The organism is Streptomyces sp. H27-H1, assembly GCF_026627445.1.
Classification (GTDB): Bacteria; Actinomycetota; Actinomycetes; order Streptomycetales; family Streptomycetaceae; genus Streptomyces.
Map to the genome: position 1 here is coordinate 1 of NZ_JAPNLJ010000027.1, position 57671 is coordinate 57671.

Annotated in this window: 45 protein-coding genes and 2 pseudogenes (1 of these 47 running past the window's edge); 23 read left to right on the plus strand and 24 right to left on the minus strand. The window is 67.1% G+C overall.

What is annotated here, in order from left to right; genetic code table 11:
* Positions 1-659: 659 nt before the first annotated feature.
* Positions 660-1139, minus strand: a complete 480-nt coding sequence (locus OTB20_RS42875; protein ID WP_420716488.1) for an HAD-IA family hydrolase — start codon at positions 1137-1139, stop codon at positions 660-662.
* An 86-nt stretch (positions 1140-1225) separates the two neighbouring features.
* Here OTB20_RS42875 and OTB20_RS42880 point away from each other — a divergent pair, with 86 nt between their 5' ends.
* From OTB20_RS42880 to OTB20_RS26110, 6 genes are all read left to right on the plus strand, one after another.
* Entirely contained in the window at positions 1226-2296 is a 1071-nt protein-coding gene (locus OTB20_RS42880) for an MFS transporter (RefSeq protein ID WP_420716489.1), read from the plus strand.
* A 279-nt stretch (positions 2297-2575) separates the two neighbouring features.
* Positions 2576-2797 (plus strand): hypothetical protein, encoded by a 222-nt coding sequence (locus tag OTB20_RS26090; RefSeq protein ID WP_267821035.1) that lies wholly within the window; start codon positions 2576-2578, stop codon positions 2795-2797.
* Positions 2798-2803: 6 nt separating this feature from the next.
* On the plus strand, positions 2804-3022 hold the full coding sequence (locus OTB20_RS26095) for a hypothetical protein (RefSeq protein ID WP_267821037.1): 219 nt from the start codon (positions 2804-2806) through the stop codon (positions 3020-3022).
* A 231-nt stretch (positions 3023-3253) separates the two neighbouring features.
* The gene (locus OTB20_RS26100) at positions 3254-3781 is read left to right on the plus strand and encodes a hypothetical protein (RefSeq protein ID WP_267821039.1); all 528 of its coding nucleotides are present in this window, start codon (positions 3254-3256) and stop codon (positions 3779-3781) included.
* 8 nt (positions 3782-3789) lie between these two features.
* Positions 3790-5025 (plus strand): MAB_1171c family putative transporter, encoded by a 1236-nt coding sequence (locus OTB20_RS26105; RefSeq protein WP_267821041.1) that lies wholly within the window; start codon positions 3790-3792, stop codon positions 5023-5025.
* Positions 5026-5346: 321 nt separating this feature from the next.
* Positions 5347-5976 carry an HAD-IA family hydrolase gene (locus tag OTB20_RS26110; protein ID WP_267821043.1) on the plus strand — a complete coding sequence of 210 codons (630 nt, stop codon included), beginning with the start codon at positions 5347-5349 and terminating at the stop codon, positions 5974-5976.
* 327 nt (positions 5977-6303) lie between these two features.
* On the opposite strand, the gene OTB20_RS26115 is transcribed toward OTB20_RS26110, so the two are convergent.
* Both OTB20_RS26115 and OTB20_RS26120 read right to left on the minus strand, forming a co-directional pair.
* Positions 6304-6969: a helix-turn-helix domain-containing protein gene (locus OTB20_RS26115; RefSeq protein WP_267821163.1), complete on the minus strand. Its 666-nt coding sequence runs from the start codon at positions 6967-6969 to the stop codon at positions 6304-6306.
* A gap of 30 nt (positions 6970-6999) precedes the next feature.
* Positions 7000-7179, minus strand: a pseudogene (locus OTB20_RS26120) (helix-turn-helix domain-containing protein); the annotation flags it as partial.
* A gap of 240 nt (positions 7180-7419) precedes the next feature.
* Between OTB20_RS26120 and OTB20_RS26125 the strand changes: the two are divergent.
* The 5 genes from OTB20_RS26125 (at position 7420) to OTB20_RS26145 (ending at position 10416) form a co-directional block, all read left to right on the plus strand.
* Positions 7420-7938, plus strand: coding sequence for a hypothetical protein (locus OTB20_RS26125; RefSeq protein WP_267821045.1), 519 nt, complete (start codon positions 7420-7422; stop codon positions 7936-7938).
* A gap of 815 nt (positions 7939-8753) precedes the next feature.
* Positions 8754-8915 carry a hypothetical protein gene (locus tag OTB20_RS26130; protein WP_267821047.1) on the plus strand — a complete coding sequence of 54 codons (162 nt, stop codon included), beginning with the start codon at positions 8754-8756 and terminating at the stop codon, positions 8913-8915.
* Positions 8916-9080: 165 nt separating this feature from the next.
* Entirely contained in the window at positions 9081-9239 is a 159-nt protein-coding gene (locus tag OTB20_RS26135) for a hypothetical protein (protein ID WP_267821049.1), read from the plus strand.
* 264 nt (positions 9240-9503) lie between these two features.
* On the plus strand, positions 9504-9911 hold the full coding sequence (locus OTB20_RS26140) for a hypothetical protein (RefSeq protein ID WP_267821051.1): 408 nt from the start codon (positions 9504-9506) through the stop codon (positions 9909-9911).
* 73 nt (positions 9912-9984) lie between these two features.
* The gene (locus OTB20_RS26145; protein ID WP_267821053.1) at positions 9985-10416 is read left to right on the plus strand and encodes a hypothetical protein; all 432 of its coding nucleotides are present in this window, start codon (positions 9985-9987) and stop codon (positions 10414-10416) included.
* Between the two features lie 173 nt (positions 10417-10589).
* Here the strand turns inward: OTB20_RS26145 and OTB20_RS26150 are convergent, their stop codons facing one another.
* The 18 genes from OTB20_RS26150 to OTB20_RS26235 all read right to left on the minus strand — a co-directional run bounded on the left by OTB20_RS26150 (position 10590) and on the right by OTB20_RS26235 (position 39788).
* Positions 10590-10973: an HU family DNA-binding protein gene (locus tag OTB20_RS26150; protein ID WP_267821054.1), complete on the minus strand. Its 384-nt coding sequence runs from the start codon at positions 10971-10973 to the stop codon at positions 10590-10592.
* Between the two features lie 132 nt (positions 10974-11105).
* Complete coding sequence (locus tag OTB20_RS26155; RefSeq protein WP_267821056.1) at positions 11106-11408, minus strand: hypothetical protein; 303 nt, start codon at positions 11406-11408, stop codon at positions 11106-11108.
* Positions 11409-11448: 40 nt separating this feature from the next.
* Positions 11449-13188: a hypothetical protein gene (locus OTB20_RS26160; RefSeq protein WP_267821057.1), complete on the minus strand. Its 1740-nt coding sequence runs from the start codon at positions 13186-13188 to the stop codon at positions 11449-11451.
* Between the two features lies 1 nt (position 13189).
* Positions 13190-18736 (minus strand): hypothetical protein, encoded by a 5547-nt coding sequence (locus tag OTB20_RS26165; RefSeq protein WP_267821059.1) that lies wholly within the window; start codon positions 18734-18736, stop codon positions 13190-13192.
* A gap of 165 nt (positions 18737-18901) precedes the next feature.
* On the minus strand, positions 18902-22948 hold the full coding sequence (locus OTB20_RS26170) for a type IV secretory system conjugative DNA transfer family protein (RefSeq protein WP_267821061.1): 4047 nt from the start codon (positions 22946-22948) through the stop codon (positions 18902-18904).
* A gap of 145 nt (positions 22949-23093) precedes the next feature.
* Positions 23094-25148: a hypothetical protein gene (locus tag OTB20_RS26175; protein ID WP_267821062.1), complete on the minus strand. Its 2055-nt coding sequence runs from the start codon at positions 25146-25148 to the stop codon at positions 23094-23096.
* A 145-nt stretch (positions 25149-25293) separates the two neighbouring features.
* Positions 25294-27048: an AAA family ATPase gene (locus OTB20_RS26180; RefSeq protein ID WP_267821064.1), complete on the minus strand. Its 1755-nt coding sequence runs from the start codon at positions 27046-27048 to the stop codon at positions 25294-25296.
* Between the two features lie 341 nt (positions 27049-27389).
* On the minus strand, positions 27390-27938 hold the full coding sequence (locus tag OTB20_RS26185) for a hypothetical protein (protein ID WP_267821066.1): 549 nt from the start codon (positions 27936-27938) through the stop codon (positions 27390-27392).
* Positions 27939-27997: 59 nt separating this feature from the next.
* Complete coding sequence (gene mobL, locus OTB20_RS26190; protein WP_267821068.1) at positions 27998-30256, minus strand: relaxase MobL; 2259 nt, start codon at positions 30254-30256, stop codon at positions 27998-28000.
* A 94-nt stretch (positions 30257-30350) separates the two neighbouring features.
* Positions 30351-31394 (minus strand): hypothetical protein, encoded by a 1044-nt coding sequence (locus OTB20_RS26195; protein WP_267821070.1) that lies wholly within the window; start codon positions 31392-31394, stop codon positions 30351-30353.
* Positions 31394-31918, minus strand: a complete 525-nt coding sequence (locus tag OTB20_RS26200) for a hypothetical protein (protein WP_267821072.1) — start codon at positions 31916-31918, stop codon at positions 31394-31396. The genes OTB20_RS26195 and OTB20_RS26200 overlap by 1 nt, the downstream gene beginning before the upstream one ends.
* Positions 31919-31981: 63 nt before the next feature.
* Positions 31982-32674, minus strand: coding sequence for a hypothetical protein (locus tag OTB20_RS26205; RefSeq protein WP_267821074.1), 693 nt, complete (start codon positions 32672-32674; stop codon positions 31982-31984).
* Entirely contained in the window at positions 32671-33459 is a 789-nt protein-coding gene (locus OTB20_RS26210) for a hypothetical protein (protein WP_267821075.1), read from the minus strand. The genes OTB20_RS26205 and OTB20_RS26210 overlap by 4 nt, the downstream gene beginning before the upstream one ends.
* 74 nt (positions 33460-33533) lie before the next feature.
* Positions 33534-34235, minus strand: a complete 702-nt coding sequence (locus OTB20_RS26215) for a hypothetical protein (RefSeq protein ID WP_267821077.1) — start codon at positions 34233-34235, stop codon at positions 33534-33536.
* Positions 34232-35236: a hypothetical protein gene (locus OTB20_RS26220; RefSeq protein ID WP_267821079.1), complete on the minus strand. Its 1005-nt coding sequence runs from the start codon at positions 35234-35236 to the stop codon at positions 34232-34234. The genes OTB20_RS26215 and OTB20_RS26220 overlap by 4 nt, the downstream gene beginning before the upstream one ends.
* A 193-nt stretch (positions 35237-35429) precedes the next feature.
* Positions 35430-37895, minus strand: coding sequence for a phage tail tip lysozyme (locus OTB20_RS26225; RefSeq protein ID WP_267821081.1), 2466 nt, complete (start codon positions 37893-37895; stop codon positions 35430-35432).
* Between the two features lie 57 nt (positions 37896-37952).
* Positions 37953-39257: a hypothetical protein gene (locus tag OTB20_RS26230; protein WP_267821083.1), complete on the minus strand. Its 1305-nt coding sequence runs from the start codon at positions 39255-39257 to the stop codon at positions 37953-37955.
* Positions 39258-39395: 138 nt separating this feature from the next.
* On the minus strand, positions 39396-39788 hold the full coding sequence (locus OTB20_RS26235; protein WP_267821085.1) for a hypothetical protein: 393 nt from the start codon (positions 39786-39788) through the stop codon (positions 39396-39398).
* Between the two features lie 443 nt (positions 39789-40231).
* On the opposite strand from OTB20_RS26235, the gene OTB20_RS26240 reads away from it, so the two are divergent.
* Together OTB20_RS26240 and OTB20_RS26245 are read left to right on the plus strand one after the other, a co-directional pair.
* Positions 40232-40720: a helix-turn-helix domain-containing protein gene (locus tag OTB20_RS26240; protein ID WP_267821086.1), complete on the plus strand. Its 489-nt coding sequence runs from the start codon at positions 40232-40234 to the stop codon at positions 40718-40720.
* Between the two features lie 656 nt (positions 40721-41376).
* Positions 41377-41538 (plus strand): hypothetical protein, encoded by a 162-nt coding sequence (locus OTB20_RS26245; protein WP_267821088.1) that lies wholly within the window; start codon positions 41377-41379, stop codon positions 41536-41538.
* A gap of 505 nt (positions 41539-42043) precedes the next feature.
* On the opposite strand, the gene OTB20_RS26250 is transcribed toward OTB20_RS26245, so the two are convergent.
* Positions 42044-42352: a hypothetical protein gene (locus tag OTB20_RS26250; protein ID WP_267821090.1), complete on the minus strand. Its 309-nt coding sequence runs from the start codon at positions 42350-42352 to the stop codon at positions 42044-42046.
* Positions 42353-42642: 290 nt separating this feature from the next.
* Between OTB20_RS26250 and OTB20_RS26255 the strand changes: the two genes are divergently transcribed.
* The 4 genes and pseudogenes from OTB20_RS26255 to OTB20_RS26265 form a co-directional block, all read left to right on the plus strand.
* Positions 42643-43071, plus strand: a complete 429-nt coding sequence (locus OTB20_RS26255) for a helix-turn-helix domain-containing protein (protein WP_324290417.1) — start codon at positions 42643-42645, stop codon at positions 43069-43071.
* A 170-nt stretch (positions 43072-43241) separates the two neighbouring features.
* Positions 43242-43703: an alpha/beta hydrolase gene (locus OTB20_RS26260; protein WP_324290418.1), complete on the plus strand. Its 462-nt coding sequence runs from the start codon at positions 43242-43244 to the stop codon at positions 43701-43703.
* Positions 43592-43951: an alpha/beta fold hydrolase gene (locus tag OTB20_RS42530; protein ID WP_324290419.1), complete on the plus strand. Its 360-nt coding sequence runs from the start codon at positions 43592-43594 to the stop codon at positions 43949-43951. The genes OTB20_RS26260 and OTB20_RS42530 overlap by 112 nt, the downstream gene beginning before the upstream one ends.
* 545 nt (positions 43952-44496) lie before the next feature.
* Positions 44497-44919, plus strand: a pseudogene (locus OTB20_RS26265) (IS110 family transposase); the annotation flags it as partial.
* Between the two features lie 45 nt (positions 44920-44964).
* On the opposite strand, the gene OTB20_RS26270 reads toward OTB20_RS26265, so the two are convergent.
* Positions 44965-45546, minus strand: a complete 582-nt coding sequence (locus tag OTB20_RS26270; RefSeq protein ID WP_267821092.1) for a DUF262 domain-containing protein — start codon at positions 45544-45546, stop codon at positions 44965-44967.
* A gap of 255 nt (positions 45547-45801) precedes the next feature.
* Here OTB20_RS26270 and OTB20_RS26275 point away from each other — a divergent pair, with 255 nt between their 5' ends.
* Genes OTB20_RS26275 through OTB20_RS26290 form a run of 4 tightly spaced genes read left to right on the plus strand, consistent with a single transcriptional unit; the run spans position 45802 to position 54012 of the window.
* Positions 45802-47358 (plus strand): TIGR02677 family protein, encoded by a 1557-nt coding sequence (locus OTB20_RS26275; protein WP_267821158.1) that lies wholly within the window; start codon positions 45802-45804, stop codon positions 47356-47358.
* A complete protein-coding gene (locus OTB20_RS26280; RefSeq protein ID WP_267821094.1) occupies positions 47355-48602 on the plus strand; it encodes a TIGR02678 family protein in 1248 nt (415 codons plus the stop codon). Before OTB20_RS26275 ends, OTB20_RS26280 begins: the two co-directional genes overlap by 4 nt.
* Positions 48599-52720 (plus strand): TIGR02680 family protein, encoded by a 4122-nt coding sequence (locus tag OTB20_RS26285; RefSeq protein ID WP_267821096.1) that lies wholly within the window; start codon positions 48599-48601, stop codon positions 52718-52720. Before OTB20_RS26280 ends, OTB20_RS26285 begins: the two co-directional genes overlap by 4 nt.
* Positions 52717-54012, plus strand: coding sequence for a TIGR02679 family protein (locus OTB20_RS26290; RefSeq protein WP_267821097.1), 1296 nt, complete (start codon positions 52717-52719; stop codon positions 54010-54012). The genes OTB20_RS26285 and OTB20_RS26290 overlap by 4 nt, the downstream gene beginning before the upstream one ends.
* Here the strand turns inward: OTB20_RS26290 and OTB20_RS26295 are convergent.
* Positions 53975-54922 (minus strand): methionyl-tRNA formyltransferase, encoded by a 948-nt coding sequence (locus tag OTB20_RS26295; RefSeq protein ID WP_267821098.1) that lies wholly within the window; start codon positions 54920-54922, stop codon positions 53975-53977. The two genes, OTB20_RS26290 and OTB20_RS26295, sit on opposite strands and share 38 nt — an antisense overlap.
* Positions 54923-55185: 263 nt before the next feature.
* On the opposite strand from OTB20_RS26295, the gene OTB20_RS26300 reads away from it, so the two are divergent.
* Both OTB20_RS26300 and OTB20_RS26305 read left to right on the plus strand, forming a co-directional pair.
* Positions 55186-56553, plus strand: coding sequence for a lysine N(6)-hydroxylase/L-ornithine N(5)-oxygenase family protein (locus OTB20_RS26300; protein ID WP_267821099.1), 1368 nt, complete (start codon positions 55186-55188; stop codon positions 56551-56553).
* A gap of 200 nt (positions 56554-56753) precedes the next feature.
* A protein-coding gene (locus OTB20_RS26305) for a FecCD family ABC transporter permease (RefSeq protein ID WP_267821101.1) crosses the window boundary here: on the plus strand, positions 56754-57671 show its 5' portion. The gene runs 156 nt beyond the window's last position; the window shows 918 of its 1074 coding nt (coding positions 1-918); it begins with the start codon at positions 56754-56756; its stop codon lies off the right edge, out of view.

Here is a 57671-nt window from a genome sequence, read left to right on the forward strand (position 1 = left end):
CGGGCCACACGAACATCGCGGCCAGCCTCCGCGAGATGTCCTACGACTGTTTCCGACGACCCCTCGAACTCCTCGGCCTCTCCTGACCAGCAACGATCCAAGACCAAAAGACTTTGCAACAGCCCTGCCCCGGGAGGCGAGTCCGCGATGCAGTGAGCGAGGTACTCAGCCTCCTCTGGAAAACGATGGTGCCCTCCGCACTGGACCTGACGGCCTGCCAGCCACCGGTCCCGCGTACGGAGGGCATGTTCGTGGTGGCTGGGGCGATCCGGCCACCGGGGGTGTGGCTGAAGGTGACTATTCAGTGATGCTCATCAGAAGGGGAGAGGATCTCATCATGGCTGTCGTCGGCACCTGCACGTACGACTCGCGAGCGGCTCAACCTCAACACCACGCTTTCCTGCGAGATCCTCTACGTCGTCGAAGCAGACGAGCGATCCCGTAGCCGCAGTCCCGAGACCCCCAGGCCGCGTCTGACCTGGGCAAACACTTGTACCGCGAGGCTCCTTCCTGCGTCAGGTGTACCCCGTGGAAGCGCCGACGTGGCACGACGTTTTGTCTGGTCAGCCCTCGCTTCCCGTCGATGTACCACGAGGACCACGTCCTTTTGACTGTTTACATAGGCGACGCATTCGGGAGTGATCGGGGCGGCTCCAGCCTCAGCTCACCAGTCTGCTGCCTGACGTCGGCTCCATCTTCTTTTGTGGTGTCGGCAACGCCGAGATCAGGGCCTTCTGCACGGTCTCGTAGCCGACGCCATACTTCCGCACGAGCGCCCGCAACGACATGCCACCCCTGGCGTCACGACGGATCGCGGTGTACAGATCGACCTTGGACTTCAGCAGCACCCGGGCCCCTCGTCGTGCAGAGCACAACCATGCTCCCGAAGCAAGCATCGAGGTGTTCGCCGCGATGCGCGTGATGGTCCGGGCGTTGTCCTCGAACGGATGTGCCTGCATGCCCGCCGCTTGGGCGGCCGCAACGTTGACTGCGACATCGTCGATGAACAGACAGGTTTCCGGCCGCACGTCCAAACTGGTGTAGGCGGCCTCGAAGGCCCGCAGGTCAGGCTTCTCGATGCCGATGTGCCCGCCACTCCGTACGTCACCCGCCTCCTTGCAGGTGCCGTGATCGGCCACCTGCCGGTCGCAATGGCCTCGCCGGCGATCCTGATCGTGGCCCGGGCCGACGGCGGAACACTGAGCCTGGCCGGAGCCCCGCCGCCGTGCATGGTCTCGCGGCTGCAATCGGCCAACCCCTGTGGGGACGCCTGCTGGACCGGCGCGGCCACTACCTCGCCATCGGTCTGACCGCCCTGACCTCCGCCGCCGCCTTTACCGGTCTCGCCTTCCACCAACCGGTCCAGCACCCCGACCTCGCCGCGGCCATCGCCGCCGTCGCCGGCGTGTGCACCCCGCCGCTGGAGGCCGCGCTGCGCGTTCTGGGGCCGCACGTCGTGCGCAGCCCTCACCAACGGCGAGCCGCGCTCTCGCTCGATGCCTGCGCCCGGGAACTCGTGTTCATCGGCGGTCCGCTACTCGTCCTGGCCCCGCACACGCTGACCGGCACGACCGTCGTGCCCATCGCCACAGCGGCGATCGTGCTCGCCGGGTGCGCGCTGTTCCTCACCGCACCGCCGGCCGCCCCGCACGTGGAAGCCGTCCTGCACCCGCACGCACTGGCTCGGCCCGATCCGTACCCCTGGTCTGCGCGCCCTGGCGGCAGCCCTGTTCGGGGCGGGCATCACCCTGGGAGCACCCAACGTCGTCGCCCTCGCCGCCGCCGAACGTCACCACGCCGAGTACCTCTCGACGATGACGCCCGCGGCGCTCGCCGTCGGCAGCCTGATCGGCGGCCTCCTCTACGGACGCCGCACCTGGCCCTGCACGCCGACGCGTCAACTCCGCACGCTCGGTTGCGGCTTTGCGGTCGGTTCCCTGCCGACGCTTGCCGACCCCGACCCCGACCCCGACCCTGCCCTGGCCATCACGGCCGCCGTACTGCCCGGCCTCTTCCTCGCGCCGCTGCCGGTGACGGCCTTCCACACGCTGGACTTCCTCGGCCCCCGCCTACTCTCGCTGAGGCGTCGGCCTGGCTCATCGCCTCTCTGGGCCTGGGACAGGCCGGTGGGATCGCACTCGCGGTGCTCGTACCGGCGGCCACTGCTCACGCGGCAGCCGCAGGTGTTGCCGCCGGCGGGGCCGCAGCCGGGTCCGTCGTGCTGCCGCCACTTCACCCCTGCTGCCGACCGCCCTCCGGTGGCGGCTGCTCAGCCGAGCCGCCGACCAGACCATGAGAGAAGTAAGTCGGCCTCCCCCGCATAAGGGTTGGGGCGGAGTACGGCGAACATGAATCCCGGGTGCACTCGAACGTGCGCTGAATCCAGTCGACTTGACAGGATCGTTACGTGTAGAGATATCGTACGATCTCTCATCGAGTGGGCTAGATGGTCAACATCTTTGGTTGACCTGGCCATACTGTTCAGTTCCGCAACGGGGGGTAAGGCCAGCACATGCGGTGGAAAGCTCGCCGCGTCGGCAAGGGGTGTGCGGTCAGCCGCCGTGGCGTACGCAGAGTGGCCGGGAACATCGTTGAGGAAACCAAGCGCCGGGCGCAGCCGTTTGACAACATCTTCCCCCCGCGCAGTGTCCGCGGATCACGACCAGTCCACCGCATTGCCACCCGGGCGTTCACGGGCGCCGTCATCGTGATGGCCTTCGTGTCCACCGTCGCGTTCGAGGTTGTCGCCGAAGTTCCGTACTTCATGCAACCGCACGCCGGCGTCTTGGGTCTGTAGATAGGCATGGGCCTGTTCTGTCTCTGCACCGCTGCCGTCGCGGTCTGCGCGGCGCAGCGGCGCGGCGCGGTCAAGCAGACACCCCGGCGGGCGGTGAAGCCCGGCAGGGTGGTGATGGCCGTGGCGATGGTGCTGGACGTCGTCTACGACGTGCTGCACATGGTCACCACACGTCGTCACGCTGGGCAGCGAGGCGGGGGTTCACTGCACACGCGGAAAGTCTGACGACTACTGGCTCGGCCTGCCCAACGCATGCCTGAGCGCGGGGCGGGTGGAGACCCGAAAGCAAGCGGGGCAGGGGCGAGGGGGGACGGGGCGATGAGGTGGGCTGCTCGACGGAGAACCGACCGGAGCGGGGAGAGTGGCGGGTTGCGTGCAGAACCAGGCGGTAGAGCGCCGACGCACCTCGCAAGAGCGGTCGTGCGGTGGCGCGGGGACCCTTCGCGACGCGCCCTCTTGAAGGAATGCGAGAAGCTGCTTGCCGATCTGCCTGTGCCCACTCCCTTCAGTGTCGAGGCGCTGGTCCGGGACATGGAGCATGCACTGAAGCGTCAGATTCGGCTGGTGCCTTTTGACGACCCGGATGGAGGGCTGGGCACAGCCTGCGGCCTTCGAGTCAGGACGCCGGAGTTCACGGTCGTGCTCTACCGGCGCCGATCCAGCCGGAACCAGACCGAGCACATCATCCTTCATGAGCTGGCGCACGAGTGGCTGGACCACGGGAGCACCCTGACCGATGAAGAGGTCGAGCGATACGTCCCTGAGCACATCCGGGAGGAAGTCCTTCGTCGATTCCCCTCGGCTCTGGTCCAAGGCCGCGTGAACTACGACAGCCCGGAGGAGCAGCAGGCCGAGTTGTCGGCGTCCCTGATCAAGCGGTTGGCCCGCCGTCAGCCGTTAGCCGGCGACGACATGGTCAGCCTCTTGGAGTCCTCGCTCTCCCACCCGGTTGCTCCGCCGCGGCGTGGCTCCAAGAACGAATAACGGACGGCATGCTCGACTTCTTCAGGTATCTGACCGCGGCAGTGATGACCCTCATAGCCGTCTGGCGATTCCCCGCCGTCCGGTACGGTGACGCCCACCGCCGAGCCCTCTGGGGCGGCTACGCCGGATTCTCCGTGGCCTTGTGGCTCTACACACCAGCAGCGCTGCACGCCGTGGACCGCATCCCCGTGATCGACCTGAACGCTCTCCTCAGACACTTCGCCAGCACCGCCGCCATCATCGCGTCCTTGACGTACGTTGCGACCAGCTACGGCAAGAGCCCCGATGCCGTAGTGCCCCGACACGTCAGGGTGTCGCGCTGGATCGCCCGTGCCTCCTACCCGGTGGGCGCAATCGGCGTGACCCTGCTCACCATTCTCTTTTTCACCGTTGTGGACCGCCACCGGCAAAGTGAAGATTTTCTCCGCGATCATGCAGGCGAATGGGGCGCCGCTGTGTATATGAGCGTCTTCTACTTCTTCCCGCTCGTCACAACCGCCGTCTGCGGCTACCAGTGGTCGCGGGGGGCGCGAGAAGCCGAGACGACCAGTATGCGAATCGGTCTCAGGCTCATGGGAATCTCGATGTGGATGGGGCTCCTCCATACGACGGCCCGAATCGTCATCGTGTGGACGGCGGTATTTTTCCCGCTGAGCCGTTCCACAGTGGAGATACTCATTGATCTCACGGCGATGTGGATGAACCTGCTCTTCCTGATCGTGGCTGTAGGCGCGAGCATCCCCACCACCAGCGTCGTTGCTGCTCGCTGGAAGACATGGAAGACCCTCTACCGGCTTCACCCGCTCTGGTTCGACCTGGTGAAGGCTTTCCCCGGAACGAGTCTCTACCCGCCCGGGTCGCGCCTGGCCGAGCTGATCCACATGCGGGTCCCCAGTGATGTCCGCCTGGACCGATGGACCCAGGACGTCGCCGATGCCTGCGAGAAGCTCCGGTACTACGCCCCGGAGACGCTTCTGTGGGCTGCTGAGGAGACAGCCGCGTCGCACCCCGACCCCGAGCCGGGCGCCGAGGCGTACTGGATTGCCGCGGCGCTCCGTGCCGCTGCCTCCACAAAGGCCAGCCAGTACGCGACAGGCCCGCTCCAGGAGAAACCTTTCGTCGACACGAACAGTGAGGCGGCTTGGCTCGTGCGAGTGAGCAAGGCTTACGCGGCCATCACCCCGGGCGAAGCTCAAGAGCTTCTGCAGCAGTCTGCGGAGCTTAGTCTTGAACCGGACACGTAAAATGGTGCAGCTCGAAGATGCTATTCGAGTTGCAGGTGCTGTTCCTTGCGGCTGAAGAAGTCGACTCAATTGGGAGGTCGCGTGAAATAGGAAATAGACCCCAGGTGCTATTGCCGCCCTTCGGATTCGGGCGGGGCCGCCAGTTGCGCAAAGAGGTGGCTGGTACCGTGGGCCAGACAGTGGGTGGCATCGTATTCCGCCCTGTAAATACCGCCGACCCTGGAAAGCGCAGCGCAGGCGCTGTCGCCGCCACGCGTATGTCAGGGCCGGAACGCTGTCCAGTACGGGCGGCGCCCAGATTCTCAGCACTGGAGTTCCTGCATGTCTCAGCACACCGGCCTCGTCCTCGACTTCGGAGGCGTGCTCACCACACCGCTCCTGCCCGTGGTGCTCGCCTTCGAGCAGCGTGAAGGGCTTCCCCAGGGTGCATGCATCTCGGCCCTGTACCAGGATGAAGAGGGCGTCCGGATCACCAGCGACCTCGAGCGTGGAGCGGTCAGCCAGACCGAGTGGAACGAGATGGCCGGGAAGAAGCTGGGCGTCTCTCCCGACAACTTGATGGGCAGGATCTTCGGAGGCCTGTGTCCGGAGCCGCTGCTGATCAACGCGGCCGCCGCGGCGCGGCGAGCGGGGATCAAGGTGGGCATCCTGTCCAACTCGGTGGGCCTCGCGCCCTGGGACCTCTACGACGGCTACGACCTCGACAAGCTGTACGACGTCGTGGTGATCTCCGAGCACCACCAGCTGCGCAAGCCCGACCCCGAGCTCTTCGAGATCACGCTCAAGCTCATGGAGATGCCTGCCGAGCAGTGCGTCTTCGTGGACGACACCGAGGCGTACGTCCAGGCGGCGGAGCAGCTCGGTTTCGCGGGGGTGCACAACAAGGACCCCAAGCAGACGGTGGCCGACCTGTCGAACCTGCTGGGCGTGGACCTCACCGCCGCGCCGTAGCCCCCCGGGCAGGCGCCTGGTCCAGCCGTCCCCGGCCGTTGGCCACCTCGCAGTGGGGTGGCCAACGGCCGGGAGTCTGCGTGTTGTCGGTGCGGCTCGGGACCCTGGTCGTACGCGTCAGAACTGTGGGACCACATCTGGTACGCGGAAGGTGCCGCTCCGCCCCCGGGCGAAGCCCGGCCGTCGGCTACCTCGACACGCCGCATGGGGCGTGCCCCAAGCTGCAGCTCAGCCGAGAAGGGCGTCAGGCTGGGGGCGGGAAGCGGCCGGCTCTGCCATGGCCAGGGGCGGACGGCTCGGCGGCGCTGCCAAGGCGTGGCGCCGGCGTCACTGCTCGCTCTGCTCGCCCGGCAGCTTGTTCTTCAGCTCTCCGACGACTTCGTTGATCTTGGCCATCATGCCGGCCGACAGCCCCGCCTGGTTGCCGCGGGCGGCGAGGCCGAGGATCTGGCCTTGGTGAATCGACCCGAGGAAGCGGATGGCTTCGAGGAATTCACCGGCCGCAGGGCTCAACTCGGCGTCGTCCTGGAAGAGGGCGATGTCGACCTGGAGAGCATGAGCCAGGCCGGCACGTACCGCATCCGAGGCAGTCGTCGGGGCGCCCGAACGAAGCGCGGCGATACCATCGGCAGTCATGTGCGTCGTGCCGCTGTGCTCGTTGACGGCCTGCGCGATCTGCTCGTTGGACGGAGACGTTTGGCCTACGTACCCGTGCTCCAGAAGATAGTTGATCTTCTCGCCGACCGTGCGAGGTGCAGACGGACGAGCTTCCCTCAGCGGCCGCACCCTGCGGAGTCCGAACGAGACATCCTGCGCGGTCAGTAGCTCTTCCGTCGTCACCCCGTAGGCGCGCGAGAGAGGTCCCACGTAGGCATCCTGGAGTCGACGCCTGCCAGACTCCGCGTTGCTCAGCGGCACGCGACTGGCGTTGATGGCCTCGGAGGCCTGCGCCACGCTGAGGCCGGCGTCGCAGCGGAGCAACTGCAGGTCCACGGCGCCGTCGTAGGGGAAGAGGACGTCAAGGTCCTGACCAAGTGCCGACGCGATCCCTGGGAGTTTCTCCCCCTTGGGGAACTCCTCGCCGCTTTCCCATCGCGCCACAGTCGGGCCGCGGACACCTACTTTCGCGCCCAACTCCTTCTGGCTGAGCTCCTTACCCCGTCTGACAGCCCGCACTCGGCTGCCGTCGAATTGACGTGGCACATGAACTCCTGCGACTTGGCGGTCTGGACCTCGGGTGGCGACGAGAGAACCCTAACGGCAATCGGGTTGATCGATCCATGCATCTACCGTACGTTTCTGTATCGCGCCTGATGGTGGGGGCTCTGCTCGCGCGTCGATCCTATGCCCTGGTTAGTCCATCGCTGAACTACTCGCCCTGTTCAAGGCGGGTCCACCGGACCCGGTCATGCAACGGTCCAGGAACCTGGAAGGATCCCACCGATGATCCAGTCCCACCCAGAGGTGTTCAACTCTGGCGAGTTCAAAGGCTTCAACGAAGCCCGGCGAATCATGTGGTGCTATGAGGCTCGTGCCCGCGTGTGCGAGCGGTTCGAGGAGACGAGCTTCATCGACGATACGAACGTTGCAGCGGTCCACGTCGACAACACCACCAGGGCCGACCGCGTGTTCCTCGTGGCATTCGACGAGGCCGGCCAGCAGGTCGGCGTTGACACGCTCTACATCGACGGACCGAATCAACACCTCGACGTCGCCTCCGAGTTCGACCACGACTTCACTGGGATGGACGTCGTGCCGGACTCGGAGCTTGACCAGGCCATCTCTCGCGAGAACGGCTGGGTCGTCAACCTGAAGGTACTGCGCGAGTACGAGCCCTTGGTCGATCGCCGGGCCACGCAGCGTGCGGTGTTCTTGATGCATCTGCAGGACATGATGAAGACCGGTGATGCCCGCGGATTCCTGTTTGGCCGGGGTGAGTCCGATGAGACTGATGCGGCGTGAGGGACAATGATCTTGTACATCGGACGACCCTGCTGACCAGGCTGTCGGCGGGGTCGCCTGATGTCTGACGCTGTTGCGGCGTCGCATTCTCGCAACGAGGGGGATCAGTGCAGCTGATCCGGGTGTCGAACCCTGGCCGACTGCAGGCGTGCCGTGGACCGGCTCGCGCCGGTCTCGGGTGACGCCTGGCGGTGAGCTCCACGAGGTCGGGCAGTTCCTCTTCGACGCAGTCGCCTTCTAGGAGCGGAACCCGTGAGCGAACCGCTGAGCAGAACGGCATCCTGCCATGGACGACGAGATCGAGAAGCTGCGCCGGCTGCGCACGCGAATGACGGACCTGCAGGCCGCCGGTCAGCAGAGTTCTCCGCCTGAGGAGACGGCGCCCTGACGGCCTCGTGGCGTCAGGGCGTCGATTCATGCTCGGTACGTGACGGTGTTGCCCTGTCGCGTCGTCACAGCGGCGGGATGAGCAGCGAGGCCCCGCGTAGATGAGATCCGGATTCTGGACCTTGCTCATCTCGACCGGAATGCCGATCGGAACCCCCGTCGTCCCCGAGATCGCGGCGAGCGTATCGCCCGGCTCGATGGTCGCCCTCGTTTGTGCCGTCGGCTTCGACGTCGTCCCTACTGGCCCCTGAACCGTAGCCGCTATCCCTGCCGACCGAGGTGGAGGGCGGCCTGTCCTTTCCGGCCCCGCTGCCTGCGTCCGCACCTGTGGTCGTGGCCGCTCGGGCCCTGGTTCAGACTGCCCCGGCGACCGTCGGTGCTCCGCGCCGGCCTTCGCGTCCATCGAGGACCTCTACGCGCAGCTGGCCGTGAAGGCCAGCGCGAGCTCCGGCGCTTCAGCGTCCGCTGTCGACATCACCGAGGGCATGCCCGGCATCCCGTACTCGCAGGCCATCATCGAGCAGACCCTGTCCGGTGCACGTCATCAGCTCCGGGATCCCGGCGACTTCAACCACGACATGTCCCGCTGAGAGTTCTCGGTTCTCGCCTCGCTCTACGGCCGGGTGTCGCTCCATGCCTGTTCCTGCTGCTTCTGCTCCTGCTCCTGGTACATCTGGCAGGTGACGGGTGCTGCGGAGGAGCCGAGTGCAGGTGGGGGACAGCGCTGATCGCGCGGAGCGCGATCGGGTGGCGATGTGCAGCAGGACTCCATTGAGGCTGGTGCGACGCCCGTTCCCATGGGCGAATCCGGTATTGGCACGTCCGGCTTCGTCGAGGCCCTGGCCTACTTCATGGGCACGCAGGCATTCACGCTGCCGTGCAACCAGCTCGCCGACCGCCCTGGACGACCGTGACCGAGTGGTGGCCCTGTGGCGCTCGCTCGGCATTGTCTGCACGCAGGTCGTCGAGGGGAACTTCTGACGTCGTGACTGTCCATCAATCGGGGGCCCGTGCTCCAGCCCTGCACCGTACGGGACTGGAGCGCGGGCTCCTCCTTCTCTTGCCCGGCCCGCCTCTCGGAGATGGAGTGAGCCATCATTTGACACCCGTATCGACTCGGCGATAACCCTCGTATGCGAGTCGACAAGAAGTTGATCTCGACTGACTATACTGAAGGCATGACTCGTAACGACAACGCTCGCGACAAGAGTACTTCCGGTGCCGAGCTCCCGAAGTTCTCTGTCAATGTCGTCCCTACAGGCCAGCTCGGGCACGAGGAACTCGCCACGATTCTGAACCTCTACCGCCAGGGCCAGATCACGCCGCTGATCTTCGGAGACGGCAACAAGCCCGAGGCCGCGATCATCCCCTTTGCCGCGTTCGTGCGCCTCATGAAATACGACCACGCGGCCCATGTCCACGCTGAGGCTGATTTCCAGGCCGAGCTCTCCGATCGCATCCAGGAGTCCGACGCCTCCGGCGAGGCGGGCATGACCATCGAAGAGCTGGCCGAGAGCCTCGGCCCGCTCGGTCACCAGTGGGCGGATGACCATCGTGCTGCCCAGCGGAAGAAGACCCATGAGTGAGCGTCGGCCTGCCATCCGCTTCCTTCCGACCGCCGGTCTCAAGCGGGACCTCCAGACTCTCCACGACGCTGCGATGAAGCGACCTCATGGAGCGGAGGGCCGGCTCCTGCGCGTGGCTCTCAACCAGCTGAGCCGGATCCAGCAAGGCGCGCCGGGCACGCACCCGCTGGGGTACTTGCCCAGTTATCCCGACCTCTCCGATTGCGAGAGCACATACGTCGGCGCGGATCCGAATGCAAAGCCCTCGCACCGGATCGTCTGGCGGGAGCACGCGCCCCAGCGCCCGGGCGAGCCCGTCACCCGCGAGGTCATCGCCCTGGGTGAACGCGCGAACGGGCAGGCCTACTACATGGCCGGTCAGCGTCTGGGCCGCCCTGTGGGCTTCACTCTCGCCGAGCTGGCCGCGCAGCGCGAGCCGATTGCGAGTCCCTCGCGACCCGGACGGCGCTTGATCGGCAGTTTCGACACGCCCTCCAAGAACGAGCCTGACCTCCAGTTCGAGTGACCTGTACGTGGCCGTGGCCGGCGTGCTCATCGTCCCGGTCAGTGCGCTCGTGCTGATCTTCGTCATCGCCGACGGCTGAGCCTCGCGGCCGAACTTGTCTCATCCATAAAAGAAAATCCCCGTGATGCCTGCAGGCATCACGGGGATTTTCCTTTCTGTCGGCTCCTCGCTGTCTACGGCGCGGGCCGCAGCTCGCGACCTTCAATGACGTTTTCGAACTTGTCGGCATCCCTGATCGCCCCGTAGGTATCGCGTGAGGCGTCGTCCCCGTTGCCCCCCAGTCGGCGGTTGAAGCTGCTCGATGCGGAGAACTTGAGAACCACGTAGTCATCGACGTTGTCCTTGCCGAAGCGCGTCTTGTGACCTTTATGGTCCTGCCGGTAGAAGCGGCCGAAGCTCTTGAGCACGACCGCCTCTCCGCAGCTGACCGCGCCAGTGAGTTCACCAAGCAACGACTCGTACACCTTGTTCACCACTCGGACGGGCAGCTTGCTGCGAGTCGCGACCCGCGAGATGAATTCGCGCTTACTGACACGCGGTGTCTTCGTCGTTTCCATGTCTATACCCTGCCCTATCGTTGTTCATTGCGCGGTTCCACCGAGAAACCAGTCTATCGGATATGGGCATGAGTGGAAAAGGGGAGTTGGGTGTATCGAGTGTAGTCGCCATGCTTATCTTTGCTCATTTGACTAGATTTCCAGATCTGGCTCGATCCCCTCCCGGTCGTCCTCGGGCTCAGGGCCGACCGACTCGATGATGGTCCGCGTGTTCGGATCGCGGCGCCGGTTCACGACCTTGTCGTGAGACTCTCCGAACTCCATCATCGAACTCAGTGCCGACATCGCGCCCTGCTTGATCGCGTTGACGTTCGGCCTGTTCTGCGCCCGCTGCTGCTCCCATCGACTCCGATCCTCCGGTGTGACGTAGCCGAACATCCGCGCGAAGCGCGATCCGAACCTGACCTGCTGTCCCTCGTTCTGTTCCTGGTCCATGCCCCTGCTCCTACTCCTTGTTCGTGTTCCCGGATCGCGCTCAGGTGGGCTGGTAGTCCTCGGAGTCGGCCCCAGCGTTCGGGCCGTTGTCCTGCGCGCCGGCCTCCTGCTCGGCCGACGGACCCGTGGGGCGCGACCGCGCCTTGAGCCGCTGCTCCTCGAAGAAGGCCCCGGGGTCGTCGACCGCAGTCTGCAGTGCTTGCTGCCAGTTCTCTCCGAGGCTCCGCTTCAGCTGAGGCTCAAGATCCGGGTACTTCTCGTTCACTGCCTCCATCGCGTCGACGTAGGCGTTGGAGTAGACCCGCTGCTGCTCCTCGGGTGGCAGACCGTCGATGTTCATGCTCGCGATCATCACCTCGGACTGGTCCAGGCGGCGCTGGAGCATGCCGGGCAGCCCGCTGGTGTCCAGACCCTGCTTCTGCGCCGCGAAGCCGACCAGGTAGCCCAGCATGTTGCCCCCGTAGGCCTCTTGGTCACCGCGGCCCAGCGCGTTGAGAAGCGAGGTCTTCATCGTCTCGGCGAGCTGAACCTGGTGGGCGTCCGCGTCCATAGGCCGGCGCAGTGTGAACATCCCGTCCTCGGGCAGACGCTGGCCCAGCTGGTCGTCGAACTCCCCGCTCCACACTGTGTGGACCCGGTCGGAGCCCGCGATCTGCTGCTCGTGTGCAGGGGCCTTGACGATCCGTCCGTGGGCCACGCCGTTGAACATCGTGCGCAGCTCGGGCTCGTACTCCATTCGCTCACCGATGATCTTTCGGGCGCGCTGGACGACCTCCCGGCGCTCCAGGCCGTCTTCGCTCATCTGCTCGTGCAGCCGCTTGCGCAGCGCCCGGTAGCTATCGCGGATCAGGCCAACGTCCGCGCCCGGCTCACGCATCTTCCAGAAGGCGCTCTCCATGAGTGCGACCTCGGTCATGGCTGCCGAGTCCGGAGTGAACATCTCCCGGTGGCCGCGCTCACGATGCTGCATGGCGTCGAAGCGCTTGCGCCACTTCTTCGTCAGGTGGTCACGCGGATCCGTGCTGCCGATCAGGCGCTCGCGCCGGGCGTCGCTCGGAAGGTCCTTGAAGATCCTCTGCCGGTGCGTGATGCCGCTCTCGGCAAAGGCCACCATGCCACGGCCCCTCGTGTCGATGCGCTCCTGGATCTTGTCCTTGAGGGGTTGGAGGTAGCTGTCCATCTCCCTCTTGAAATCCGGGGCGAGCATCCGCATCGTCATCACCATGCCGACCGCCTGGATGATCGAATGGGCATTCACTCCGCGCGAGAGCGGCTTGAGACACGACTGCATCATCTTCTGCATGTAGACGTGGTGCATGACGCCGAGTTCCTGGGTCCGCTCCTCGTCGTCGAAGCCGGGCACCAACAGCTTCGAGTCCCGCAGCGAGGCCATGTACTTCTCGCCGGCCAGCCGCGTCTCCGCCCTGAGTTTGAGTAGCTGCTCGCGCTGATCCAGGCCCTCGCTCTCGTCCTCGGCTCGGTCGACGTCGATCCCGTGCACGCGCTCACGGTCGGCCATCCGCTTCCGGGTCTTCTCACCGAAGAACTCGCGGGCACGGTCCCGGAGCCGCTCACGCCAGGCGCGCGCACCGTCTGCGTCCTGCGACCCCGGATCGTCGATCACCTCGGCGTCGATGGGCTCGTCCGAGCGCGAGGCCCGGTTGGCATAGGTGTTGCCTCGCGGCTCACCGGTCCGAAGCCGATCGACGCCAACCGGAAGCACCTTGATCGCGCGCCGACGGCCCGTGGCCCCTGTTCCCAGTTCCTTGCGCTGTGCCATCTCAGTACCCCATCCCGTAGTCGCCGCCGTTGGCCTCCGGCTGATCGATCTCGATGCTCGGCGTGTAGACCCGGCGCGCCGGGCCCACGCCAACGGCATGCGCGGAGCGGCGATTCGAGCCGCGGGTGCGGGACGCCTGTGCGTCTTGCGAGATCACGTCGCGCTTGACCACCGAGTCATCGACAGCGACTACGGTGTTGTCCGGGCCGTGCGTCTTGGTGGTGCCCGGCTGAGCGAGCTGCCAGGACGCCTGCATCCGAGCCTTCCGAGTCCCCGAGGACGCGAACTGCTCGTTCTTCCTGCCGTCGTAGACGCTCTCGCGGTTCTTGGCCGCCTCGACCAGATCGGTGAACGCGCCGCCGTAGGCCATCCGGTCCATCACGGTGCCCCGCAGCGACACGTCTTCTTCCAAGTTGAGGATGAGCCCGGTCGCCGGGTCCTTCAGCGCACTGGCCACGCGGGCCACATACTCCGGGTTGACCGTGACTCCGAAGCCCTCCTTGGACTCGTAGAACTCGACGAACTGCTTCTTCCACTCCTCCTCGGTAGCCTGGGCGGGCTCACCGTCGACGAATGGCGTGTGCCACTGGCCCGGGCCGGCCTGTTCGATTCTTCGCCCCCTCCAGAGATCGCGGCCGGGGCCCTGGAGCATCGCGTACTTGTGCCGGGCCTCGGCGGCGTCGTGCTTGGCCTGCAGGATCGACTGGGTCACCGGGTAGGTGACCTCCAGGACGGCCTTGAGGTCTTTGCCGCGCAGCGCGCGCACGGCGCGCTGGCTGAACGAGCCGCCCAGGCCGGTGCCGTGTGACTTGATCGCCGTGGCGAACATCGAGGCTTCCTGGTCGGTCTGCGTGATGCCGGGCACGCCCTGCGCATCGCCCAGGTTCCGGGCGTAGTCGGTGAGCTTTTGCTCGTTCCCCTTGGCGCCGGTCTCGACACAGACCTCGCGCACGCTCTGCAGGTGCGCCTCGCGATCCGAGAACGTCAGTGCCGTACCGAACTCGCCACGCTGCGCCCGGCGGTACAGCCCGCTCAGCTCCTGCGTCACGACCTGCTGGGCGGGCTTGATGTCCTCCGGCGAACCCGAACCCGTGAGTGCCTGCAGCCGGAGCCGGTTCGCCTGGCTCCGCGAACCCTCCAACTCCGCGGCCAATCCGGCGTCCTTGGACAGTGCGACCTGGGTGTCCAGCGACACCTGCATGGCCAGCGGGTGTGAACCATCGCCCTTGACCACTCCGGTGTCCAACAGGTTGGCCGGCACCGAGAGCTTCGCCAGGGCCTCAGCCTTGGCTGCCTCGCTGTGCAGCTTCACCACGGCGACGGCGTCACCGTCGAAGTCGCCATCGAAGCAAGCGTCCATCACCGGGTTGATCGCGGCGCCAGTGAGTCGGTCGTCGATCGCGACCCGCAGGTAGCGCACGCCGGCGTCACGGAGCACCGGGTCACGCCACACCAGCGCGTGGTCGCCCTCGGCAAGCCCCAGCTGCTCGGCCTTGACCGAGCTGAGCGCAACCTCGTCGACGTTCAGCCGTGGGTCCGCGGTCCACACCATCGTCGCCGAGTAGGTGAGCCGTGAGGCCATCAGCCCGGTCTTGAAGATGTTGCTCTTGCCCGTGAGCACTCGGTTCTGGACGTCGGTCGTGATCGTTTCGAAGGCGCGCTGAGCGTGCGAGGCCTTTTCGTTCATGGCGCTGCGTACCTCGGCGCGCTTCTCGGCGGACAGACCCTGGCCGTCCAGCTGCTCGGCCCAGTGGCGATAGCGGCAAGCCTCCACGAAGATGTCCTGGTAGGCGCGGGTGTAGTCGTGCCTGACGGAGGACCCGTCCTCGAACTCCTGACCACTGCGCAGATGCGAGGACATCACCGGCAGCTTCCACGAGCCCGCGCCCACCGCCTCGGTCTGCTCACCAGTCGGATACGTGAGCGGGAACGGGATCTCCATGACGCCGCCGCGGTCGCCGATGAGGTCGCCGAAGGACCTGCGCATCGCCATGGTATTCAGTCCCGGGAGCTGGCTCCCCTTGCGCGGCTGCGTGCGCAGCAAGTCGGGCATCGGGATGAACCGACGCTCGGGACGCTCGGTGAGCGCCTCAGCCTGGCCGATCACGCGCAGCGTGCCGTCAGCGTCCATGTCCAGGCCGGATACCAGGAGGTACTCGCGCAGGCTCGACTCGGCCCCGCTGTTGTGGCCGTAGAACTCGCGCATGATCGCCGGGCAGTCCTGAGACTGCAGCGCCCAGGCCAGCTGAGAGGAAGCCTTACGGCCCTTGCCGGCACGCACCTGCTCGTCGTCGTAGATCTTCGTCTTCTCGTCGACAGCCATATGGGTGACCACGAAGCGCATCTCGCCCAGGGCGCTCGGCCGCAGTTCTCCGTCGGGCGAGCGCAGATCGGAGACGTTCCCGCTCATCAGCTCGCGCGCCGAGCCCGCGTTGCGCCGGGAGATGAGACTGAACGGACTCATCACCACGTCCAGATCCGGGTTGGCCCGGAACCAGTTGACCTCTTCGACGACGGTCTGCTGCCGCGCGTCGTGCATAGGCATGTCCCGGTCGACGATCAGCGAGATCACGCCCTTGTTGCCGTGCAGATCCGAGATCTTGTCGCCCACGACGAGAGCGCGCTCCTGACCGCCGGCCCCGCGGATGCGGTGGCGCCCGGCGAAGTCCTTCGAGACCACGATCGGGTCATCAGCCGTCCAGCCGCCGAAGGTCATCAGCGCCGTCTTCGCCGGCGCGGTGACCTCGGAGGACTGCATGATCGTCGAGGCCGTCATCTGCTGACGGTCGAACGGGTCGTACCGCAGCGTCTCGAGCTCGGGGAGGGCCATGAGCGGCGCACGCTGTCCGGCCACGCTCTTGTCGCCCGGCACGATCCGACCATCGTTGTCGACCTGGGCCTGAGTGGTCAGGTACCGCACGATGCCCTGGTTGGTCGCGCCTCCGGTCATCACCGGGTCGAAGTAGCCGCTGGGCGCGGCGACGTTGTTCCGGTCCTTGCCGGTGAGCACCGCCATGTTCCGCCCGCCGGTGAGCCGCCAGGCGTCGAAGCGGTTGTCATCAGCCGGGTCGGTTCGGTCCCGCTGGGACCTGTACTCGGCGTAGACCGTCGAGCCGGCCTTGATCTCGTTGGAGTAGCGCACACGGCGCGCCTCGGTCTGCAGGATCGCTGCCGTCCACTCCTCCAGGTGCGCCTTGATCTCGCCGGTGGACTCGTCCCGCTGGTACGTGGTGGCCCGCTCGATGAAGTCGATCGGGTGCTTGGTGCCATACAGCTGTGAGTAGACCGTGTTGAGCGAGGAGGGCTCGCCGGTCTCGCTCCGCCCGGTGATGAGGTCACCGGCGATCTGGTACTGGATGCGCTCGTGCATGAGCTGCTCGTAGCCGCGCAGGCGCGTGCGCTCCTCGACCGAGGTCGGAGCCTCGCCCGGAGTCTGGGCCGTGATCGTGGCCTCGTAGCCGGGCACGATGAGGGCGTTCTGCCCGCTGGCGAAGTCGGTGGTGATCTCGCCGTACCCGCCGACATCGAAGACCTGGCCTATCTCACCCGAGATCGGAGTTCCCTTGCCGCCACGGAGAAGCTTCGCGCCACTCCAGCGAATGACGCCGTGCTCGTCGACCAGGATCTCGGAGACCTTCGCCGCGTTGCGCTCGATGCTCTTACGCACGGTGACCCCGATACGCCGTATGAACGCAGATCCGTGGTCGGCGATCGGCACGGAACGCTCGGCGTCGAAGCGGACGAGCCGGTCCTTGAACCGGGTCGTCTGGAAGGTCGAGCCCATGATCTCGTCAGGGGAGATCTCGCAACGACGAAGCGCTGAGGCGAGGTTGTCGAGGTTCGACCACTGCCCGGTGGGGCTGGTCATGTATAGCGCCACCCGCTCCGGGTTGAAGCGCTGATCGACCCACTCGCCGTCGACGTCATGGGGTTGCGCCTCCCAGGTCCCGATGAGTTCGAAGGGAACGTCCTCAGCGTGCTGTCGGACCTTGTCCACGGCGGTGCCGCCGTAGACAAGGTTGCCCATCTCGGGCGCCTCCTCGGCCTGCAGCTCGCCGATCCCTTCCAGCCTTTCCTGGTACATCTCCTCAGTCGCACCCGGGCGCAGCAGTTCGCTGCGTGCGCCCGTGAGCACGTCCCAGTACGAGCGCTGGATCGCAGCGACCTGAGAGTCAGCCGAGTACTCCGGCGGTTCGATCGCATCCAGCCGTCCGCCGGTTCGCTCCAGCTCCGTCTCGGCACGAGCAATGAGATCCTCGACGCCAAGGGCTGCCCGCAGGCTCTCCCGAGCGCTCTCGACGGCGGTCTTCACATAAGCCTCGGCCGGCTCGGTGTCGAGGAAGAAGAGCGGCAGTGAGCGGTTCGTCGCGTCCCGGCGCAGCATCACCTTCGAGCCGGGCCGAGGGCGGGACTCACCGGGGGCCACGTAGTCGCCGACCACGAACATCGACTCACGGTCGACGTGGTAGCTGTCGGGCACATCCACCATGCGGTCACGGCCGCGCTCCTGGTGTGTCGCGCCGGTCTCGCCGGCTGCGTGCCCCGGCAGATCCGTACGCTCGACGCGATGTCCCTGGGCGAAGCGCAGTAGTTGGACAGCCTCCGTCGGCGAGGGGGAGTAGACCGCCACGCCGCCGGGAACCCGGTAGTTCGTCGAGTAGCGCAGCACGGTGCCGTTGTCGTACACCCGAGCTCCGGCGTACTGCTCCTGACGCGTGTCGGTGAGGCGGATCTCCATGCCGGTCCCAGCGATCTTCGCCTTGATCTGACCTGGCTCGCGGTCGCGCATCACCTCGTAGGACACGCCCTGGGCCTTCAGCTCTTCGAGCAGAGCGGCCGAGCGCGCCACGGCGCGCGGGGACATGAAGCGGTTGCGGTCGACGCGGTTCGTCTGCGGGTCCCGGCCGCCGTCGATGACCCACTCGCGCACCTGGTCGTACTCCCGCTGGCTCATCTTGTCCATCAGCGCGGTGAGTCCAGCGGCGTCGTCGTCCGTCATCGCGCGGCCTGCCTCGAACGGCCTGCCGTCGTCGCCGATGCGCCAGAGCACCATGTCTCCGCGCCGCGGATCGGCCAGGGTCTCCACCTCGCCGCCGGCCACGCGTCCGATCGTCTCGTCCGGCAGGTACACCAGCGCGGTCCCGGCGCGCTTCACGGTCGCGCGTTCGGACCAGTCGGGGTCATAGGGGCTGATCGGCAGCCCGGCCGACTTCGGGTCGACCTGGGCACCGACACCGGTGACGCGGGTGAACTCCCGCTGCGACTGCTGATAGCGCTCGTTCTGCGGGGAACGATCACCGAACTGCGGCTCGTAGCCGGACACTTTCTCCGCGAACGCCTGGTCGATGGCAGAGAGGCAGTCCGGGATGCCCAGCCGCGGGTCGGCCAGTGCGGTGCCCCGCCGGCCGAGGATCTCGTCGACTCGGGCGCGGATCGCCTTGGCCTGGGAGATCGGAACGACCTGTCCGGTCTGCGCCCGGGCCTGCTCGACTGCCTTGTAGTAGACGTACTCGTAGAAGTACCTGCGCAGTCCACGTGCCTTCTTCATGGTCAATCAACCCCCTGTGGACGCTTCGGTTTGCATAGAGCCTACATTGCCTATCGAAAGAGAGTTGGGGGCTATTTGAAAGGTCAGTGCCGAGGCCATCTCTCTCAGGTGAGAGATGGCCTCGGCACTGGTTCTGATCCTTGTCCGACCCCAAGCGGCCGTCAGCTACTTCGAGTTCATCTCGATGGCCATCGCCCTGTCGAACCGGCCGTCGGCCAGCACCTCCCAGCTCGGCAGCGAGGCCAGGTACTGGTAGAAGGCCGAGTAGACCCTCACCGTCGCCAGCGACTTCAGGTCCTCCTCGGTGACGTCCTCCTCCGCGAACACCCGCGAGTCCTTGTCGTTCACGTGGCCGTTGATCCGGCGGGCGGCATTGGCGTATGCGTCCGAGCGGATCTGGCTGATGTAGGTCTGAGACCCATCGGCGCTGCGCAGTTCGCCGTCGCCGCCGACCGAGAAGTGCTCGCGATCCTGTTCCAACTCGGTCTGCGCGGACTTGTAAGCCTCACCGATCTCGATGTCCAGGCTCTTGACCTTTGCCGAGCCGTCGGGATTGACCAGCATCTCCTTGCTGATCGTCCCCTCGGCGTAGAGCAGACGCCGCCGCTCGACGCTGAGCGCCTGACTCTCGGCGACTGCGACCCCGACCTCGACGTTCTCGATGAACTGGTCCTCGTCGAACATGCTCATCCCCTCGTACTCGTCGGGGTCGACGACCACCGGAGCGTTGGGGTCCTGGCGCTTGCCGACCGTGGTCATCGTCGTGATGACCTCCATGACCTCGTCGGCGTAGACATCCGGGTCCAGGCGCTCGATGTCGACCTCCTGGTAGCCGTAGATCTCCTTGTACTGCGCCTTCGCGTCCGCGGCCTTGACCGCCTGCCGCATGCGCTTGTCCAGCATCTTCACGAAGTCCGGCTGATTCATCCGCACGTCGAAGTCCATGGCACTGGACAGCGTGGGGATCGTCTGCAGCGAGTACGTGTGCCCCGGGTGCTTGATCGTGTTCCCCAGTAGCCGGAACGACATCGGCAGGATCGTCTGGTTGCGGTTCCAGATCGGCGCATCGCCGGCCCGGAAGACGATCGAGTTGCGCGGAGAGAGGAAGGCCATGTCGTTGTAGCTGATCAGCGGCTCTTCCTTGGTGCTCATCGTGTAGGAGACCCGGCCCTCGGTCTTGCCGCCGATGACCTTGTCGAGATCCTGGCTGATCTGCTTGCTGTCCCTGTACGACCGGTGAGTCTTGCCGCTCATCTTCTCCAGCGTCTCGATCATCGAGTCGTCCGTGGACTTCAAGAAGACGATGTTCGAGGTGTTGCCCTGCACGATCTTGTCGACGCTCTCGCCGTAGACGTCGCGCAGTTGCTGCAGGGTCTGCAGGATGAGCGTGAACTGCTGCTCCTGGCCCAGGCCGATGGAGAGCATCGTCGCGAAGCCGTCGATGCCCTTGCCCTCCGACTGCAGGTTGCCGAGCTCGTCGAGCATGAACCGCGTGCGGTAGAGCGGCTTCTGGTTCGACTTCGTCATGTACGCCTGGTCGGCGCTCACGTCGAACAGCTGCTTGACCAAGATCAGGATCAGTTTCGCGTACTTCATCAGGTGAGGCGGAGTCACTAGGAACAGCGCCTTCGGGGACTCCGAGTAGCGAGACAGCTTCTGCGTGACCGCCCGTGCCTGATACGAGACCTTCTCCGGGTTGCCGCCACCGGAGAAGTCGAGTCGCGTGTCCGGGTAGAGCGTGTCCCCGGCCTGGAAGGACAGGATCTTCCCGTCCCGAGTGCCACCCTCACGCACCGGCTTCAGCTCACGCAGCACGCCGTTCTTCACGATCTTCTTGCCCGTCACCGGCTCGACCACGTAGTGCCGGCCGTTGAGCGAGACCTGGTGGGTCTTCGTGAAGCTGAAGTAGAAGGTGCGCACCAGCATCTTCGTCTGTGGGTTGACCAGCTCCAGCTTGAGCCAGGCTTCGGCGTCAGGGAACTTGCCCTTGAAGTTGTACCGGGCCCAACCTTCGCGGCCGACGATCTCCTCGTGCTCGAAGTCCTCGCCGAGGCTCTTGGTGAACATGGGGTCCGCGTAGGCCGACCACACGGCCTGCTGGCCGACGAGGTGGTCGCGCTTGACGTAGTTCGGCGCGAAGCGCACGCCGAGGCGACGCGGGAAGCTCAGGCCGGCCAGGTCGGTGTTCTGCGACGGCTTGCCCGAGGTCAGCGTCGAGATCGTGGGGTCGGTGAAGAACGACATGGCGGTGATCGCGATGCCGTATACCGAGGCGAGCATCTTCTCCGCCCCGGCCATCGAGCGCAGCGCGTTGTGGGCGTTGCCCACCATCGTGCGCATGTTGTTGCGGGGCAGCTCTTCGCTCGCGTTGAAGTACAGGCTGAGCATGTCCTGATCGGCCTTGCCTTCCCACATGAAGGCCTGGGCCGCAGCCCTCTCCTGCTCCTCGGCCAGGGCGTCCCCGTTGTTCTCGAACTCGCCGGTCTTGACCCGCTTCTCCAGTTGGGCCTCAGGATTCTTGATCTTCTTCGAGCTCATCTGCACGAAGAGCTGGTAGCAGTTGTAGAGCGTGACCTTGCCCCAGAGGTCATCGAGCTTCTGCTCGAGCAGCGCCGGGTCCATGTTGAGCACGGCTGCGGCGCTGCGCAGCTCCCGTTCCTCCTCCAGGTAGAAGTCGATGAGTCCGTAGGCCGCGCGCTTGAAGGCGTTGTTGGCGGCGTTGGGCCAGACCGGGTCCTCGCCGCCGTCGAGCGGAAAGAAGATCCCGGCGATGTTCTCCACGTACAGTGCGCACTTGGTGAAGTTGCCTTCACGCGCTGCGTCGGCTGCCAGCCCCAGGGGGTTGTAGATGTCGGTCTTCATGGAGTTGATCAGGTTGAACTGCACCGGTTCGAACCCGCGTGTGACCAGGGGTACGTAGTTCTTCACCAACAGCTCGCCCTTGGGGTCGTTGATGACCATGTTCGAGGGCTTCTTCTCTCGCGACCACATGTCGATGACCGGCTCGATGTACGTCTGGCCCTTACCGGCTCGGGTAATGGCCAGAACCATCGTGTTCACCGGCGCGGTATCGACTACGTACGCCCCGGCGGGGCGCTGGACCTCGTACGCCGGGAACGTCCAGTCCTCCTTGATCAGGGCGGCGACGGTCTTGTACCTGTCCGATCCGAAGCCGAGTTTGTCCCGGTTCTTGCCGTCAGGGTTGTACGGGATGCGAGTGGTGTCGTACTTCTGCCGCAGGGTCTTGTCATCGGGGAGGCCGGAAGCCTCGAACAGCTCGTCGCCGAAGCCTTCGTCGATGATCGGCAGGGTCTGCGTCAGCGGACTGCCTTCGTCGTCGTCCATGACCTCGCCGGCGCAATAGTCGAGGTTCCCCTCCTCATCGATGACGTCCTTCTTGGCGCGCTGGGCGACCTCGACGGTGCCCAGACCCTTCTGCCTGAGCATCATGTGACTGAGCATCGAGCTGACCTGCACGCTCGAGTGAGCGCCGGCGTCGGGGAACCAGTCGTAGTTCTGCTGGATCTCTTCCGGCAGAGCGATGTGCTGGTCGTTCTGGTACTGGTTGATGTCGCTCGTGGTGTTCATCAGGTTCGCCGCGGCGACCCTCCGCGAGAACCACGTGCCGATGGCGAGGGCGACCATCAGACCCGAGCCGAGCGTGATGAAGAGCTTGAACCCCGAGACGTCGGCCAGCTGCTCTCCGACCGTCGTCGCGCTCTTCTCGGGCTCAGCCGGCCTGTCGGCGCTGAGCTCGTCGTCCTTCGCCGCGGTGTACCAGATGGGGACCGGAACAGCGTCAGCGCTGGAGTGGCACTTCGCCTTCACGTCTGGGTTGCCGTCCTTGGTCAGGGGCCGGTAACACTTCACGACCGAGCCGCCCGCACCCGTCGCGGTCTCCTGAACGTAATACGCACTCGGTTTGCCGCTGCCGCTGCCGGACACACCCGAGCCCATGGACACGCCCACCGAGAGCACCGCTGTGGCGATGAGCGAGTAGAGGCCCCAGGCAACGACCGTCACCAGCACTCCGGTGATCACCGCGACGACGATGCCCGGTCTGGTCGACCTCAGGGTCAGGAACTTGCTGCGGTCCAGTTGCTGGTTGTCGTAGACGTCTCGGTTCGTCAGCGTCTCGCCGGGCGTCCGCGCCGAGATCTTCTCCCAGCTGTTCGCCTTCGGCCGTGCCGCCTTCCGCCTGCTCGTGGCCATCGTGATTCCCTTACTCCCGAGCCTCGCTCATTTCACTGTCCCGCTGTCCCGCTGTCCAGTGCGCCCGTCTGCGCAGACGACGACGGCGCAGGGGGAACCCGTCCCATGCGCCGTCAGATCACCCCGTCGGTCATGACCGGATCGCTCAACGGATCAAGACCACCCCGACGATGAAGCCGGCCACGCCCATCAGGAGCGAGAGCGTGACGATCATGACGACGAGGATCTTGTTCGAGCGGCTCTGCATCTCGGAAGCCCGCGCCATCTCGTTGGCGTAGGACTCCTTGTCGGCCTGGATCTCCGTCAGGCGTGCTTCGTACCGCTTGGCGACTGAATCCTCGACCGTCGACAGCTGCTTGAGCAGGTCGGTGACCCGCGTCACCTGGGAGTTGGTCTTCTCTTTCTCCAGGTCGAGGTTGTGCTGCCAGTTGGCGTCGCGAGTCGTCATCTGGATGATGGCGTCCTTGCGGTTGCGGTCGAGCTCGTCCTCCATTCGGCGGATCCGGTCGGCGTGCTCGGAGCGCACCGACTCCAGGAGGTCACGCTGTTCCCGGCGCAGGAGGCCGATCTCGTCCGTGGTCCGCTGGTGCTCGGCCAGCGCCTCGTACTGGGCGATGTCGGCCTTGCGGTTGTCGTCGACGATTCGCTGGATCTCGGACTTCCACCGGTTCAGGCGCTCTTCCTCGGCCGCCAGGTACTCCGACTGCCGTTCGGCCAGCACCTCGAATATCCGCGTCTGCCCGGTCTGCATCTTCAGCGTTGCGTCCGACCGCCGGACCCGCAGGATTTCCTGCTGGTTGTGCGCGTGGGTATCCCCGATGTCCCGCTCGATCTCGGCGACGGAGTCAATCTGTTCGCGCTCCATCCGCGAGCGGTTGCGCTCCTTGTACTGCATCTCCGCCGAGAGCGCCGCCTGCTGGGCCACCTTGGCGGCCTGCGCTTCGTAGTCCTTGGCGATCTCCGCCCGGCGGGCTCGGATCTTTTCCTCCCTCTCTGTCTGCCGCTGCTGGTACTCAGCCTCAGCCGCGTCCTTCAACAGCTTGTACCGGGAGCCCTCGCGGTCGGTGGCCACCGCACGGATGACCTGCTCGGTGTGCGCCGACATAAGGTTGACGTAGAGCGCACGCAGCTCAACCTCGTGCGCGGAACGGAGCTGCATCAAGTCTGCGTTGGCCTGCCGGTTGAGCTGGGCGACCTGGTCCCCGAGCCACTCGGTCGCTCCCTCGGGCACGGCGATCTGTACGACCGGTGCGCCGATGGCGAAGGTCGCGTTGAACTCATCGAGCCGGACGTCCAGGTCCAGCTCCTCGGAGAGGAACCGGCGGGCGATGACATCGCGCACCTGGGCCTGATCGGCCAGCAGCACAGCGTCGTCGGCCTCCTGGTGGTCGCCTTCGACGCCGTAGCCGGCGTCGGTCTCGTCGAAGCCCTCGTAGAGGGCCACCTCGTCGCCGTCGTGGTCCGGCCATGACTCGACCGAAGCGGTGCCCACGTCGTCCCCGTCGAACACGGGCGTGTCCGCCCCTTCATCGTCGACGACGTCGCTGAAACGCGACTCGTCGTCCAGGCCCTCGTCAGCCCCCTCGCCACCGGGGATCTCATCGAAGATCGCATCCCCCTCGTCCTCCCAGAGGACCGCCGGGGCGGGGCCGGCGGTCCCGGCTCCGGCGACCAGGCCGCTGTGCTCTTCCCACGCCTTCTTACCCACGGCTTCTTCGAGGCTCGTGGTACCGGCAGCGACGAAGCGCGCCTCCGCGAAGGTCGCATCGTTCACCAGATCGACGAGCATTTCGCCGCCGGGCTTCTGCCACACGACAGCCCAGGCGTAGGTGGCACCGGTGAGGAGTGAGTACTCCTCCATGCGCGCGAGGGTCTCGTCGGTGGGGATGATGCCGAAGACCTCCTCTTCGATCATCTCCGCCGTGGCCACCGTGCGGATCTGGTCGGAGCTGATGAGCTCGATGATCGAGCCCTTCGCCTCGTCCCGGCCGTGCCGTTTGCTCAAGCCGCCGATCTCGTCGGCCGCAAGCACGAGCATCACCCAGGCCGTGCCGCTGGGAAAGACGAACGGAGTGTTCGACCGCAGCAACTCGACCGCTGCCGGGATCGCCGTCTCTCTCACCACGGAGGCCAGAAGCTCGTCGTGCTTCTTCTTCCGTTCCTTCTTCCGGCGGACCGCCGCCGCTCCCAGCATGCCCATTGACGCCGATCCCTTCGCCCAAAGAACACAGTCCGCCTGATTTATGAGCATCCTATCGTCGCCTTGTCGGAGTAAGCAACTATAAGACGCCTAAGGGTTATCGACTCGCTAGTCGATCGACTGGGTCTCCCCGGCCTTGACCGACTCATCGCACCGCACTGACCTCGATGTAGGCATCGGAACTCAGTAGGTTTTTGTCGTCGCTGACCAAGTCGCCGACGACGTCGATGCGGATCCGTCGCTCTGAGGGGTGCTCGTTGAGGAAGGTCGCCACCGCGGTGGTGACCTCGTCGGTCAGCCTCGCCACGGCCGCACGCGCGCCGCCGGCATCGGAGTCGGTGTCACCCTTGTCCTCGATGAGGTACTGCAGGACCCTCGCATCGACGTCGACCCGCACGTTGTGCTTGATGAACACCTCCTGCACCATCTGCCGCAGCTTCTTCCGTACGATCTTCTGCTGCGTCGGCAGCGACAGCGGCTGGAAGGGTACGATCGCGTCGATGCGGCCCAGCAGCTCGGGCGGGAACCGGTTGTCGCCTGTCGTCGAGGAGATGGAGCGGCGGATCAGCTTCTCGTACTCCATCAGCTGTTTGCCCGAGCCGGTGTCGTCGGCGGCGTACTGCGAGATGCTCTTGTAGATCTCCGTGCCGGCGTTCGTCGTCAGAACGATGTACGTGTTGAGGAAGCTCACTTCGCGGTTGTTGTCGTCGTTGAGCCGGCCGTCGTCGAGCACCTGTAGTAGCACGCGCGTGACCATCGCCGAGGCCTTCTCGACCTCGTCGAAAAGCAGCACGGCGTGGGAGAGGTCCCACACCCGCTTGGTGAGTTCGGAGCGGAAGGCCGCGAATGACGAGTCCTCGGCGTACTCCGTCATGTCGAAACGGATCAGGTGCCGCTGGTCATCGCCGAACAGCAGCTTCGCCAGCTGCTTGGTGAGTTCGGTCTTGCCGACACCGGTGGAGCCCGTGAACAGCAGGCTCGCCATCGGCTTTCCCTTGTCGTTGAGGTCCGCCACCGCCAGCTGTAGGCGACGTGCCACCGCGCTGGTCGCCCAGTCCTGGCTGAACACCTTCTCGTCCAGCTGCTTCTTGATCTTCGCGCCGTCGACCTTGAAGGCCACGTTGACGTTCAGGGTCTCCATGAGCACGTCCGAGAGCATGTCCCGGTCCATCGGCCGGTGCGTCAGGCGAGACCAGCCGACCATGGAGTCGAGCACGAGGATCGACTTGCGCGGTTGAGCGCTGGCCGGCATGTAGCGCTGGGTGTACTCGTAGATCTGCCGGAAGATGTGGTCGTCGTAGAACTCGTCAGCCACCCCGTATCGTTCGGCCATGCCCTGCAGGATCTTGATGGTCGTCGACTGGCCGGGCGGGTTCAGGTTGATGCGTTGCAGTCGCTCGACGAGCGGCTGGTTCGGCGAGATGTGCTTGTGGAACTCCTCGTAGGTTGTCGCCGCGATGATCCTGATGCCGCGGGTTCCCGATGCGGCGAGGACCGGCTTGATCGCCTCGACGGCGGCGTCGGAGAGCTGAACGACCTGATGGAACTCGTCGATGAAGAGGACCAGTTCGTGCCTCTCGTTTTTGACGAAGTCCTCGGCCTCGTCGAAGAACCCCTTGAGGATCGCGGCCATGTTCTCGGCGGTGCCCGCCTCGGAGATCATGCGCGCCGGGTCCACCTCCAGGTAGAGGCGGTCCTTGTCCACCAGCATCGTGGCCTGGACCAGGGCCGTCTTGCCCGTGCCGGCCTCGGCCAACAGGAGCGCGTTGCACAGCTCGGGACGGCTCATCGAGGCCAGCAGCTGTGTCGTCTCGTGCTCGCGGCCGACGATGTCGCGCTCGGCCTTCTTCAGCGGCTCCGAGAGCTTGGACAGGAGCCGGTAGCGCTCGTTGAGCTGCACCTCTTGAAACATGCCACACAAGACCTCTCGATAGGACTGTTGATGCAACTGCAATATCAGTCGAAACCTATCATGAGTCGTACTTGATAGGGCGCGTGATGGTGAGCGGGAAGGGCACGCTCACTGGCTGGATCTTTGGGTCAGAACCCGGCGGCCGCGCGATTAGTGCTCCACATCTCGTAGCCGTACGTCGTGCAGAGCTGGCCGGCAGGTAGGCGCCCCGTGGTAGCGGTCCAGCGAATCCGTCATGGTCTGTTGCCCTATCCCGCTCGTGTCCCGCGCAGTCTAAAGGCCCCTGGATGTCATTCCAGGGGCCTTTCGCGTAAGGCTCGACCTTGGTCTCAGCCGGCCGTCGGCTGGTCGACCTCGACCTCGGGTGCCTGCTCCCACTCGGTCTCGGGGGCCGAAGCCTGAGCCTGTGACTCCTTGGCCGCGGCCTCGGCCCTGCGGGCTGCGCGCATGGAGGTGAGTTGGTTGTCCAGCGTTGTGCTGTCGACCTCGAACTCGGAGGCCTCGACGGACTTGGTGTTGACCACCAGGCCGGTGCCGCGCGTCGAGGGCATCACATTGCCCTTGAAGCCGTAGACGGTGCCGACCTCGTTGCCGTCCTCGTCCAGGATCGGCTCGGTGTTCGACCCCGCGGCCTTGGTGATCTCCTCCATCTGACTGATGGAGTACGGGGCGCCGTTGTTGTAGCGGGCCTTGCCGTCCTCACCCCGAACCCGATCGGACTTCAGATGCAGGTTCGTCTGATGCGGGCCGCGCAGATCTCGAGCGTCAAGCTGGATGTCGGCGTACCGGGACTTGCCATCCCTGGTGAAGCCCTTCTTGCGGACTATCGCGATGAGGTTGACTCCGGTCATCGCGCCCCTGCCCTTGAGAAGTGCCATGATCTCTTCCCCTCACTTGTTCTGACTGTCATCTGGCAAGTCGTTGGACTCAAAACGGATTAGATGGACGGCTGATGCGAGTTCAATGCCATCTCGGCATCTGGAGTGGTCACAGCCTGATCGACTTGGGCCTGGACCCGCACGACGAGGCCGGCATCCAGCGAGGAAGCCTTGGATTGCCGCATCCGCTCGGCCTGCTCGCGCCCGGCGCGCAGCTCCGCGATTCGGGAACGCAACACGAGCGAGCCGGACCCCGGTCCCGTCTGCTGAGGCGTCAGCTCCCGGGAGACCCGTGTCATCGCCGCGACATCGTTCACCGGCAGATCGGGAATTGCCTCTGCCTGACCGGACTGGTCCAGGTAGTCCATCGCCGCCAGCAGCAGCCGTCGGCGATCCCTGGCCGTCTCGACGAAGGCCTGGTGTGCGCGCGGCCCGATGTGGACGTCGGTGACGAAGTCGTAGCCCAGGTGGTGTAGATCCAAGCCCTTGACCTCGTCGAAGTCATACGCGGCACCGACGACGACCTTGAAGTCCGTGCTGACAGCGGCGGTCTCCGTACTCGCCCGATCCTCGGCGCTCGACCCCACGCGCAGCACCAGGCCGGAGGAAGCGAGATCGGCCCGGAGGCCGTCCAGCTTCTGGTCATAGGACTGCTTCACCGTCCGAATGCGCGAGTCCAGCACCGCCCGGCCGCGCTCGCCCTCGGTCAGGAGCCTGCCGCCGGGCTGATCGTAGATTGTCCGGCCCAGATCCTCGGCCTCCTCGGAGTCTTTCATCCGCTGCAGAGAGGCATCCGCGCGCAGGGCCATGAGCGAAAGCAGCCGCTGGCCGTAAGCCGCCACGTCCTGCTGCTGCTTGTGCCATGCGCCTGCATCCCCGACAAAGGGCAGGAAGTGCCGGTACTTGCTCATCAGCCTCCGGTGGTAGTCCTGCTCGAAGCGATAGAAGGCGTAGAGCGGGCGCGAATCCTCGGCGGCAGCACCGGCCTTCTCAGCCTGTTCCCACTGGTGAGCGAGATCGCGATAGACCCCGACCTTCTCCCGGTGATGCCGCAGACGTGAGGCGTAGCTGCGCAGCCGGAAGCCGAAGGAGACCAGATCAGCTTCCGTGTTCTCGTGGTCCACCTGACGATCTGCAGCCAGCGCCGCCATCTGCTGATAGTCCATCCCCATGACTTCGAGCATCGGCGTGCGCACTCGCAGTTCCGACTCCTGCATGGCTCGCAGCATCTGATAGATGCCGTTGACGGCGCGCTCCGTGATCTGCGTACGTCCCTGCTCGACCAGCCTCTGCCATTCCTCCGTGCTCAGAGACTCCTTCGCGCGGCGCTCGTTGGCGTAGTCGACGATGCGCTCCATGGCCTCCGGCATCGGGGACCCAGCACGTTCGAGCTGCTCCTCCACGAGCTCGGTCACCAGCTGGTTCGCCTTGCGCATGCGAGCGTCGTTCGAGCCGGCGCGCCAAAGCGTACGGTCCCCAGGCAGGCAGGCGAGCAGAAACTGCGGCAGGGACTCGGCACGGATTCGCTCGTGCGCCCACCGCTTGATGAAGGTGGTGACGTTGCGCCGCTCGTAGCCGACGGCGCTGGAGAGGTGAGCCACCGCCTGCTTCTCGTCGAGCCAGGCATCGACGCCGCGGCGGAGCCGGGACTTGTGCCGGTCCAGTAGCTTGCCGCGCTGTGTGCCGTTCTTCGTCACCTGTCCCCGGCCGCCGTCGACCATGGCCAGGTGGCAGTGCACATGCTCGGTGTCGACCTGGATGACCCCCACGTACCGCAGGTCGTCGAAGCCGCTGGCGCCCGAGCTCATCCGCTCCAGGCCGTACATGACCGCCATGCGCAGCTTCATCTGATCGATGTGGCCGCGGTAGTCACCGCGGGCTTCGCAGCGGAAGTCATCGTCGATGATCTTTTGCTTCCGCAGGTACTCCTCGTCGAAGGACAGCACGGTCTTCAACACGGTGTGCCCCGCGTCGAAGTAGCGCTGGATGTCTTTGCTGGCCGCCTTGAGCTGTTCGTCCGAGAGCGAGACCGAGCCGTAGCCGAAAGCCACGCCGCCGTCGCCTTGAGCCTGGCGCATCTCGTGCTTCGTCGCACCCCGCGAGATGCCGACGCGCTCGACGGCGGCCTGCCGCGCCGTGTAGCGCAGGATGAAGTCGTCGGTGCGCAGACGCTGGATCGGAGCCAGAGACTCCGTCGCCTGCGCGCGGGCCATGTACCGGGTGACGTAGTCGCCCGGCGTCGCGCCGCGCGATCCCTTGCCGCCGGGCAGCGGCACGCTGAACTCATTCACGATCACGATGTCCTGCTTCAGGCCCATCGTCGCTCTCCTTCCTCTCTCGCTACCGATGCACTACGGCCCCGGCTGCTGTCCGCCAGCACCCGGGGCCGCGCACGCCGTGCCTGATCCGTCCTCAGGAGCCCAAGCCCTGCTCGTGGTCAACGCCGAAGTCCAGATCGGCCGCACGCTGGGCCACCTGGAGCTTGCGCTCGTCCAGGCTCGGGACGGGCTTGACCTCACGTCGGCGTGTCTCCTGCTCCTCCGCCTCCAGATCGGGATCCAGGTTCAGGTCGCGCTGTGCCTCACGGGTCGGGACCGAGGAAGCGGCTGGCACCTGCTGCTCTTCAGCCCTCTGCAGTGGTGCAGCCACGCGCTCCCGGTAGAGGTTCTCCGTGGTGCCCTCGGTGCTCGCACGCTCGGTCTTGTGCTGCTCCCGTTCGGCGGCGATCTCCGCCTCGATCTGCCGCAAGCGTGCGTTCATGCCGTCATCGACCGGCGCCGCCTCAGGCACGGGCGCTCCGACGACGTGCTTGACCTCGGTGTCCAGGCCCAGCTCGCCCTCGGTGAACAGCGGGTTGATGGCGTCCGAGCGCGACTTCAGCCCACGTGCATCGACTACGGCCTCGGCCTGCGGGACGCCGTTCTTGGAGTGGTCGGCGAAGTAGCCGGCGAGGTCATAGCCGCTGGACTCGAGATCGATCTCCAAGCCCCCGATGCCGTGGACCTGGGTGAAGACCACGGGCACATCGCCTTCGGTCTGCACCTCCGACGGAGCGAGGACAAGCATGTCCACCGTGGCCGGCAGTTCCCACTCGATCCCCGTGACCTGCTCGGGCGCGGTGAAGCCACTCGTGAAGTACCCCTTGCCGGCCAGTGCCACCAGCTGCTGGTCGTCGAACTCGTAGAAGGCATCCACCTTCTCGCCCTGGCCGGGGGAGTAGGTCACCTGGGAGATACCGAACGGCAGGGCCTCGGCCGGGGTGACCGAGCGCAGCTCGCCCCTTATGTGCAGATACGGACGATAGTTCTCCTTCGCGCCCCGATGCTTGAGGTCGAGCGATTCGACCATGACGCCGAGCTCGGCGGCCACCCCCTCCAGCCGGTACGTCTCCACTCCTCGTTCACGCAGGACACGGTGGGCCCATACGTCGTTCATCGTCAGTCCTGCGGTACGCATCACTTGCTCCTCTTCCGGTTGGTCTTGCTCTGGTTGGCGGTCCTGGTCGTGGACTTCGGTGCGATGTCGGCCCCGGTTGCCTCGCCCTGGGCGTCCTGGATCTTCGCGATCATCCGTGTTGCCCAGCGCCACATGCCGCGCATCACGGCGATCTCGCCCGCGGCGAGCAGTGCGACCAGGAAGAGGAGCGGCATCAGCCACATGGCGATGGTTCCATCCGCGCTGAGCGCACCCTGGGATGCGCCCGACCGCTGGTGCAGCCATGCGCCCAGCAGCGGGAGGATGACCACGGCCGTGATGAATGCCAGCAGGTAGTCGGCGAGAAGGACGACGGCCCGGAAGAACCCCGCCCACACCACGACGGAGAACCTACCGGCCTGATTCTTCGGAGCCAGGCGCCGCCATCCGGTGCGCAGCTTCGAATCCTCGTGCTCCTTCTCAGGTGTCGCCGTGGTCTTCCTCGCCGCCGCGGCCGTGCTCGTCGGGACAGTCGTCTCGGTTTTCTCCAGGGCCTGAGTCGACATGTTCGTGTCCTTACGTCTCGTAGGGGTCTTCTGGGGTGCGTGCCGAAACGGTGGGCGCTTCGCTCACCGTTTCGGGGAGCTGGTGCCGACGAGGGCGTCGCGGGTCTTGCCGGAGGCCCGATAGGCGTCCAACGACGTCGCCGTGCCGTCCTGGGAGGTGGAGTAAGTGAGGACCACGAACTCGCTCTTGGCAGCGCTGCTCTGATCCGGTCCAGCGCGGACCGGATCGAGCCGGGCCACCCCCGTGTAGGAGTAGTTCAGGCCCTGCACCCGACTCACATGAACGTCCAGATCAGCAAGCGCGTACGTCGTCCCGGCGCCCTTCGTGGCTCCGGTCGCAGTCATCCACTCCGGCACGAACTCGGTCAGTACCCGGGACTCGTGGTCGAGGAAGCCGTAGCGCGTGTCGAGTAGTGCCTGCTGCTCCTTGACGGTCCGGCTCGACGCCGAGCTGTCCGTGAGACTGAGCAGAAGGGACCGACCCGTCGTCCTGTCACGGTTCACCCGCTCGATGTCCACGCCCGGCAGCTGGGCCAACAGCGCCGTGTGCTGTGCTGCGAGCTCGGTCTGGGCGTTGCTGAGGTTGCCTTCGAGCTTCTGAACAACCGCGTCGTCCTGGATGTCCGACGCAGCCGGACCGTCGCCGAGCAGGCTGGCTCCGAGTGCGACCACCGAGAGCGCGAGTAGCCCGCCGGTGCCGCCGAGCAGGATCCTCCCGGCGTGCAGGCGCACCTTGTCCTTGATCTCCTCCGTCACGGTGCCTCCACCTCCTGCTCCAGAGCCTCGCCCGTGGCCGTTGTACCGGTCTGGATGTTCACGAACGCGTTGCGGACCAGGTCGTAGTCGGCGCGGGCCCAGGCCAGCACCGCCGGCTTCCCGCCCGTACCGGTCCTGGTCTCCATCGCCAGCCAGGTCACCGCGATGGTGCCGTCGTCGTTGACCAGGTAAGGCACCTGGACGGCCCACTCAAAGCCGGAGTTGAAGCCCATCGGGATCCCGACGCCGGCTGGTACGTCCTTGTCGCCGGCGAGCAGGTACCACGGGCCCAGGTCCCCCTGGTGTACCGAGGGGGCGAAGTAGGGGATGAGATTGCGTAGCGTCGACTGAGACGTCGCCGCGTCGAGCTTGCCGCCGTCTGCCGCCACGTTGGGCGTCAGGTAGCGGTAGTCGTCCTGCAGCTTCGCGACCTGACCAGCCGCCGTCAGGGCCGCGGTCAGACCACGCTCGGCGTCGTCGGCCTTGGGTAGCGCCGCAGTCTTCGCCTTGGTGATCCTGATCTGCTCCTGCAGAGAGGACATCTTCGGTACAGCCGTACCGCGCACCGCGCTCTGGCCGTCGGAGGTTCCTGCGGAGAGTACGAAGCACAGCAGTGCGCCCACACCCATGCTCAGGCCGGCCGCAAGATGGGGCTTGCGCAGGCTGCCCGCGGGCTCCATGCGCTCAGGAGTGTCCGGGTCCTCCTGCGAGGACCCGGACGTCGCGACGAAGCGCGTCTTGCGTACCGCGGACCCGCTCGACTCCTCGGTCTGTGTCGACGCCATTAGCCCTCAACTCGCCGTTCTACTCGAATATCAGTATGACTCTATCAGCGAGGCGAGTTGAAAGGGAGTGTGCGTCATTTGGAATGGCGAGTCTCGCCGCTCGCTGGCACGCCGGAGAGGTTCGAGACCTCGCCCTGGGCGTCGACCGTGACGAAGAGCAGCGCGCGCCGGTACGCCGTGACACTGGCTTTGCTCGCCTTGTTCTGGGACGTCGCGTCGGAGGTGACCTCGACGTCGGCAAGGACGGCGTAGGTGTAGACGCCCGCCTTGGCGTCGATGACCTCTATGTCCGGATCCACGCCGAGGGCCGAGTTCAGGCCGGCCGCGTCGATGTAGTGGTAACGCCGCCCTTGGGAATCCTCGTTGAACCTCGACGGGGGCATGAACGACTTCAGGAACATCTCGTTCTCGGTGAGGCCGAACCGACTCTTCAGGCTCTCGCGCGCAGCCTCGTAGCTCTGCCCCGAGTCCCACGTGAAGACCATCGAGAGCAGCGACCTGATGCGCTCACCGTCGGTGCTCAGCCGGTTCTGGCTGACACCCAGGGCCGCCATAACGTCCGCGTTCACCTGCTCAGCGCGACTCTTCTGGACTGCCGCCAGATGCCCCTCGACATCGTTGATCTTGGCTTCCTGCTGAACCGTGGCCGCGTGCTGGCTGCTCCACGTCACTCCGCCAACCGTCGCGACGACCGCGAGGACCGCTGCCGTCCCCAGGACCGAGAGGTTGCGCCGGAAGAATCCCCGCCGCGTGGGTGCTGCCGTCTGCTCCGTCATCGCTTCCCGCTCCCCTCCTGTGTCCCCGTGCCACTGAGCTTTGTCCCCGTGCCGCTGAGTTCGGGTACCCCGGACCCGGCTGGCATCTTGACCGCCGGGTTCTCGTACGGGGCCCCAGCGGCGGTTACCACGAGGGCCAAGTGGTCGAAGGCCCCCGCCGTGCCTTTGCGCACGTAACGCGCGCTCGCCCAGGCGAGCACCTCGCCGCTCGTCGTATCCCGGCACAGCCAGACGACCCTTGCCTGGTTCGTCGCGCCCGAGCCGCCCTTCACGCTCAGATCGGGCGTCACCGTCTCGGTCTTCCACGCGTACGTGCGCGGGTCAGCTGCTTTCTCGCCGTCGTAGCGGATGTACCAGGCGTGGCGCGGATCGATCTCGGTGGTCGCATCGAACGGCGTCAGTGACGAGGTGCTGTACGCCTCCTTGTCACTGACGAGGAAGGAGTCTTTGCCGAACAGCGGCGCCAGGTCCCGTCGGTGCTTGACGATTTCCAGCGTGGCCTGGTTCGGAGCCCCGTTGTTCGGGCTGGGCTGGACACTGGCCCGGTGGTACAACCTGGCGAAGGTCTGCTCACCTGCCGCGACCTTCTTCGCGTCGGCGGCCGCCGCCTCGGCGAGCTTTGACAGCTGCGCGCCGGCGTCCGGCTTCACGGGCGTGGACTGGGCATCGTCCAACTGTTCCTTGAGTCGGACGATCCGGGCCTCGTTGTCCGCTGTGGTCGCCTTGAAGCTCTCGCCGGTCACGCCCGCAGCGACGACCAGGGCGAGGATCCCGGCACTCATCACCGCGGTGACGCCGCGCCGGAGCAGGCGCGCGTTGTCCGCTGGGGCGCGGGCCTGGCCCTTCTCGCGCTGGCGCGTCATCCAGCCGGCGAAGCGTTCTTCGAGCTCGACTCCGGTGACCTTCGTGTGCGTCTTCGATGCCGCGGGCTTCTCCTCGGGCATCGACTCGCTCTCCTGCTCCGCTCCGGTGCTCTCGGACTCGTCAGGGGTTGTCGTCACGGAACGCTCCTCACTCCGCATTGTTCTCATAAACGAAACAAGCCTATACCGAAAGCCATTCATGGCCGAGTCTGAATCGATTCAGAAAGGACATCGAAGGTGGAACCGGCGCGCGGACCTGACTCGGACACGAAGAAGCCGGTGCCCGGATCGCCGAGCACCGGCTTCTTCCCCCCAGGTCAGATGCTGCGCATCAGGCCTCTTTGATCTTGTCGGAGGTGAGCATCGCATCCGACATGTCCACGAACTTCCAGCCCTGGGCAGCCATCTGCGCCGCGCTGGCGACGCGGACCCGGCCCATGTAGGCGCAGTAGCCGGCCTCACCGAGGATGACCTTGTCCCCCTGGACGCCGAGCACCACGAGGGTGTGGCCGACGGGAGTGGATCCCGGCCCGGACCCGACCGAGTAGGGGGCAGGGGTCGACTGCAGCGTCTTGCCGGTCTCCCTCGCGATCGTGTAGGCCGTCTCTTTGCCATCACCGGACGGGTAGGCCTGGAACGTCGTGTACTTGTTCACGAAGTAGGTCGAGAAGCTCACGCAGTTCATTGCGTGGTTGTCGCCGCAGGAACCAGGGCCGCCGCCCGGACCGTACCGGCCGTCGAGGAACTTGTCCCCCTCCTTGTTGAAGAGGTCGACGAGGGCCTGGGCCTCCTCCTGCGTCATCCCGCCGTCCTTCGGCGAGACGGAACCGCCGTCCGTGGAGGTGCAGTTTCCCAGGATCGCGTCGATCCCGTTCGATATGTTCTCGATGATCCCGCCGACGATGTCCTCGACGCCACCCACGATCGAGCTGTCGACCGACCAACCGCTCATCTTGCCGAACCACATCTCGGCCTTGTCGCCTCGTGCAGCGATCCCGGCCGCGCCGTCAGCGGAGCGCTCCCAGTTCTCGTGAAAGTGCAGCGCTGCCGCACGCGGCGAGCCCTGCGACTTCCTGAGCATGTCCTTGAAGACCGCAACGTCGCCCGGGTTGTCACCATCGACCATGAAGGCCAACTGGGCCTTGATCGTGAACCAGTCGACGCCCTTGCCCTGCGTGTACTGGCGCAGGAGCGTGTTGCGGCCGAACGTCCACTGCCCAAGGCCGATACCGTTGTCCGTGTTCTGCGCGGCGCTGGCCTTCGCGGGGGTCATGGCATACGTCCCCGTCGGAAAGTTCTGCACACTCGTCGGGTCGATCCCAGACTCCTGTGACCAGTTTCCGAGGATGCCCGCGATGTTCGCCTTCGGCATCCCCCAACTACTGAGTACCGAGTAGACCTCCTTGGCGTTCCTCTCCACACCCGCCGGGACGGTGGCACCGGAACCGTCGTCGACGCCACCCGCGTTGACGGCGCATGCCGCCCTGTTCGCGTTGATGCCGCCCTCGGTCAACGCCGTCGAGTTGAGGACACCGGTCAAGACCGTGCCCAGCAGGGCCACGGTGGCAGTCACCGCGACCGCACCCGACATCGCTGCCGCTACAGGGGCCATCGTCGCGGTGACGGTGATGCCCAGGACCGCGCCGGCCCCCTTGGCTATGAAGCTGCCGATCGCCATGAACGGCGCAGCGATCGCATGACCAACCGCCTTAACGATGTTGACAATGAGCGTCCACAGCAGCTTCCCGGCGTTGACGGCCATCGCCATGGCTGCGAAGAACATGGACTTGAGCCAGTTCAGTAAGGCCATAGCCATGATCACGCCCACTGCTGGCGGAGCAGCAGCCGCACCACCGCCGACGGCGACGCCCTTGGCCACCTTCGAGCCCAGGCCCTCGCCGTCCTTCGTCGCACCGCGCTCGTAGCCCGTGCCGCCGACACCCAGCTCGCGCTGGTCGGCCGACTTGGCGTCCGGGCTGCCGCCGGTGGCCTTGGACGCGCCCTTGACCGCGTCCTGGGCCCCCTCGACAGCGACGTTCTTCGCTGCGCCAACGGCGGCTCCCGGAAGCCCGCCAGCCTGTGCGCCGGCCACGGCACCGGAGACAGCGGCTCCCGCGTAACGCCCGACGTTGCGACGGGTCGCGCTGCTGCCGTCTCCTTCGATTGCCTTCTGGGTAGCGCCTCCAGCCAGGTTCCCGGCGACGCCGTTCATACCCTGCTTGAACGTCGCCCCGGCATTCGCGGCCCCGGCCTTTGTCGCCTCGGGATTCGCGGCCTCGGCCTTTGTCCCCCCGGCCTTCGTCGCCTCGGCCTTTGTCGCCTCGGGATTCGCGGCCCCGGGATTCGCGGCCTCGGTATTCGTCCCCCCGGCCTTCGTTGCCTCGGCCTTTGTCCCCCCGGCCTTCGTGCCCCCGGCCTTCGTTGCCTCGGCCTTCGTGCCCCCGGCCTTCGTCGCCCCGGCCTTCGTTGCCTCGGCCTTCGTCCCCCCGGCCTTTGTCCCCCCGGCTGTCCTACCTGCGGTGCCTGCGCTGTCCGGTATCTTCGACCCAGCCTCCGACATCTTCGGCGCGGTGTTCGCCGTGCCCGATGGGCCGGAAGGACCGGAAGAATCAGCTTCCCGTCCCGGGAACTGCTTGAGCACGGTGGTCTTACCCGAAGGAGGCTTCTCGACGTCCTCCTTATGGCCGAGGCTCTTGGTCCCGCGACCCTGCCGGGGCATCCGCTGACTCACCGACGCGTCCGGCTGGTCCTTCGTCGTCCCCTTCTTGGAGCTCCGATTCGGTTGGTCGGCGGCCATGCTGTTTTCCTTTCCGGCTCAATCCAGGTAGCAGGGTGCGACACTTCCTCGCCGCACTCAGTGGAGCGTCGTGAGGAAGTCCTTGTCGTCGCGAATAGTGCTGTTGGACTGCACGTCCCGCAGGCGCACGTCCAGTCGGAGTAGGTCGAGCGAGAGATCCGACTGGTACCTTGACTTGTTCCTTGAGTAGTCCTGATACGCCTGCGAAAGGTTGTTCATGATGTTCATGAGCGGGCGCATCGTCACGTCAGAGGACTGGTAGTCCTTGGTGAGACTGGTGCCATCCGAGAGAATCCACTGCATGTCCGAGATCTGCTGAGTCGTCGGATCTGAGCTCTCGTCACGCTTCTTCGTGAAGAACTGGGCGTAGCTCTGTCCGGCTGGCGTCAGGGCATCGAGGTAGCCGTCGTAGACGTTGCCTGTGCGCCAGTTGAAGTCGAAGCCGCCGGGGGCGACGCGCTTGGTCCGCAGCGCCAGCGTCGGGACACCGTCTTTTGCCTCGGCTGCAGAGACGCCCGTGATCTTGTCCTTGGCGATCGAGGCCGGAACGGTCGGCGGACGCAGGAACAACCCGTCGATCTTCGTCGTCTGCAGGTCGGACGTATAAGACCGAATCTGCGTCAGATTCGCGCGCATCTCGACGAGCTTCTGGTCCAGGGCTTTCCTGGCCTCGGTCTCCTTCTCCTTGAGTGCGACCCCGTAGTAGGCCTGCGCGGGATCGAAGGTCGGAGCGTTGAGCGCCGCGATTTTCCGGACCCCGGACGCACCGGGGTTGAAGAAGACCCGCCACTGGTCGTACTTGGAGAAGGTCTCGTCGCCGGCCAGCTTGCCGCTGCTCTGCTTCTGCTCCGCTCCGGGCGCGGTGAGTTCGGCATTCGCACGGACCGTCAGATTCAACACCTGACGGTCGAAGGGCCGGTCGGCGTTCAGGAGGACCCCGATGTAGCCGGTCGAACCGAAGGTGTAGAGGGAGCCCTTGATCCCGCTGGTGCTGACCGGCTCGCTGTTGAGCGAGGTGTCCGACCCGAGCAGGAATGCCCTGTAGTCCGCGGCGTTGTACGAGATCTGAGCGGTCGGGCTGAAGTGCATCATCACGAGCGCCTTGTTGCCGCTCTCGTTGGTGTAGACCCCGTCTACGGTGCCTTCGAGATTCGTCTTCGACGTTTTGAAGTCACTGGTGTACAGCGCCGTCTGCGACAGCGAGTCACGCTCCGCCTGGTATGCCGAGACCCCTGATGCGCCGATCGAGATCGCGCCCGTGACCGCGAAGATGCTGACGAACACCCCAAAACGCTCGATCGCGTGGTGCGAGTCAAGCTTGAACTTCCTGCTGAAGGTCAGCGCCTTGTCCTTGATCCCCATGTTCTGCTCTCCTTCGCGCGTGCACCGTGCTGCGAGCCCGGATATGGCGAACCGGGTCGGAAGAGGCCTTGCACCTCAACCGACCCGGTTCGCTCGATGCCTTTGTCACCGTTCGCGTGCGCGGCCTGTGACGGCCCCCTACTTGGAAGGGCCGCTCAGGAATCCGCTGACCTGGTCGAAGGTCCGCACGATCACCGTGCCGCCGCCGAGATCCGTAATGGTCTGCTGGCCGCCGGAGCCGATCGTCGAGATCAGCGACCACCCGCCGGTGCCCAAAGCTCCGCCGACGAGAATGAGGAGTGCGATCGTGCCCCAGCCCTGCTGTTGGCCGGCGGACTGCGGGTTGGCCATCAGCTTCTTGATCAAGAGCACGCCGCCCCAGACCAGGCCGACAACACCGAGCAGCATGAGTACGGAACCTCCCCAGAGCTGGGCCTGGGACTTGGCGTTCGTCAGGAAGCTGGTCAGGTCCCAGGCGGCGCTCGGCAGGGATGCCTGTGTGAGGACGGCTGCTCCGTAGGTGTTCGGCATACTTCTTCCCTCTCGCCTTTCGATTCATCCAGTGGGCGTGACGTCGAGTCGCACCGCAACAAGCGCAGACTGCCTACCGTGGCAGGTGACGATAGGGGCTGAAGCGGTCGATGACATCCGTCGACGCCTCGTGTCGACTCGTATGTGTGTGCATCTTGAATGGTCAATCTACACCATTTGAATGGTGGAGCGTAGGGGGCGCCAGGGCCTGTCGATAGAGGATCGAAAGGGGCTCAGAAGCGAGGCGAATCGACGTCGCGACGCGTGGCCGTGGAGGTGGCGCGTGGCCGTGGAGGTGCGGCGGAGTCCTGTGGAATCCGCAGTTCGGGATGTGTAATGTGCCGCTCTAGCATTGCTGCGACGCTGGCCTGCTCGGTTCCGAGGTGGGCCGCCCCCACCTACCCCCGTCGATCGCGATCTCGACCAGGAAGTGTCAAACCGCCATGAATCCACTGCCCGGTGACCTTTTCGCCCGCCGGCTTCGCCAAGAGCGCGAACGCCTTGGCATCAGCCAGGCAGAGCTAGCGCGCCGTATGGCCGCACTGCTTGGCACGAACGTTGACTCCACCGCCATCACGCGCATCGAGCAGCAGACCCGTGCGGTCAGGCTCGACGAGGCGGTCACCGCTGCCGAGGCTCTCGGGGTTCCGCTGATCACACTGGTCAGCGCCAACTACGCCCGGGAAAACGAGGCTGAGATCCAGAAACAGCTCGCCGAGCTCGCCATCGCCGAGCAGGAGCAGGAGAGGCTGCGGCAGAAGATCCACCGGATCACCCAGACCATCCAGCAACTCTCCGCCGAGCGGGAGTCCTTCCGCTCTCACGCGCTGAGCGTCAACCCTGAAACCGCCGGCGACCACGAGCTCGACCCTGAGCCCCAGGCCTCTCTCGATGTCCGGATGCGTGTTGTCCGCAACAAGCCAGCCGGATAGGGGACAGGCCTAGGCGCATGACGCTGTTGCGGGCGGCCGGGTTGAACTTCCGGTCGCAGACGTTCACCGTCTTGGTTTCCGCCACCGGCCGGCCTGCACGATCTCCTCGGTGCTCGCGCCGTTCCGCCTTGTCCGGGTCACATGACCAGCCCGCAGACTGTGGAAGTCGTACGCCGACGGATCCCTCCCGGCCCCTCCCATGTGCCGGTGCGGCATCGCGTGCAGCGCGTCGCCGCTCACGCCGGTCGTGTGGATCCGTGCGTCCCTTCGAGTGGGGGGCGTCGCCCGCAGCAAGGAGGGGACGACCAAGGTCCGCGCTGCTGATCAGCCCCGCGTGGCCGGCGGCGCCAAGGACGTGCGCGCCGAGTTGGCACCCGTATGACCGCCGCATGATCGTCCGCCGACGCGCATGGGCATCTTCTGTAGTAGAGACCGCCACCAATGCGTCCCACCGGTGAACCGTGCACGGCGCGCAGGTCGATGGCGCCGGCTCGGACGGCGTGACGTCGGCGTCGAGAAGCGGATTGTCCTGGTCGGCCTTCGGCCGGCCGTGGGCATAGATCCGTCGATCAGATGTAGCCCCAGGCCGTGCAGGCGCACGGCCGCAGTGTCCCGCACCGCCGAGACTGTCGGGTGGTGCAGATAGGATCGTAGGTATGGGAATTGACTGGGAAAACATACTCGGCACAAGCGGGAACGGCCTCGACGAGGCATACGACACCGCGGTCTCCGCGGTCATCTATGGCGAGACCCCGGAGGGCGACCATCAGTCATTCCCAATCGGCGAAGAGACCGACGACACGGACGGCCTGCGCTGACCTGAGGGCGCACACAGAAACTGCCCGATGAGCCGGGGTTCTTGTTGGGCTTGAGCGCGCCACGGGTAGCGATCAGAGATGTAGTCAATCCGACGCATGAGGAGATGGCCACCTGGGCCTGCGTACCCGGAGTGCAGCCCCCGGTCTCCCAGGACTGGGCCCGAGCGTTCGGCTCGCTATTCGTGACCTTGGCAGCCGCTGGGCAGTGCCCTTGCGATCAGTTCTTCCCTCGGCTGCCTGCGCCTTCTAGGCGGCAACGCCGTGCTCATGCGTTTCCGGACGATGCCCGAAGTAACGAGTAGCCGCACGATAGGGCTTGGGATGTGCTGGCCTGGCGCTTCGACTCAGGGGTGCATCGGCAGGCCGTTGCGCGGACACGGTCGGGTTCCACGCTCGGCCTGCTGCCGGTTGGGCGCTTGGCGCTGCGGTCGGAGACCAGGGCGTCGATTGCGGCGATGACCTCGGGCAGGTCGTCGCGCTCGCCGGTCCAGCGTTGTAGCGACCGTCACTGCTCGACCTCTGTGTTGGCATGCTCGACCGTGATCCGCCGTTGGGGTTCGCGGCGGAACGCATGGCCGTAGAAGTTGCGCTCGGACGGCCCGGCGTCCGTCGCTGGCTTCCTCGGTGGGGCGCTGACCTGGCCGGGGAAGTCGCGGGCCAGGCCGGCATAGCCGGAATCGACTTCGGCTTTCACGTTCGGGTGCAGACGCAACTGCTCCTCGCGGCCTTCGGTGCGTACTGCAGTGACATCGTGCGTCCGGCCTGGGCGGATCGCCCCGAGCCACAGCTCCCGACCCTGCTCGTCGCTGATCATCGTGACTTTCTCGGTGTTCCGCACAGGGCTGAATCAGAACAGGCCTCGCGGGCCCAACGCGACTTCACACCCCAGATGATCCCGCGCGGCTTTTGCCTCGGACACCAGGGCGGCTGCCGGAGCCTGACCACCGACGCCCCGATCATTCAGGCCCGGGCCGGTGCGCCCATTCCTGGTCGAGGATGCTGAAGACTTCGGAGTCACGCCAACCGTCCCGGATCAGCGCGGTGTGCCGGTGCCGACCCTCGTGGGTCGCCCGGACGGCCGTATGTCTCCTCTCCGTCCTGGTCATGGAGCTCCTCGAAGCGGACACGACGGACGAGGCCGACGACGCGTCCGGGACCGTCAACGAGACGCTGTCCCGTATCCACGGCTACATCGAAGAGCATCTGATGGACCCGGACCTCTCACCGGAGTCGATCGCACGCGCCCACCACATCTCCCTCCGGTACCTGCAGAAGCTCTTCCAGAACGACGGCAGCACGGTGAGCCAATGGGTGCGGCAGCGCAGGCTCGAGTTCTACCGGCTCGAGCTGGGCCGCTCCAACCGGAGGATCATCATGGCCGCGGTGGCACACCGCTGGGGCTTCAGCGGCCCCTCGCACTTCAGCCGCACGTTCCGGGGGGCCTACGGTATGAGCCCCAGCGAGTGGCAGGCGCTGGCGACCTCGGCCTTCGCATCGACGACTGCCGGCACCCAGGACGATCGAAGGCGCTGAGACGCGTGTGCACTGTCATGACAGCGCGGATGCGCGCACGTACAAGAGGTGCCACTTCCACGGCTCTACCGTGAGTAACCGTCACGCGGACCTCTTGCCGCACTCCGGGCCGCGCCCTGACCGCTGTGACGACGCCCCACACGTGGCCCGACACCGAGAAGCGAACTCGCATGACCCGCCCCGCCGTCGTCCTCGTGCACGGTGCCTTCGCCGACGCGACAGGCTGGATAGGCGCCATCTCGGAACTGCGGAGCAGCGGTATCCCGGTGATCGCTCCGTCGAACCCGCTGCGGGGGCTGACGTCGGACGCCGCCTACATCACCTCCGTCCTCGCGCAGGTCGACGGCCCGGCCGTACTCGTCGGCCACTCCTACGGCGGTGCGCTGATCACCGTGGCCGGCGCAGCGGATGACGTCGTCGCGCTCGTCTACGTGGCCGCTTACGTGCCCCACGAGGGCGAGAGCCTCGACCAGCTCCAAGGGAGGTTCCCCGAGTCCCCGCTGACGGGCCACCTGAAGGAGTGGACGTACCCGCTCCTCGACGGCGACTCGGCGGTCGAGGTCACCATCGAGGAGACGGCCTTTCCCTCCTCTTCGCGGCGGACGTGCCCGAGGACGTCGCCGGTGTCCTGACAGCGACCCAACGCCCGGTCGTCACGGCCGCCTTCACCGAGACCGCGTCCGCGGCGGCCTGGCGGACCAAGCAGTCCTGGGCCCTGGTGGCCGGGGCAGACCGCACGATCAGCCCCGAGGTCCAGCGCTTCGGCGCCGCACGGGTCGGCGTCGTCGTCGAACTCCCGCGCGCCTCCCACGCCGTCGCCCTCTCCGAGCCCACACGGGTCGCCGACCTGATCAGAGACGGGGTACGGGCGACGATCTGACCGACCGACCTCCGCGACGACAGGAGCGGGACCGGGCCAGTCGGGGTGCCACCCCTGCGCGGTTCTCTGGCCCCCATGGAGCTCGGCGCCACGTCAGACGGGCTTCCCGTGCGATATGGGGCCCTGTTTGCCCGACTGGGGCCGATAAGAAGCGTCAGCGTGCTGTCCATACTGCCCACTCCGCACGTAACGCACACCAGCAGCCTGTCCTATTTGCGTCATGCGGGTCGCTGACCTGGAGTTTTTCTTTCACCTGTTTTTGATAGACCTTATTTCTGGGACGCACCACGTGGAGTGCGTGGCGATCCTGGAGCCGGTGAAGAAGGACGCCTGATGGGGGCTACGGAACCGGGGAATGCTCGGTTCCGTAGCCGCCAGCGGGTGAGCACTTTCGACGCCGGAGCCTTCGAGCTCTGAGGTCAGACCGTGCCCTTGCTGGTCGGCCGGGAGGCCAGACCGCTGATGGGGTGGCGTGCCCCCCTTCGGGGCGTGAGCACTGGATCCATTAGGCCGCGTGCCGTGCCTTCCGCAGGCTGCACCGCTGGGTGAAGTACGCGACTGGGGAGGGTCTGTTGCTGCTGATCGGTGATGACTGGGCCGAGGATCACCACCATGTCGAGGTCCAGGACGAGAGCGGTCGGAAGCTGGCCGCCGCGAACCTGCCCGAAGGAGTGGCGGGCATCGCGAAACTGCATGAACTCGTTGCCCGCCACGGCGGTGAGGGCCTGGATCCGGGCGAGGTCGTGGTCGGGATCGAGACCGTCCGCGGCTCGTGGGTGCAGGCCCTGATCGCCTCCGGCTACCAGGTGTTCGCGATCAACCCCCGGCAGGTCAACCGCTTCAAGGAACGGTATGGCTCCTCCGGAGCGAAGAGCGACAAGGGTGACGCGCACGCGCTCGCCGACATGGTTCGCATCGACCGGGCCCAGCTGCGGCCGGTGGCTGGTGACAGCGAGCACGCCCAGGCCGTCAAGGTCGTCGCCCGTGCCCACCAGACCCTCATCGCCCGCAAACTACGCCGGCACCAGCCCCATCACCGGGGCCTCCGGCAAAAGCCACACCTGCGGGGCCGCCGGATCGTCGGCGGCGACGAGCTTGCGGCGGAAGAAGTTGTAGGCGTTGGTGACGCTGCCCCCGGCGGCGGACATCTGCTTCGGGCCGCGGATGTGCGCGGCGAACTGGGACCGGTCGGCTTGAGTGGGCAGGAGCCGGAAGTGGTCGTCTCCGGTCTTGCGCTTGTTGATGAGGTATTCCTCGTTGATGCGCTCGGCCTCGTCGGGCTGCGCGTCCACGATGTGGTCACGGAGGGCCGCCAAGGCGAGGGACAGCGTGGTCAGCCGCTGCTGACCGTCCACGACGAGCCAGCGGGGAAAGGTGACCTCGTTCTGCGGAGATGGTGCGAGGACGACAGAGCCGAGGAAGTGCGTGCTCGCCCCGGCTTCGCCTTCCAGCAGCTCGGCTTGTTCCAGGACGTCGCTCCACAGCTGACTCAGCTGCTTCTCCGTCCAGGAGTACGTCCGCTGGTACAACGGCACCTGGAACTGCTGTGCTCTTCCCTGTACGAGATCAGCGAACAGTGTCTCCTTCGCCTGCATTGCTCCCCCATGGCTGGTGATCCGGACGTGGCGGCATGAGGGACCCTATGGCTTGCTCCGCTCACAGGTGCGGTGTTGCGCAGGACAGCCGACGACCCTGTGCCTGCTGTCAGGGCCGACGAATGCCGGGGAATATGGAGATCGCTCTGACGAGTCCGGCGCACGGAGCGTGATCAAGAGTCGACGCGAATCGGTCAAGTACTTTCGTCCCTGCCGATCATGGACGGAGGTCCGGGAGAATGGCCGGCGATGGACATGACTTCTCCGCGTCCGGCAGGCCCGCCGGACGGGTACGGGCCCTTCGCGCATCTCACCGTCCCGAACGTGCTGCTGTACCGGCAGGTGATGCGTGCCTTCCTCGTGGCCAAAGAGCGGTTCGCCGTGCATCTGCGGCCCGAGGACGTCTACGCCGCAGTGCCCGCCGCCGTACGGCCCGGCGAGCTGGAGGGTGTCGTCGGCGCGCTGGACAAGCTGGTCGCGTGGGGAAATCTGCGGGCCGACCCGGACACCGGGCGGGTCACGGCCGTCGAGGACTTCTACCGGAAGCGGTTCATCTACCAGCTCACCCGGGAGGGCGAGGCGGCCGAGGAGGCCCTGTCCGCCTACGACGAGGCACTCGGGCGGCGGGGCGCGCTCCAGGCCGTCGCGCTGCACGACATCGTCACCCAGTTGCGCGCACTTCTTGTACTGGCGGCCGGGGACGAGCCGGATCCGGCCAAGACGCATCTCGCGCTGGACGGGCTCGCCAGTCGGTTCGGGGCGCTGGCCGACAACGCGCGGGCCTTCATGGGCTCACTCCAGCGCACCATCGACCTCCACGACGTGGGGGAGGAGGTCTTCCTCGCCTACAAGGACCAGCTCATCCAGTACCTGGAGCGGTTCATCCAGGACCTGATCACCCTCGGCGGCCGCGTCGCCCGGCTGATCCTGGAGCTGGAGGAGGGTGGCAGCATAGAGGCGCTGCTGCGGGCCGCCGCCACCCGCGAGGCCGCCGATGCCACGCCGCAGGAGGCCGCGTACGCCGAGCAGGCCGCGTACGAGAGGTGGGCCGGACGGTGGGCCGGGCTGGCGGCCTGGTTCCTCAGCCGGGACGGCCGGGAATCGCAGGCGCGGCTGTTGCGCGGCCGGGCCCTCGGGGCAGTGCCCCAACTGCTGGCCGTCGTGCGGTCGTTGAACGAGCGACGGGCCGGTCGTTCCGACAGGTCCGCTGATTTTCGTACGCTCGCCCGTTGGTTCGCCGAGGCTCCCGACGACGACGCCCGGCACCGGCTGTGGCGCACCGCCTTCGGGCTGTACCCGGCCCGCCACCTCACGGTGGATGCCGAGACCCTGGCCGCCCGGCTCGCCCGGCCAGCTCCCGCGTCCACCTCATGGGCCGACGCCGAGCCACTGCGCATCAGCCCGCAGCTGCGCCGTACCGGCAGCTATGAGCGGCGCGGCAAGCCACGCAAGGTGGAGGACCGCCAGGAAGCGCGCCGCCGGCTCGCCGAGGTGGCCGTCAAGCAGGCCGCGGAGATCACGGCCGCGCGGGCCCGGCTCGTCACCGACGGCGTCACCCGGCTGTCGGGGATCGGAGAGCTCGATCCCGTCAGCTTCCGGCTCTTCCTCCAGCTCCTCGGGGATGCCCTGGCCACCTGGCGGCCCGGGATGACGCACACGGTGGCCACCAGCAACGACGGATCCATGGAGATTCGGCTCGCTGTCCTGGCCGATGGATCCGCGGCCGAGGTCCGCACGCCGGGCGGCACCTTTCGCGGCCCTGACCACACCATCGAGATCATTGATCTGGCGGAAGGAGGCGACGGACGATGAGTACCCCGCTCGCCGAAGTACTGGACGGGCAGCATGCCGCCGAACTACGCAAGGCCGCCCGCGCTCTGCTGAAGCAGCCTCTGCTGCTCGCCGGCGGCGCGTACGCCGACGAGTTCCGTCTGGTCCGGCGGCACGCATCCGACCTGCGCGAGTGGTTCGACCGCAACACCGGCTGGTCCCTCCAGGTCGACGCCGAGACCGCCCGGCTGGGCAAGATCCCGGCGCATCTCGCCGATGCCACCCATCCGGCGCGCGAGGCCACACGCAGCGCCGCTCCTTTCACCCGCCGGCGGTACGTCCTGCTCTGTCTCGCCCTCGCGGCCCTCGAACGCGGTGAGGCGCAGATCGCCCTCGGCCGTCTCGCCGACCAGGTCGTCCTCGATGCCGCCGATCCCCAGCTGGCCGCTACCGGCATCCAGTTCACCCTGGACCGCCGCGACGAGCGCCTCGACCTGGCGGCCGTCGTACGCCTCCTGCTCAGCCTCGGAGTGCTGCGGCGCGTCGCCGGTGACGAAGAGGCGTACGTCAGTGGGGCCGGAGACGTCCTCTACGACGTGGAACGGCGGGTGCTCGCCGGGCTGCTCGCGACGAGGCGCGGCCCCTCCACGGTCCGGGCCGCGGCTCTGGACGAGCGGCTCGTCGAGCTCACCGCCGAAACGGCCCTCGATAGTGATGACCTGCGCTTCCGCGCGATGCGCCGCTCGCTGACCCGCCGACTGCTGGACGACCCCGTGCTCTATTACGACGAGCTGACCGACGCCGAGCTGGGCTACCTCACGCGCCAGCGCGGTTTCCTCACCGCGCGGATCACCGAACTGACGGGCCTGGTGGCCGAGGTCAGGGCCGAGGGCATCGCCATGGTGGACCCCGACGACGATCTCACCGACGTCCGCATGCCGGAATCGGGAACCCACGGTCACGTGACCCTGCTCCTCGCCGAGTACCTCACGAGAGCCGAAGGGCCCGTCGTCTCCACGGCCGACCTCGAACGCCATGTCGCCCGACTGGCCACCGAACACGGCGGTTTCTGGTCCAAGTCGGCCCGCGAGCCGGGATCCGAGGGTGAGCTCGTGGAGCAGGCCGTCAGCCGGCTCGCCGCCCTGAACCTGGTCTCCCGTACCGCCGAGGGAGTGGTGCCGCGCCCGGCGCTCGCCCGGTACGCGATCGGCGAGACCGTCGTCCTCGAACCCCGCACAGTCGGCACATCTCAGCTGCCCGCACAGCGAAAGGCCCACCAGCGTTGACTCCCCGTGCCGCACTCCCGGCCCCCGCACGTGCCCGCTGGCAGCCCCTGCGGATCGGCCTCGTCGACCTCTTCCACTACGACGTGGAGGAGTTCCACTTCCGCGACGGCCGGCTGCTGCTCCGGGGGAACAACGGCACCGGCAAGTCCAAGGTGCTCGCCCTGACCCTGCCCTTCCTCCTCGACGGGGACCTCAGCGCGCGCCGGGTGGAACCCGACGGAGACGCGGGGAAGAAGATGGAGTGGAATCTCCTGCTCGGAGGCGAGCACCCGCATTCCGAACGGCTCGGCTACACCTGGGTGGAGTTCGGCCGCCGCGACGAGGTGAGCGGCGAGGAGCAGTTCCGTACGCTCCTGTGCGGGCTCAAGGCCGTCAGCGGGCGTGGTATCGCCCGGCACTGGTGGGCCGTGACCGCTCAGCGGATCGACCACGCGCCGGCCTCGGTGCGGACAGAGGGATCACTCAGCCTCCTCGACGCCACCGGTACCGTGTTGTCCCGGGACCGGCTCATCGAGGCGGTCGCCGGACACGGAATGGTCCACGACCAGGCCAAGACCTACCGCCGGGCCGTCGACGAGGCGCTGTTCGGGCTCGGTGAGCAGCGCTACGCCGCCCTGGTGGACCTGCTCATCCAGCTGCGCCAGCCCCAGCTGTCCAAGCGTCCCAACGAAGCCGCCCTCTCCCGCGCCCTCACCGAGGCACTCCCGCCCATGGACCAGGCAGTCATCGCGGACGTGGCCGAGGCCTTCCGCTCCCTGGACGAGGAGAAGGAGGAGCTGAGAGCCGCCCGCGCGGCCGAGCAGGCCGCCTCTGGATTCCTCGACCACTACCGGCGCTACGCTCGCATCGCCTCCCGCCGTCGTGCACGCCTCCCGCGTACGGAGCACTCGAAGTACGAACACCTGCTGCGCGACCTCGCGGAGGCACAGGCCGAGAAGGCCGCGGCCGAAGAGGAGCGGGCGGCGGCCGGTGAGCGGATCGTCGCCCTCGCGCAGACGCACGCCCGACTGGAGGCCGTCGACGCAGCCCTGCGCGAGGGCCCGGAGATGCGCAGTGCCCACGAACTGGAGCGGGCCGCGAAGGAACGGGAACGGTCGGCGCAGGACGACAGGCGCGCCCGCGCCGACCGGGAGGAGGCCGCGCTGCGGCACACGAAGGCGCTCGGTCGCCTCGGGGCAGCAGAGAACCGGTTTCACGCCGCCCGGGACCGCGTCGAGGACACGCTGCGCCTCGCGCAGGAGGCTGCCAAGTTGGCCCGGCTGGACCTGCCGGGCGACGAGGGGCTGACGGCGGCCGAACTGCGCGCCGCGGTGGCCGAGGCGACCGACCGCCGCAGCCGCACCCTCGCGTATGTGGAGGAGCTCGCGGAGCGTGCCGAGGCGGCGGCGGTCGAGCGCCGGGCCGCCGCGTTGCGGCTCGACGAGACGGAAGCCGACCTGGCGCACGCCGCCGAGGTACAGGGCGCGGCCGACGAGACCGTGACTGCTGTGGGCCGGGCCCTGGTGGATGCCGTACGCGAGCATGCGGGCCGGTGTGAGGAGCTGGCGTACGCCGACCCGGTCGGATTGCTGGATGAGCTCCAGGAGTGGACGCGGCACCAGGACGGGCCCTACCCGGCACGTCGGCACGGCTCGGACGCACACAGCACCACGGCAGCGGTACTCGCGGACCAGGCGGCGCGATCAGCGCAGCGAAGGGCGGCCCTGGCGGCCCGCAGCCGAGACGCGGAACAGGAGCTCGCCGAGCTGGAGGCCGGCGGGCGTCGTGGTCCGCAAGCCCCGTACACCCGGACCCCCGGCCTGCGGGATCAGGCTCCCGGAGCCCCGCTGTGGCGGCTGGTCGACTTCCGGGAGGAGGTCGCGGACCAGGAGCGCGCCGGCCTGGAAGCGGCGCTGGAGGCGGCCGGGCTGCTGGACGCGTGGGTGCGCCCCGACGGCGCGGCCCTGACAGCCGACGGTCATGACGTACTCCTCGATTCGGGGAGGGGGCCGGTCCACGGGCCGTCGCTCGCCGACGTGCTGCGCCCGGCCGTCGACCACGGCGACGGCCAGGCGGTCCAGGTGGGTGAGGAGACAGTGGGGCGGCTTCTCCAGGCGGTCGGGCTCGGCGCGGCTGCCGCGGACGTGTTCCGGCCGGCGGGTGACACGTGGGCCGCGCCGGACGGACGTTACCGGGTAGGAGTCCTCACCGGCCGGTGGTTCAAACCCGCCGCGGAGTACATCGGCGAGGGCGCCCGGGAAGCCGCGCGGCGCACCCGTATTGCCAGCCTGCGCGCCGAACTCTCCCTCCTCCAGCGGGAGGCGGCGTCCGAGGCTGCGCACGCGCAGACTCTGGCGACCCGCCGCCGCACCCTTGACACCGAGTTGGCGGAGGTGCCCGACGACGGGCCGCTGACCAGGGCGCACGCCCGCGCGGCCGCCGCCGCCGACACCGCACGCCAGGCCAGGTCCCGTCGCGAGGCACGGGCCGCCGACGTGCTGGCCGCAGCCGGGCGGTCGGAGCGGGCGAGCGCCGAGCTCCAGGAGGTGGCCTCCGATCTGGGGCTGCCCCCGGACCGGCCGGCGCTGGCCGCCGTACGGCAGGCCCTCGTCGAACTCGCGACCGTTCTGGCCGCACTGTGGCCCGCACTACGCGAGCGGACCGAAGCGGCCCGGCAGGCGGACGAGGAGCGTGAGGAAGCGGGGCGGGCAGGCGAGCGCACTGCCGAACTTGCCCTGCGCGCGGAGGAGACGGCCCTCGCGGCAGCCGCCGCGGACGAGCGGCTCGCCACACTGCGGTCGACCGTGGGCGAAGCCGTGGCCGAGCTGGAACGGCGGCTCGTCGAGACCGCGGAGGCCCTGCGCGCCTGTGCGGCCGATCAGCGCTCATGGCAGGACCGCCGCACAGGAGGGGACCGGAGGGCCAGCCGGGCCGAAGGCCGGATCGAACAGTTGGAGAAGGCCGTCACGGACGCTGCCGCCGCGCGTTCCGATGCCATCGCGGCGCTCCAGCGCTTCACCACCACCGGGCTGATCGCCGTCGCGCTTCCCGACCTGGCCGTACCGGCCGCCGGCGACGGCCCGTGGGCGGCCACTCCGGCCATTGCCCTCGCCCGTTCCCTCGAATCAGAGCTGTCGACGACGGACGACTCGGAAGCCGCCTGGGAGCGCGTACAGCGACGTCTGAGCGAGGAGCACAAGACCCTCCAAGACGCGCTGTCCCGGCACGGCCACAGCGCCTCGGCCCGGATGGTCGAGGACGGGATGGTCGTCGACATCGTCTACCAGGGCCGCGAGCGGGCCGTACCCGAACTTGCCGAGGCGCTCGCGGTCGAGGTCGGTGAACTCACCCGCATCCTCTCCGCGCATGAACGCGAAATCCTCGAAGCCCATCTCATCACCGAGGTCGCGGGCACCCTCCAGGAGCTGATCGCCACAGCAGAACGACAGGTGCTGGCCATGAACGCCGAGCTGGAGGACCGTCCGACCTCCACCGGTATGACCCTGCGGCTGGTGTGGCGGGCCTCCCGCAAGGCCCCTGCCGGCCTTGCCCAGGCCCGTGGCCGCCTGCTCCAGACAGCCGATGCCTGGACCGCCGAGGACCGGTCCGCGGTCGGGGAGTTCCTGCAGACGCAGATCACCCGTCAGCAGACCGAGGACGCGGCCGGCAGCTGGCTGGAACACCTCACCGCGGCCCTCGACTACCGCTCCTGGCACGAGTTCGCCGTCGAGCGCCAGCAGCACGGTCGCTGGGTGCCCGCCACGGGGCCGGCGTCGGGAGGCGAGCGGGTGCTCGCCGTCTCCGTACCGCTGTTCGCCGCCGCCTCCTCCCACTACGCGAGTGCGGGCAGTCCGTACGCACCACGCCTGGTCACCCTGGACGAGGCGTTCGCCGGTGTCGACGACGACTCGCGCGCCAAGTGTCTCGGGCTCCTGCACGCCTTTGACCTGGATGTGGTCATGACCAGCGAACGGGAGTGGGCCTGCTACCCACAGGTACCGGGCATCGCCATCGCCCAGCTGTCCCGCGTCGACGATGTGGCCGCTGTCCTGGTCACCCGCTGGGAATGGGACGGCACGGCTCGGACCCGTCACGAGGACCCGGTGCGTGAGGCGGACCAGGAGGTCCTGTGGGCGTGAACAGGGCTCCGGTCGACGAAGCACGCCTGCGTCGGCTCCTCGGCGGGGCCGACCTGGCCTGGCTGCTGGAGCGCGTACGCCGTCGGCTGGAGCGAGGGCAGCCACTCACCGGCCCCGTCTCCCTCGCAACGCCGACCCCGGCCCAACGGGCCGCGGCCGAACGCCTGCTGGGCCGGGCCCCCGGTGGTGGCCGGGCGCTGACGGTCCGGCTCGACGCGGTGGACGCCGTACTGGTCAGATCAGGCATCAGCCCCGAGGGTCTGACGGCGGCCGTGACGACGCTCACCGGGCCGGTTGTCCCTCTTGAAGAGACCCGCCGGAGCGAGGACCAGGCCTGGGAGGAGGCGTACGCACCGCTCACCGCGCTCGCCGCCGAGATCCCGCACCTCGCGGAGTGGGCCGGCCGGATACGTACCGAGGGCATCGTGCGACGCCTCGCCCGTACGCCGGAGTCGGCTCGAGCTCTGCTCGATCGGACCGCCCGCGTCCTGCGTGAACTGCCGGTCGACCCGCCGCGCTCCCTGCCCGTGTTCGCGGCCGAGACCCTGGGCGGGGCCCACGCACTGGACGACGGGACACCCTCGGCGACGCTCTGTCTGTCCGGCATCCGTGCCCTCACAGGACATCCGGACGGGGCGGGCGCAGCCTGGCGGCGGGCTGCCTGGGCCTCTGTCGGTCTGCTCCGTGACGACGTCTCCTCGACCGTCCTCACGCTCAACCTCCGTGGAACGCCGGCTCTGGACTGGATGGCTGACGTGGGCGATCCGTCTGTGCTCACCCTTCGCCAGCTCGCCCACCGTCCGCCGCGGACCACGCCGCCTGTGGTCCACGTCTGTGAGAATCCCGCCGTTCTCTCGGCCGCGGCCGACGCCCACGGCCCGGACGCGCTGCCGCTCGTCTGTCTGCAGGGCCAGCCATCGGCTGCTGCCCTCGCCCTCCTGGCGCACCTCCACGAGCTCGGCGCCACCTTCCGCTACCACGGCGACTTCGACTGGGGCGGCCTGCGCATCGCCACGACGCTGCACCAGCACGTGCCGTGGCGGCCGTGGCGCTACACAGCCGGCGACTATCGTGCGGCGGTAGCTGCTGCCAGTCCCACTCCCCAGCCCCTGACCGGGACGGTTGCCGCATCGCCGTGGGAACCGGATCTGGCGATGGCCCTCACAGAACATGGGGTGCGTATAGAGGAGGAGACGGTACTGGACGTGCTGCTGGCGGACCTGGCGGGGGGGCAGGGCGGGGGTCAGGGGGTGGTCAGGGGCGGGAAGTCAGGTAGCCGCCCATGGTCTTGAAGTACTCCGACGCCGGGAGTTCCTGGCCGTCTTCCGTGCGGACGCGGGTGATGGCCAGGCCGTGGTTGCGGCCCGTGCGGGCGTCGGCTCCGGCGACTATGGCCACGCCCTCGCCCTCGCGGTAGAAGATGCGGCCGGGGGTGCCGCCGTAGCGGCCTTCGGAGACGACGGCCGTGAGGATCTCCAGGCGCTTGCCCTTGTGGAAGGTGAAGGCGGCCGGGTACGGGGCGGACTGGGCGCGGACCAGGCGCTCCAGGTCCTCGGCGGGCCAGGACCAGTCGATGCGGATGTCCTCCTCGGCCCTCTTGTGGAAGAAGGTGGCCTGGGTGCGGTCCTGCTTCGTGAACTCGGTCCGGCCGGAGGCGATCAGGTCGAGGGCGCCGATCGTGACCGGGGCGATCAGGTCGACCGTCTTGTGGAACAGGTCCGTGGTGGTGTCCGTCGGGCCGACCGGGATCGCGTGCTGCATGACGATGTCGCCGGCGTCGAGCACCTCGTCCATCATGTGCGCCGTGACGCCGACTTCGGGCTCGCCGTTGATGAGGGCCCAGATGAGGGGGGAGAAGCCCGCGTACTTGGGCAGCAGGGAGTCGTGGATGTTCAGGGTGCCGTGCCGCGGCAGCGTGTAGATGCGCGGGGGGATCCACGTACGCCAGTTGTTCGCGACGAGGATGTCCGGGTCGGCGTCCTTGAGTTGCTGGAACAGTTCCTCGTCGTCGGGGCGGTTGCGGATGACTACGGGAACGCCGTGCTCCTCGGCGAGGTCGGCGACCGAGTCGCTCCAGATCTTCTCGTAGGCGTGCTCGCTCTTGGGGTGGGTCACGACCATCACGACGTCGTGCTCGGAGTCCAGGAGCGCCTTCAGGGTGCGATGGCCCCAGGTCTGATAACCGAACATGACGACCCGCATCGGGTTCCTCCTCAGAAGAGCAAAATGACCAGGAGTAAGTAAAGCAAGCCTAACCTAACGGCGCAACAGCCCCGATTCTGGGCTCGATTGACCCGGGTGCGAGTGCGTTGTCCGGTTTGTCTGGTCGACAGCATGCCTGGATCAGGTTAGCTTTACCTAAGTTCCACTCGGCTGCCGGTCACCGGTGCGCCTGGACACCCCCCCCTTTCCCCCACCCCTGACAAGCGCCTGGCAGGCGGCTGTCCCGCACCAATGGGAGTGACATGTCACAGGCTCTTCCTGGCGACGCACCACTGATCCACGACCTGATCGGTATCGGCTTCGGGCCGTCGAACGTCGCCATGGCGATCGCGCTCAGCGAGCACAACGCGCGCGTCGGAAGGCAAGAGGCGGTCACCGCTCACTTCTTCGAGCAGCAGCCCCGTTTCGGGTGGCACCGCGGCATGCTCATCGATGACGCGACCATGCAGGTCTCCTTCATGAAGGACCTGGTGACGCTCCGGAACCCGACCAGCGAGTACAGCTTCCTCTGCTACCTGCAGAGCAAGGGCCGCCTGATCGACTTCGTCAACCACAAGAACCTGTTCCCGCTCCGGGTGGAGTTCCACGACTACCTCGAGTGGGCCGCCGCCAAGGTCGACGACATGGTCTCGTACGGCCACCAGGTCGTATCCGTCGAGCCCGTGGTGCGCGACGGCGTGGTCGAGTACCTCGACGTGACGGCGCGGTCCGGCGACGAGGTCGTCGTCCACCGGGCCCGCAACCTGGTCATCGGCACGGGCCTGCGCCCGGTCATGCCGGAGGGCATCGGGCGCACCGACCGCGTCTGGCACAACACCGACCTCCTGACGAAGGTGGACGCGCTCGAAGGCACCGAGCCCACCCGCTTCCTGGTGGTCGGAGCCGGCCAGAGCGCCGCCGAGAACGTCGCCTACCTGCACCGCCGTTTCCCGCAGGCCGAGGTCTGCGCGGTCTTCTCCCGCTACGGCTACAGCCCGGCGGACGACAGCAGCTTCGCCAACCGGATCTTCGACCCCCAGGCGGTGGACGAGTACTACACGGCCCCGGAGGACGTGAAGCGCCGTCTGATGGACTACCACGGAAACACCAACTACTCCGTGGTGGACATCGACCTGATCGACGACCTGTACCGGCAGGCGTACCAGGAGAAGGTGCTCGGCACCGAGCGCCTGCGCTTCCTGAACGTCTCCCGCCTGACGGCCGTCGAGGAGACGGCCGACGGGGTCCGCGCCACCGTCAAGTCCCTCGTCACGGGCGAGGAGAACCTGGTGGACGCCGACGTGGTGGTGTGCGCCACCGGCTACATGCAGGCGGACGGCCTCGGCCTGCTCGGCGAGGTCGCGGAGCGCTGCCACCGCGACGACCAGGGCCGGGTCCAGGTCGAGCGCGACTACCGGGTGTCCACCGACCTCGAACTGCGCTGCGGCATCTACCTCCAGGGCGGCACCGAGCACACCCACGGCATCACCTCCTCCCTGCTGTCCAACACCGCGGTACGCGTCGGCGAGATACTCGACTCGATTCTCGAGCGGACCCCGAAGGCCGTGCCCGAGCAGGTCCGGCCGGTCGCCGGGGGAGCCGGCGGCGGCGCCCGCCAGCCTGCTGTCTAGCCGGCCTCCCCTGCCCACTGCCGTGCCTCCGCTGCATTCGCGCCGGAGGCACGGCAGTACTGTGCAACCAGCTGACCCACGAAGAAGGAACGTCCCGTGCCCACTGGTTCTCGCCGCCGTGCCGGCGGCCCGCCCGCCCGCACTGGACGCGCCGCCCGCACTGGACGCGCCGGACGCGCTGGATGCGCTGGGTCCAAGGGATGACCCGCGTCGACACGGCCGCGGCCACAGTCGAACGACCGGCGTCCTTCCGGATGGCGCGGGCCCGGCGCCGGCGGCTCCTGGGGCTGGGCATCGTCCTCGCGGTCCTCGTGGTCGCGGCCGTGGTGTCCCTCGCGGTCGGCGCTCGCGCGCTCAGTCCCGCCGAGGCGTGGCACGGGCTGTTCGCGGGGCCGGACCCCGACCAGAAGGTCTCGGAAGCCAGACTCATCATGCGCACCGTGCGGGTGCCGCGGACGGTACTCGCGATCGTGGCGGGCATCGCGCTGGGCGTCGGCGGGGCGCTGATCCAGGGATATACGCGCAACCCCATCGCGGACACGGGTCTGCTCGGGGTGAACACCGGCGCGTCGTTCGCCGTCGTGTCGGCGATCGCCCTGCTCGGGCTCACCGACCCGTTCCAGTACGTCTGGTTCGCATTCCTGGGTGCCGCGATCGCCGGTGTCGTCGTGTTCGGGCTCTCCAGCATCGGCCGCGGCGCCGGTAACCCGCTGACGCTCGCCCTGGCCGGACAGGGTGTCACGGTGTTCCTGATGGCGATGACGACGGCGATCGCACTGTCGGACAAGGCTGCGCTGAACGCCCTGCGTTTCTGGAACTCCGGATCGGTGGCGGGTGTCGGCTTCGACGTGATCTGGCCCGTGACCGCCTTCATCGTGGTCGGGCTGGTACTGGCCCTGTGCACGCTGCCCTCCGTCAACCTGCTCAACATGGGCGACGACGTGGCGCGCGGACTGGGCGTGAACATCGCACTGATCCGGACCGTCGGCATCGTCGCCATCACGCTGCTGGCGGGCGCGGCCACGGCGGCCTGCGGTCCCATCGCGTTCCTCGGACTCATGGTGGCGCACGTGGCCCGTTATCTGGCCGGGCCCGACTACCGCTGGCTGGTGCCGTAC

What these genes read in the sequence shown, in the direction of transcription:
- OTB20_RS26095 (WP_267821037.1), top strand. Translation starts at nt 2,804, where the DNA reads ATGGGCCTGTTCTGTCTCTGCACCGCTGCCGTCGCGGTCTGCGCGGCG.
- OTB20_RS26105 (WP_267821041.1), top strand. Translation starts at nt 3,790, where the DNA reads ATGCTCGACTTCTTCAGGTATCTGACCGCGGCAGTGATGACCCTCATA.
- OTB20_RS26110 (WP_267821043.1), top strand. Translation starts at nt 5,347, where the DNA reads ATGTCTCAGCACACCGGCCTCGTCCTCGACTTCGGAGGCGTGCTCACC.
- OTB20_RS26125 (WP_267821045.1), top strand. Translation starts at nt 7,420, where the DNA reads ATGATCCAGTCCCACCCAGAGGTGTTCAACTCTGGCGAGTTCAAAGGC.
- OTB20_RS26140 (WP_267821051.1), top strand. Translation starts at nt 9,504, where the DNA reads ATGACTCGTAACGACAACGCTCGCGACAAGAGTACTTCCGGTGCCGAG.
- OTB20_RS26145 (WP_267821053.1), top strand. Translation starts at nt 9,985, where the DNA reads ATGAAGCGACCTCATGGAGCGGAGGGCCGGCTCCTGCGCGTGGCTCTC.
- OTB20_RS26150 (WP_267821054.1), bottom strand. Translation starts at nt 10,973, where the DNA reads ATGGAAACGACGAAGACACCGCGTGTCAGTAAGCGCGAATTCATCTCG.
- OTB20_RS26155 (WP_267821056.1), bottom strand. Translation starts at nt 11,408, where the DNA reads ATGGACCAGGAACAGAACGAGGGACAGCAGGTCAGGTTCGGATCGCGC.
- OTB20_RS26160 (WP_267821057.1), bottom strand. Translation starts at nt 13,188, where the DNA reads ATGGCACAGCGCAAGGAACTGGGAACAGGGGCCACGGGCCGTCGGCGC.
- OTB20_RS26165 (WP_267821059.1), bottom strand. Translation starts at nt 18,736, where the DNA reads ATGAAGAAGGCACGTGGACTGCGCAGGTACTTCTACGAGTACGTCTAC.
- OTB20_RS26170 (WP_267821061.1), bottom strand. Translation starts at nt 22,948, where the DNA reads ATGGCCACGAGCAGGCGGAAGGCGGCACGGCCGAAGGCGAACAGCTGG.
- OTB20_RS26175 (WP_267821062.1), bottom strand. Translation starts at nt 25,148, where the DNA reads ATGGGCATGCTGGGAGCGGCGGCGGTCCGCCGGAAGAAGGAACGGAAG.
- OTB20_RS26185 (WP_267821066.1), bottom strand. Translation starts at nt 27,938, where the DNA reads ATGGCACTTCTCAAGGGCAGGGGCGCGATGACCGGAGTCAACCTCATC.
- mobL (WP_267821068.1), bottom strand. Translation starts at nt 30,256, where the DNA reads ATGGGCCTGAAGCAGGACATCGTGATCGTGAATGAGTTCAGCGTGCCG.
- OTB20_RS26195 (WP_267821070.1), bottom strand. Translation starts at nt 31,394, where the DNA reads ATGCGTACCGCAGGACTGACGATGAACGACGTATGGGCCCACCGTGTC.
- OTB20_RS26200 (WP_267821072.1), bottom strand. Translation starts at nt 31,918, where the DNA reads ATGTCGACTCAGGCCCTGGAGAAAACCGAGACGACTGTCCCGACGAGC.
- OTB20_RS26210 (WP_267821075.1), bottom strand. Translation starts at nt 33,459, where the DNA reads ATGGCGTCGACACAGACCGAGGAGTCGAGCGGGTCCGCGGTACGCAAG.
- OTB20_RS26215 (WP_267821077.1), bottom strand. Translation starts at nt 34,235, where the DNA reads ATGACGGAGCAGACGGCAGCACCCACGCGGCGGGGATTCTTCCGGCGC.
- OTB20_RS26225 (WP_267821081.1), bottom strand. Translation starts at nt 37,895, where the DNA reads ATGGCCGCCGACCAACCGAATCGGAGCTCCAAGAAGGGGACGACGAAG.
- OTB20_RS26230 (WP_267821083.1), bottom strand. Translation starts at nt 39,257, where the DNA reads ATGGGGATCAAGGACAAGGCGCTGACCTTCAGCAGGAAGTTCAAGCTT.
- OTB20_RS26235 (WP_267821085.1), bottom strand. Translation starts at nt 39,788, where the DNA reads ATGCCGAACACCTACGGAGCAGCCGTCCTCACACAGGCATCCCTGCCG.
- OTB20_RS26240 (WP_267821086.1), top strand. Translation starts at nt 40,232, where the DNA reads ATGAATCCACTGCCCGGTGACCTTTTCGCCCGCCGGCTTCGCCAAGAG.
- OTB20_RS26245 (WP_267821088.1), top strand. Translation starts at nt 41,377, where the DNA reads ATGGGAATTGACTGGGAAAACATACTCGGCACAAGCGGGAACGGCCTC.
- OTB20_RS26250 (WP_267821090.1), bottom strand. Translation starts at nt 42,352, where the DNA reads ATGATCAGCGACGAGCAGGGTCGGGAGCTGTGGCTCGGGGCGATCCGC.
- OTB20_RS26255 (WP_324290417.1), top strand. Translation starts at nt 42,643, where the DNA reads ATGGAGCTCCTCGAAGCGGACACGACGGACGAGGCCGACGACGCGTCC.
- OTB20_RS26260 (WP_324290418.1), top strand. Translation starts at nt 43,242, where the DNA reads ATGACCCGCCCCGCCGTCGTCCTCGTGCACGGTGCCTTCGCCGACGCG.
- OTB20_RS26270 (WP_267821092.1), bottom strand. Translation starts at nt 45,546, where the DNA reads ATGCAGGCGAAGGAGACACTGTTCGCTGATCTCGTACAGGGAAGAGCA.
- OTB20_RS26275 (WP_267821158.1), top strand. Translation starts at nt 45,802, where the DNA reads ATGACTTCTCCGCGTCCGGCAGGCCCGCCGGACGGGTACGGGCCCTTC.
- OTB20_RS26280 (WP_267821094.1), top strand. Translation starts at nt 47,355, where the DNA reads ATGAGTACCCCGCTCGCCGAAGTACTGGACGGGCAGCATGCCGCCGAA.
- OTB20_RS26295 (WP_267821098.1), bottom strand. Translation starts at nt 54,922, where the DNA reads ATGCGGGTCGTCATGTTCGGTTATCAGACCTGGGGCCATCGCACCCTG.
- OTB20_RS26300 (WP_267821099.1), top strand. Translation starts at nt 55,186, where the DNA reads ATGTCACAGGCTCTTCCTGGCGACGCACCACTGATCCACGACCTGATC.